Consider the following 48,918-nt stretch of genomic DNA (forward strand, 5'->3'; position numbering starts at 1 on the left):
GAGCGGGGCGCATTGTTTCTGCGCGGTGAAATCGGGTTGGACCAGGCCGGCGGGACCAGTGCGCGTTCCACCGACCGCGCGACCTCGGCTGCCGGGACCCCCGCCGCCCCCGCCACGGCGATCGACCGACTGCGCGCGCGCTTCCCGGATTTTGAGCTGGTCCCAGATCTCGGCAGCGATATCGGCAGCCGGGTGTGGCTGCGCGGTGTTGCGACCTGTGCGGGATTGCTGACTTTCGTGGCGCTGCTCTCGCCAGGGATCGAGCCCGTTTATGGTGCGGTGACGCCTGTCGTCAGCGACGCGTCGCTCGATGAAGTGCGCAGCCTGTCGATCAGCCCGCTCGGCCTGGGCGCGACGACGGGGATGCGCCTGGGCGCGACCGCGCGTGTCGCGCCGCTCACCGATACGCCCGAACGGCCGATCATCGAACTGGCCGCCACGCTGGCACAGGGCACCGCGTTCGAACGCGTACTCACCCGGTCGGGTGTCGGCAGCGACGATGCCGAGCGCGCCGCCGCGCTGGTCGCCAATGCGGTCGGCCTGGGCGAGATCGCGCCGGGGACGCGGCTCAACCTGACGCTCGGCCGGCGCGCGGCCAAGACCGAGCCGCGCCCGCTCGAAAAGCTCGCCTTTCGCGCCCGCTTCGATCTGGCGCTCGAGCTCAAGCGTGCGGCGACGGGGCTTGCGCTCAACGAAATTCCGATCGCGATCGACCGGACGCCGCTGCGTATCCGCGGGACGGTCGGCAGCAGCCTCTATCGGTCGGCCCGTGCCGCCGGCGCGCCTGCGAAGGCGGTGGAAGCCTATATCCGGTCGCTGGCGACCCGCGTCCCGATCGGTCGGGTCGGTTCGGACGACGAATTCGACATCATCATCGAACAGGCGCGCGCCGAAACCGGCGAGGTCCAGCTGGGCAAGCTGCTGTTCGCCGGGCTCGATCAGGGCAAGCGCGAAATCCAGCTCGTCCGCTGGGAACAGAATGGCCGGACCGAATGGTTCGACGCCAAGGGGGTCGGTGAGCGGCGCGGGCTGATGAACCGCCCGGTGCCCGGCCGGGTGACCTCGGGCTTCGGCTATCGCCGCCACCCGGTGCTCGGCTATCAGCGGCTGCACAAGGGGCTCGACCTCGCCGCGCCGCACGGCACGCCGATCCGCGCTGCCGATGACGGCGTGGTGGCGATGGCCGGATGGAACGGCGGCTATGGCAAGTTCGTCAAGCTCAGCCATGGCGGCGGCATGGCGACCGGCTATGGCCATATGAGCCGCATCGCGGTGACCGCCGGCGAGCGCGTGCGCGCGGGCGAGGTGATCGGCTATGTCGGCTCGACCGGCCTGTCGACCGGTCCCCACCTGCATTACGAGCTGTGGAAGAACGGCGGCGCGGTCAACCCGTCCAGCGTGTCCTTCTCGACCGTGCTCCAGCTGGGTGGGGAGGAGCTTCGCCGCTTCAAGGCGCAGCTGAATCGGCTGATGGCGGTGCCGGCGGCGGGCACGACCGCGTCGCGCGCCACCGCCGCGTCGAAGGTCACGGCGAGCGTGCAGGACCCGGCGGCGCGACCGCGCGGTTGAGGCACTCGGTCCGCACGGCGACGGACCGTTTCATCTGAAGGGTGGGAGCGGGACGGCGCGGCGCGCGGGAGGCGAGCGCGCGATCCCGATCCGTTATTTCCCCTGCGAGCGCCAGCGCCGGACGGTGCGTTCGATCGCCTGTTCCTCGCCGCCGGACTTGCGCCACAGCTCGGTGAACACCGGGTCGCTCGATGCCGGCCGCTTATGCTCCTCCAGCGTGTCGAGATTGACGCGGATCGGCGTCGATACGCCCTCGCCACAGATCACGCACTCGCGATTGCGAAGCGCGGGGATCGAATCGAGGAAGCCGCGCGAGCCTTCCGGCATCGCAGCGCGGACGAATGCCTGGTCGCGATCGTTGTTGAGGCGCATCGTGATGATCGTGCCGCACTGCGACAGCACGCCTTCGGCCAGGTCCGACGGCCGCTGGGTGATGAGGCCAAGCGAGACGCCGTATTTGCGGCCTTCCTTGGCGATGCGGCTGAGGATGCGGCCGACCGACGATGCGTCCGCGTTGCGCTCGTTGGGGACATAGCGGTGCGCTTCCTCGCAGATCAGCAGCACCGGCTGCTTTTCCTCGTCGCGCGACCAGATCGCGAAGTCGAACACCAGTCGCGCCAGCACCGACACCACGACCGACGTGATTTCGGACGGCACGCCCGACACGTCGATGATCGAAATCGGCTTGCCGTCGCTCGGCATGCGGAACATGCGGGCAAGGAACGTCGTCATGTTGTCAGCGACCAGCATGCCCGAGAACATGAAGGCGAAGCGCGGATCGCTGCGGACTTCCTCGACCTTGGTCTTCAGGCGCAGATAGGGGGCAGTGTCGCCCGCGCGGTCCATCTTGCCCATTTCCTGCTGCAGGATGTTGGTCAGGTCAGACAGCAGATAGGGGATCGGCGCGTCGACGGTCAGCTTGGTGATCTCCTGTGCGGCGCGGCTCTTCGCCTTGGCCGCCAGCAGGCACTTCGCCAGGATGTCCGTGTCGATCAGGCGCTGGTCGCCCTGCGACGTCAACAGCACCTCGCAATGTTCCTCGAAATTCATCAGCCAATAGGGCATTTGCAGGTTCGACACGTCGAACAGCTCGCCCGAATGCTTGAACGCGGCGCCATATTCGCCGTGCGGGTCGATCATCACGACATGGCCCTGCGGTGCAAGCTGGCAGATGCGGTGCAGGATCAGTGCGGCGCTGGTCGACTTGCCGGTACCGGTCGATCCCAAGAGCGCGAAATGCTTGCCGAGCAGCGCATCGACATAAAGCGCCGCGCGGATGTTGCGCGTCGGATAGACGCTGCCGATTTCGATATGCGGGCGATCGTCGGCGGAATAGATCTGCTTCATGTCGGCGGCCGACACCGGGTAGACATTGGCTCCCGGCAGCGGATAGCGGGTGACGCCACGACGGAACCGATAGAGCTTTCCGGTGAGCTTTTCCTCGTCCGCTTCGCCCAGATAGTCGATCTGTGCGACGATCATGCCGTCGATGCGGTCGTCGAAGCGTACCGAACGGATGCTGGCGACCAGCCAGCTGCTGCCGACGCGGATCTTGATCTGGCTGCCGATCTGGCCCGCCATCGCGATCGCGGTGTCCGCATGGCCGGCCAACGCTTCGAGCGCGGTGCGATCCAGCCCCACCTGGCTGTTGGCGCCCGTGATATTGGTCACCACGCCGATCGGGAGCGCGGCGACGTCGCCGCCGATCACGCCCGTGCCGACCGACTCTGCGTGGTCGAACGCCTTTGCACCCTCAAACTCTGCCATGGCCGCTCCCCGGATCTCCACCGGCGGTGATGCCACCAAATCCTGAAGAAGTGGTTCGCGCCCGATCAGAGACGACGCCAGATCGCCCCCGCGCCCCAGCCCATCGCCAGCGACAGCAACACCGCCGACAGCCCGTAGAGCACCGAGCTGTTCTGAGCCGCCGCGGCCACGAAGCGTTCGAACCCCGATTTGCGGATGTTGATTTCGCGCACCGCCGCCGCCAGCACCCGCCCGTCGCGGATCAGGAAGGTCTCCGCGGTGAAGCGCCCGACGGGTACGCGCGCGGGGATGGCGATGCGCGCGCGGTAGAGCACGTCGTCGGTGATCTCGACCGCGCTTGGCGCCTCATAATACAGGCCAGCGCGCCGGCGCAGGTCGACGAGCCCCGCGGTGAAACGTGCCTGTTCCTCGGTGCTGGTGGCACCGATCGGGGACAATTGCAGGCTGTCGAGGCCGAGTTCGTAGATGGCACGGGTGCGATCGTCGACCAGTTCGCGGATCGGCCGGGACGATGCGATGGCGTAGAAGGAGGGGGCCGATCGCCAGCGCACCTGGTCGGCGTTGACCCAGATGCCGGCGACCTTCTCCTTTTCGCGCATCCGCACCGACTGGGCCGGTCCCTTGACCACCACCACGATGTCGGCGGGGGTGTCGCCACTCGGCACGCGCCCGCCGGGGTAGAGGATCGCGCCGAACAGCAGGAGCTCCGCGCCGGTGAAGCTGTAGATGATCTCGATGTCGCGCTGCGACACGTCGGGGACGAGCACCGGCTTGGTCGTCGCCATCAGCATCGGTGCCAGCAGCGCGGCGGCGAGGGCGGGGCGGAGGCGCATCAGGCGAGCTCGACCGTGAAGATCTCGTCCGGGCGCCAGGCGAGACCGAGCAGCATCCGGGTTGCGACGGCGAGCACCATCAGCGCCAGCGCAAGCCGGAGATATTCGGGCTTCACACGCTGCGCGAACCGCACGCCGATCTGCGCGCCGCTCACCGATCCGATCAGCAACAGCCCGGCCAGCACGATGTCGACCGCCCGGGTGGTCAGGGCGTGCACCATCGTCGCCGCCGCGGTGACGAACAGGATCTGGAACAGCGACGTGCCGACGACCACGCGGGTCGCCATGCCGAGCAGATACAGCATGGCCGGCACCAGGAAAAAGCCGCCGCCGACGCCCAGCAGCATCGTCAGCACGCCGGTCAGCAACCCCAGGATCAGCGGTGCGAGCGGCGAGATGTACAGGCCGGATCGATAGAAGCGCCAGCGCATCGGCAGGGCGGCGACGATCGGGTGATGCCGCCGACGGCGTGCGGGCACCGGCGCGCCCGTCCGGCTCGCGCGAATGCTGACGATCGCCTCGCGAAGCATCAGCCCGCCGATCGATCCCAGCATCAGGACATAGAGGATGGCGATGACCGTATCGATCTGCCCCGACGATTGCAGTAGCCGGAACAGTCCCGCCCCCAGCAGCGATCCGACGATGCCGCCCACGACCAGGACGGAGCCCATGGTCAGGTCGACGCCGTCGCGGCGCAGATGCGCGAAGACCCCCGACACGCTTGCCCCCGTCACCTGCGATGCCGCCGACGCGGCGGCGACCGTCGGGGGGATGCCATAGAAAATGAGCAGCGGCGTGGTCAGAAAGCCGCCGCCGACCCCGAACATGCCCGACAGGAACCCGACGCCGCCGCCCAGCAGGATGATGACCAGCGCGTTGACCGACAGGTTGGCGATCGGGAGGTAAAGGTCCATGGGCGGGACGGCATTCCGGTTGGTGGCGTGGGCGGCGTGCGCTCGCCATAGCGCGCGCGCGGATCGGGTGCCACCGTCGGAAGTGACGTCAGAAATCGGTGCCGATCGAGAGCGCTGGCCCCGAATCGGGCCGGGCGCCGCCGGCCACGCGCTCGCGCCAGTCGATCGCGACGCGGAACCGCTGGCCGGCGATCGGCAATGTCGCACTGAGCGCCGGGCCGACATCGACGCGATGGGCGTCGCGTTGCGCGCTCGCCCACAGCCCGGCACCGACCTCGAATCGCGTCCCGCGCGCGCTGGCCACCGGCCGAGCGACGCGGGCGCCGCCCTCGACATAGGGTTCGAGCCGCGCGCGTGCGACCGCGCCCGCCTGGCCAAAGCCTTCCAGGTCGAAGCCCAGGCCGATGTCGGTCGGGCCGACGCCTGCCACCGCGCCGACGCCGGGGCCGCCGCTGATGCTGTCGTCCAGGGGTATGCGCTGCTCCGCCACCAGCCGGATCGGACTGGCCCGGGGCTGCCATTCGAGCGCGACCATCGCCTCACGCCCGCGCGACGCGAGCGGGATCGCTGCGCCCGCGGCGGCGCTCAACCCTTCGTCGTCGAGCCGGTAACGGACGCGCCCGCCGGCCTGCGCCCCGCCCAGTTGGCCGGCACCCGCGGCGGCCGGTACGCCGTTGCTCCGCGCGAACAGCCATGCGCTGCCCGACCAGCGCGGATCGCCGGCCGCGGGCGCGCGCAGCCGCGGCGCATCGGCGAAATAGCGGTCGACCAGCTGGGTGCTGCTCGCCACGTGGACCGCCGCCAGCATCGCCAGCTGGACGCGTTCCGCCCTGACCGCGCGGCCGGGCTCGCGCACGTCGATCAGCCGCGTCCCGATCGCTGCACGGTGATGGCCGGGGTGTTCCGACGCGCGCGGCGTCGAACCGGCCGCGCGCAGGCGGGCCATTGCCGCCGCCAGCGCGGGTGTCATGCGCACACCGCCGCCCTCCATCGGGAGCGGTGCGGGCAGCGCGATCGCCGACCGGCCCGCCCCTGCCATCGGGTGCGTTATCGGCCCGACCACGCGCGCGTCCGGCGCATCCTGGTCGAACCAGACAAAGGCCGCGCGCGACATCGCCCACAGGCTGAGCAGGATCGCGGCAAAGCGCAGCGGCCGTCCGACGTCGCCAGACATCATGCGGTCAGCCGAGCCGTTTCGGGAAAGCGGTGCGCGGTCTTGTCCCAGGTCAGCGCCCCGCCGCGCAGCAGCGCGACATAGCTGAACAGCGCGCGTCGGGTCGCGAGCAGCGCGATGATGTTGGCGACGATGGCGCGCGGCAGCGACCATAGCGCCTCCGTCGCGCCATAGGCATGACCGACGAAGCAGGCGCGCAACGCCAGACGCCATGCCAGCAGCACCGCGTTCGCCGCGAGCAGGCTCGACACGACGGGGCCGACGGGCGCGATCGGCCGATCGACCAATGCATGCCCCAGCACCCCGAGCGCCCAGCCGATCAGCCCCAGATAGGCCGCCGCCAGCACCAGCATCGCGACCAGCCCACGGCGGTCGCGCATGCGCATCCAGTGGTCGCCCAGCGCCGCCGGTCGCGCCCAGCCGGTGCGGTCCCAGCCGACAAGCGCGATGCCGGTCATCCACCGCGCCTTTTGCCGGACGGCGGCATCGAGCGACCCCGGGAAGAAGGCACGTACGGCGACCAGGTCGGACGCGCCCGTCGCGTTCGTGGTGCGGATGCGCGCGAAGCGCGCCGTGCCGCCCAGCCGGGCGACCGTCAGGCCAAGCTCGTAATCCTCGGTCAGGCTGCCGGCATCGAAGGGCTCGCCGTTCCGCAAAGCGGCGATCCGCGCCAGCATGTCGGTACGGATCGCGCAGCCGACCCCGGCGAACGGCAACGCCGCGCCCAGCGACTGACGCACCGGCAGATGCTTGCCATGGGCGATGGCGAATTCGTCGCAATAATGACCCGAAACCAGCCGCGATCCCTTGTCGACCAGCGGCAGTACCGGCAACTGCACCGCATCGTAGCGCCGGGTCAGCGCGTCGAACACGCGAAGCTCGTCGCGGTGCACGACATCCTCGGCATCGTGCAGGACGACCGCGTGGACGTGCCGGGATCGACGGGTGTCGGCCTGCAGCGCGTGCCAGAGCGTGTAGCGCGACAAAAATTCCCGCTGCGAACGGCTCGCAAACGACAAAAAGTCGCGACAACAATACGGTCCATTTCAGCCCCCCGACGCACTGTGCAGCCAGGTTACTGAAGGAGGGTTTATAGACGGTTGAAAGAGCGGTTTCGGACGTCGTTAAGGGGTGGGTGCCGGGGCGTCTTTGCAGCCGCTGAGCGCAGCGCGGAGCGCCTGGATTTCGTTCAGTCGTTCGTTGGCTTGAGCGCGGAGCGCGTGACCCCGCGCACCCGGCGCAATCGCCCCCCATTGCGGGTCGGTATAGCGGCGGTTGAGGCCGGGTTCCTCGGCAGGGCGATTGAGCACACAACCGACCGGCACGGGCACATAGACGTCGCGGTCGACGATGCGCTCCTTGGTCACCGTCTTGGTGCAGCCGGCGAGCGCCAGCAGCACGCTAGAAGCCATCAGCGCGTAGCGCATCCATCACCTCCTCAAGCTCCTTGAGTTCTTTCTCGCACGACTGGCGCTCGGTGCGCGTGGCGGCCTGCTTGGACCTGGCGATCACCTGGTCGCGCTGTGCCTTGGCCGACTGGTAGAGCTGCCAGTTGCGCTCGGCGACGCCCCGCGCGGCCAGGCCCTCGACCTTGAGCTGCCGGTTGGCATCCGACAGCGTCTGGATGCGTTCGCCACGCTGCCGGCTCTCCTCGCGCGCCGTGGCGCGATCGGACAGGATGCCCTTGACCGCGATGTGCAGCTCGCCCGGCTTCGGCCGCTCGGCCTCGGGGATCACGAGGATCGTGCGCTCGACGATACCCCGGAAATAGTGGTGGAGGCTGCGCTGGTTCCAACCCCAAACCGCGACCCCGATCAGTGCGACGCCAAGGCCGATCGAAAGGTATCGGAACAGGCCGGTCATGCCGGCGATCGCGCACAGCTTGCCGATCATTTCAGCACCGCCTCAAGCCGCGCCGGAAGGCTCTCCGCCGTCCGATCAGGGAGCAGGCCGGTAAGGCAGATTTCGGTGTAATAGGCCCGTCGACGGGTCAGCCCGCGCACCGCGCACAGGAACTTGCCAGGGCGGGTCTTGGAAGGCACGCAGGCCTGCCCCTGGCGACGCTGCCGGGCTGCCCCCGCTGCGTCGAAAGTCGCCTTGTTCCACGCGAGCAGCCCCCGACAGGCAGCGACGGTCTGGCCGGCATTGAAGTTGCGCCGGACGCTTGACCCGCAAAAGCCGCCGATGCCGGCATTGTAGGCCAGATCGGCAAAGGCCCTTAACTGATAGCCCTGCGCGCCTGGCGCGCACGCCAGGACGCCCTCGACATGCCGCACCGCCTCGCGCGCGTTCATTTCGTCACACTCGGCCGGCGAATAGCGGCGGTTGACCTCGATCCCATGCCCGGTGACCCCGCCGCACGCGGTGGCGATGCCGGCGATGTCGCGATAGCCGAGCAACTCATTGCCCTCCCATTTCAGGGTAGAGGCGGTGAACGCCGCCGCCGTGCCCGCGCCCATCAGCGCGACGAGGCGGGCATAATAGCCCTTCGTGCGCGCGGTGCTGGCGGGTCTGGAGGAGACGTCCATGGCCGCTGCTTTGCGCGCGGCGGCGAAGCGGGGCGGGTAGCCGCTGGCGGTGAGGCATCAGACCCACTCCACATGGCTGAGCTGCCAGCGGGTGGCGTTGGCCTCGCGTCGCTCATAGTCGCTGAAGCGGGCGAAGACCCCGTAATGGATGGCGTCGTTTCGTTCGGCCGGCAAGTCGGCATCTTCGACCACCACCAGCGGCCGGCGCGTGCCGAAGTCCCTGGCGATCCGCCACAGCCGCGCGGTCTCCGCGTCGGTCAGATCGACGAAGCTGAAACTGAAGCTCGCCTTGGTGACCCCGCTGCTGGTCCCGAAGCCGCCGCTGGGCAGGTCGGTTCGCCCGCCCGTGTCGATCAGGCCGCGCCCGCCGCCCAGCTCGCGATGCTTTTCAAACGCCAGGCCGACCGCGACGATCCCGGCGTGGAACGGTGCACCCGCCGCGTCGATCGCGATGCGCAGATATCGGGTCACCACCGGCGCGGCCAGGCGGACGAAGCAATGCTGCCAGCCTTCGCCATCGGCCGCGCGTGCCGGGGCGGCCGGGCTGATCACCACCAGGCCCAGGCCCATGCCGGTGGCCGACGAGATGGTCCAAGTGGCGGCGGCCGACAGGTCGGTATAGCCGAGATAGATGCTGTCGATCGCCGTCGCCGCGCCCAGGTCCAGGTCGATCGTGGCGGAGCCGCCGACCGTCCACACCTCGCGCGGATCGGGGGTGGCCAGATTGGCACCATCCACGCCCGCCGAGACGGCGATGGCCGCGATCGGCACCGGCGGCACGATCAGCACCCCGCTCATGTGAGCCGCCGCAGGACGGTGAGGATGGTGCGATCCACCTCGGCCAGCTCCTCGACCCCGATGACGAACACCGCGACGCCGGCGTCATAGCCGCCGCCCTTTGCCGCGATTGTCACCGCGCGGCCGAGCAGGTCGGCGCGGTTGCCCGGCACCTCGATCCGCTCGATCGATCGCGGCGCGGCCAGGAAGGCGAGCTGGCGATCCGCCTCGGCCTGCGCGTCCGCCTGGGCCGCGAGCGGCGACACGATCTCGCCCACGCGGTCGCTGCCCGCCCAGTCGATCGCAGCGCCTGGCGACCGCGTGACGAACATCGCCTCGGACTTGAGATAAGCGGCAGTGACCGCATCGACGCTCATTGATCAGGCTCCGGCGGCGGCGGGATGAGCACAGCCAGATTGACCATCTGCTCGCGGAACTGCAGCAGCTCCTCGGCACGAACGCGGGCCACTTTAATGAGGAACGGCTCCAGCTCGACATTGGCGTTCGGCGGAACCCCGGTGCCTTCGGCGGGCCGCACAAGCCCACGCCCGTTGATCTTCACAACCTGGCCTTGTTCATCGACCAAGGATGCGCTGACCATCAACGCGATGTCGCGCGGCGCAATGGCAATGCTGACGTCCATGCCCGGGTCGCGATAGGCCGGGGCATAGCGCACGCGGATAACCTCTCCGTCCTGGGTCTCATACGCCCGCTCAAAATAGGGCCGCTCTGGCGTCCACGCGGGGTGCAGCCCGGGATAATCAGGCAGGTGCGTCAATGTGACGCTATCGCCCGGCATGGCGGTCATCTGAACAACTTCGGTCATTGGTCTGCTCCTCTGATCATGGGATCGCCGTCGCCTGATTGTCGTAATAGCGCTCGCGGATACCGCCGCCGCCGCCGCCGCCGCCCGAAACGCCACCACCGGCTGGCGTCCCCACGGGCGGCGTTACGACTGATCCGACCAGGCGTCGGCCGGGCGTGTTGAGCAAGCTGGCGTTCGTGGTGATCCCATAGGAAGGGTTGCCGCTGTTGTAGCCGCTGTCGTCATAGATCCAGTAGATCGTCCGAAACGCGAAGCCGAAGTAGATGCCGCCGCCAAAACTCAGCGTGCCCGCATCATCGAGGAGGTTGTGGGGCAGGATCTGGATCGTCGTGCCGCCGCCGCCGCCGTCATAATAGGCCCAAATTGGCGACCCCGGCTCGTTGGCCACGATCGTCCCGCCGACCTGCGTATTGCCGACAGTCGGGATATAGACCTGCTGCGCGCCGCCGACGGTATACATCGAATTGATGCGCCGCGACGTGCCGCGCCCGTTGGCGTCGAGCTGCGACAGCTTGGGGTTGGCGTTGACCACAGTGCCGATAGCGCCGTTGACCGACCCGCCGTTGATGACTGCGCTGGTATTGTCGGCATTGGGCTGCGCCATCATCGCTGCGCCCAGGCGGTCGACGGCGTTCTCCGCCAGCTCCCACGCGGTTCGCAGGGCCACCGGGTCGGGCACCTGCGTATCGGTGCCGCCCAGGTCCCAGCTCGGCGGTGGCAGTGCGCCGAGCCGACCGCCCAACGACGTGGCGGGCGCGCCGCTGTCGGGACCGAGCGCGTTATAGGCCGCCGCCTGGATCGGTTGCACGACGGCCGGAAAGCCCAGCTCGATATAGCGATCGACGTAACGCTGATATTTGTTGTTCAGCGCGCGCCACTCGCGGACGTATAACCACTTCTCGCCCGAGCTGATCACCCCGTCGCTGTCGATCGCCGCGACCCGCTGCTGCAGCGTATCGACGCGCGTGTCAGTATAGACGCGCAAAGCCTCTGCCAGGTCGTTGAGCGCGACCTCGTAAGCCACCAGCAGCGTCCGGCCCTGGGCGACGTTGATTGGCGTATCGACATTGGGATCGGGCCATGTCGGCTGGATGCTGATGAAGTTCTGCCAGTTGTTCCGGGCCGTCGTCGCCGCGTTTCGAACCGTGTTCAGCCCCGCGCTGCCGACGATCCCCGCCGCCTTCGCATCGAGCAGCGACCAGGTGCTCTCCAGCGTGGCGTTCTCACGATAGAGGATGGTGCGCTTTTCATAGGCCGACCATTTGCCGTCCTCGGTCAGCACCAGGATTTGATTGATCGAATTCTGGACCGTCGCCGGCACCAGGCCCAGCATCGCCACTTCGAATTCGGCGACGCGGGCCAGCGCCACCTGCCACCGGTTGCGATAGACGATCGGGTCAACGGCCGTGTCGGTCGTGCTGCTGCTTAAGGGCGGGTTGAGGTTGAACAGCAGCACGCCCAGGCTGCCCGGCTGATCGACATAGACCGCCGCCCCGGCGGCCTGGCGCGCCGGCGTCGCGCTGGCCGGGTTGCCCAGATTGTCATGCTTGATGACCAGCGCGTTCAACCGGTCGACCAGCTCGTTATAGTCCTGGAGGACCTCGGCCTTTTCCTTGCCGGCGGTGATCCAGCCATCGGACGAAATCCGCTCCGCCCGCGTCAGCGCCGCCGAGGCGATCGTCTGGGCAAAACGGCGCAGCGCCTGGGTCAACGCGTTGAGCGCGGCCTCATAGGCCGCCAGGACGTCGTTGTAAAACGTCCTGTTGATGTTGGAGCTCTGGCTCGTGTCGTCCCAAGGCGGCGTGATCGCGCCCAGCATCGCGACCCAGTCGTTCCGGGTCGAGTTGGCCGCCGACACGGCCGTCGTGACATCGGGGTCGCTGATCCCTGCCGCCTGGGCGGTCAACAGCAGATAGATCGCCTGGAGGCGGCGTGCGTTCGGGATCAGGACCGACTTCTTTTCGAACGGGTCGAGCTTGCCGTCCCCCGAAATCTCCAGCAGCGCCTGCGCGGCCTCCGCCACCTCGGTGATCGCGTCGGCAACGTCCTGCTCGACCTCGTCCATGCGCGCGAGCAGATCGGCGCGCGCCTGCTCCAGCGAGGTGCCGTCCTCATAGCCGATCTCGCCTGCCGGTACGATCGCGGAGATTTCGCCATCCTGGTGGATGCGCTGATTGCGGCGATAGCCCAGGCGGCGCGCTTTCATCGGCGCGATCGTCTGTTGCCGGCCCAAATACTCGCCGCGCAGCGTCTCAACGGGGGCGAAGGTCCAGGGGCGCAGCGACACGGTGTTGTTCGGCTCGATCACCCACAGCAGCGAGACGCCCAGGAACAGCCGGTCGAGCGCCTGGGCGGCGGTCTCGTCGCTGTCGATGTAGATGCCGGCGGCGGCCGGGCGGAGCAGGCGTGCGGCGGCGATATCGGCCAGCGCCGGGCCGCCCGCGCTCGCCAGGATTGCCGCGCCGATATCTGCGGCGGCCTCGGCATAGCCCGCGCCGATCTCGCCCAACAGGTCGGCGGTCAACGGCCCCGCCGGCTGGGTCCACCATTTCGCGCACGCGATCGACGGGGCGACCGCACCGCCACCCGGTTCGACCACGACGCCCTGCAACGTGGCGAAGGTCGCATCGGCGCTGCCCTGCCAGGCAACGACCTGCATCGGGCCTTCACGCCCCTTGTCACGCAGGGCGGCAAAGCCCTGCAGCGGACGCGCCGGATCGGCGAACTCATAGATATTGTTCGCCGGGTCGAGCACGCGACCCTCGACGTTGAACACGCGGCCGAACGCCCGGCGCTTCAGCGCTCCGGTGATCGTCGCCGGCCCCTCAATGCCGCCAGTGCCGGCGAAGAACCGGTCGGTCAGCGGCTTGTCGAGGCGGACCGACGGGTCGGCGGCGGTCAGGATCAGGCGGCCTTCGCGGATTTCGTCGCGCGCGATCGTGCCGGTCAGCACCCGGGCAAGCGCGCCGGCCTCGTCGCCGGCATCGATCTCGATCGCAGCGTCGGGCCAGTAATATTGCGCCAGCTCGTCGAGCTGCGCGGGCGCGGCGGGTGCAAAGCCGATCGCCGCAGACACGGGGCTGGTCGAGCCGGAGAAGCCGCGCTGCTCATAGCCGAACTGCGCCGAGAATTTCGGCTCACTCAAAATGCCGGCGCGATAGCCCTGGCCGGCCAGGCGATAGGGCTTGGCGCGCCCGCCACCCGCCAGGCGCACCGGCACCACCGCGCCGGTCGCCGGGTTGCGGGGCCAGGCGCGCAGATAATAGACCCGGCTCACAGGATCGCCTCACGGGTCAGGAAGCTGCGGTTATAGTCCTGCAGGCCCGCGCCCGGCGCGAAGGCGATGCCGCCGCCCAGCGTGCCGAGCTGGACGATGCCGGCATTGATCTGGGCGAGCAGGTCGTTCTGCTCGTTGGCCAGCGCGTTGGCGGTGTCCAGCTTGGCATTGGTGGCCCCGGTCGCGTCCTGGGCGGCGCGGATGCGATCGTTCTCTGCCTTGATGATCGCCTCGGCCGTGCTGATCGCATTGCTGCGATCGGCGGCGAACTCACCGCCCGCCGTGCCGAAGGCATCGCGCGACACTTCGAGCAGCCGGCGGCTCAATTCCGCCAGCTGGTCGGCCGCGCCATCGACGCCGGCCTCCGCATCCGCGCGCACCTTGGCGATTTCCGCCTGCAGGGTGGTGCGCTGATCGACCAGCGACCCCTCGGCCAGGCTACCGAACCGGGTGTCGTCCAGAAACGCCTTCAGGCCGCTGACGCGCTGCTTGAGCAGATCATCGACCAGCTTGGTGCGCTGCTCGACATTGACGCGCTCGATCGCGATGACGTCCAGGCCATAGTCGCGCGCGATGCGCAGCCGCTCCTTGGCCGTGCGGTCGAACTCCGCCAGCTCCTGGCGGATCGCGGCACCGGGGCCACCCGCGAGGATCTCGACCTCCTGGACCTTCAGCGCCTCGCTGATCGCCTTGTTGAGGTCGCTCGACGACTGTAGCGCCTTGCTGACCGCCGCCGACAGCCCGGTGATCGCGCCGTCCTTGATCGCGTCGGCGATCGCGAAGTTGACGGCCGCTTGGGCATCGTCGCGGAAATTGAACAGGCCCAGCTGCTCGTTGCGGCTCTCGCTCTTCGTCGGCCCCTTGGTCCGGCCCGATCCGGTCGTGTCGACGCGGAAATCGTCGTTGCGCTGGCCGATCGACACGCTGAAGCTGCCCAGGCCGCCGCCGAGCTGCTCGGCGACCTGGCGCAGGCCGTCCTGGATGGTGGTCGCCAGGCCGGCGGCGGCGCGCTCTCGCGAACCGCTGTTACCGGTGACGGTCGCCGGACCATCGACCGAGGTGACCGTGGCGCTGGCGCGCTTCGATGATTTGAACAGGCCGCCGACCACAGAACCCAGCACGCCGCCGACGATCGCGCCAAACGGCCCGGCGGCCTGGCCCAGACCGACTTCAAATACGGGCCGGACGTCGCCGCGCCGATCGTTCGCCGCGTGGTCGAGGAAGAGGAGGACCTGGCCGAAAGCGCGAAGACCGACGAAACCCATGCGCGCAATGGCTGGGTCCGCACCGCCGACAGCTTCAACGAGAAATATGGCGAGGGCTTCGTCCGCAAGACCGATCCCGACGCACCCGCCGGAGCCGCTGATCCGGCCCCGGCGGCATTGCCGCCCGCCCAGGCCGATCCTGCAACCGATCCGACGTCCGATCCTGCCGCCGATCCGGCATCATCGCCCGCCAACGACCCGGAACCGGTTCGCCGGGTGCCGCCACGGCAGATGCCCGACGCCGCCAGCTTCGCGGCCGACGATCCCGCTCCGCTCTACGTCTATCGCAAGCTGATCAACGCGACCGAGCTGCTTGAATGGGCGCGGTCCCAGGGCTTCGCCACGACGCTGGAGCCGGATGATCTGCATGTGACCGTCGCCTATTCGAAGCGCCCGGTGAATTGGTTCGCCATGACCGGATGGGGCGGCCCGGCCGAGCTGATCGTGGAACCCGGCGGCCCGCGCCTGGTCCGGCGCATGGGGGCCGGGGGATCGGAGGGCGAGGCGATCGCGCTGCTCTTCCAGGACGCGTCGCTCCAGTGGCGTCACCAGGAGATGCGCGACGCCGGCGCGAGCTGGGACCACCCCAGCTACCTGCCGCACGTCACGATCAGCTATCAGGGCCAGGCGATCGACCTCGACCAGGTCGAACCCTATCGCGGCCGTCTCGTGTTCGGCCCGGAGGTGTTCGAGGCGATCGACGAGGGCTGGCAGGACCGCATTTCCCAGCGCCCGGCTAACCAGCCGGCAAGCGGCTCCGCTCCGGCAAATTCGCCCGCCACCAGCTTCGCCGAGGACGAGGGCGACGACGCAGACAGCATCGTCGACCGGATGATCGCCGACAGCGGTTACCGGGCCGCCGACGCGATCACCGGCACGCTCATTGAGCGCATCCTCGCTGCCGAGACCGAAGAAGCCGCCCGCGCGCTGATCGCATCCGCGCTCGGGACCATCGACGAAGCCCCGCTCGCCCAGGCGCTGGAACGCGCCGGCTTCGCCGCCCGGCTCAAGGCCGCGACCCAGGACGGCACGACCGAGAAACTGAGCTGAAGGAGGCTTGCATGACCGATTTAGACCAGGATCAACCCGCGCCCCTGCCCGAAGGGGAATATGCGATCGTCGAAGTGCTCGGCCATCGCACGCTGGTCGGCCGCGTGACTGAGGTCGACCGGTTCGGCGCGAAGCTGATGTCGATCGAGCCGATCTACCAGGGCAAGCTCCTGGACGCCGTGCTGATCGGCGGCAGCTCGATCTACCAGTTCACGCCCTGCACCGCTGAAAGCGCGCGCAAGGTCGCGCCGCAGAACGCGGTTTACCTTCCCACCAGCATCCGCGCCACGCTGCCTGCGCCGGCCCTGCCGGCCCCGGATGACGAGGACGACGCGCCGTTCGGCGATCTCGATGACGATGAAGACCACTTCAGTGGCTATGCCGAGACAGTCCCCGACGATGTCGCCGCCCAAGTGCAGATGATGATCGACGACAGGGAGGCGCTCTGATGCTCGCCTTTTATCTCGGCGGCGTGATCGCGACGGCGTGCATCGTCCTCGGGGAAGTGATCGACGACGATAAACCGCTCGAGCTGGAGGACATGCTGCCTGTGCTGGCGTGGCCGATCGGCGTGGTGATGTTTGTCATCGCCGCGATCCGAGGGCGGTCATGAGCGCCCCCGCCTCGGCCACCGCACTCGCCGCCGCGAGCAGCGCCGCCAACGCCCTCGCCGAGCTGCTCCGCTTCGCCCGTGAAGGCGAACCGCCGGTCGCCAACGGTGCGTTCGAACCCGACACGATCGAGCAGCTCGCCGACGCGCTCAAGCTCGCGATCGACGTGGAGCTGCCCGCCGTCCTGGCCAACGGCATCGATCAGGAAGGCGCGGAGATGCTCGCCCAACTTTCCGCCGCCCTGGCGCGGTTCTTGGAGGGTTGGGCATGAGCAGCTCAAAGCCCTGCTTGGGCTATCCGAGCCGCACCGATGCGGTGCTGGCGCTCCGCGATCTCGGCCAGTCCGATCGTGAGATCGCCCGCCGCATCGGCATTGAGCCGAAGACGGTGACCGCGCTCGCGATCAGCGCCGATCGCAAGCGGCGCGACCGCACGCATGGCCGGTCGGAACGCATCGCCGGCAATGGCATCGTCCTGCCGCTTGACGTCCAGCAACGGCTGCGCAGCGCGGCTGCTCGCCGCCGGGTCAGCGTCCACCGCCTCGCCATCATGATCGTCGAAGCCGTTGCCGACAGTGATTTGGTCGACGCCGTCCTGGACGATAGCTGGGCCGGGGAGCTGGACGCATGAGGTTAGCATCCGCCTGGCTTCCTCGCCTCTCAGCATATGAGACGATGCACTGCGACCACGATGGCGAGTTTGAGGGCGTCGAGGTCGAGCTTTGCTGGGCAGGGTTTCGCTTCTCCGCTGCCTTCTGTCGCCGCACCCGCGTCGTGAAAGACGCCGACCGGGCACCGCCAACCGATGCCTGATCCGCTCGGCTATTCCATCTTCCTGGAGCCGACCGACGCCGTGCGCGCATTCCAGGCGCGCGGCGAACTGAAGACGACCGTCCGCTGGTCGGAGATGATGCATGAGAACCATGCGTCAGCCTTCACGGTCGCCAAGATCGCCCGCCTCGACCTGCTCCGCGCCATCCAGTCGTCGCTGGACGAGCAGATCCGCGACGGCGGCAGCTTCGATCGGTGGAAAACCGCAATCCTGCCCGAGCTGCAGCGCGCCGGATGGTGGGGCGCGGTCCAGGACCGCGAGCTGACCGGCACCGACGAGCGCATCGTGGTCAACGAGCGCCGGCTGCGCGTGATCTACAACACCAACATCCGCATGAGCCTGGCGGCGGGCCATTGGGCACGCATCCAGCGCCAGAAGGCGGCTTTTCCCTACCTGCGCTACGTGCCGTCAACCTCGGAGCGCAAACGCCAGCTCCACATCCCCTGGTATGGCATCGTGCTCCCGGTCGATCACCCGTGGTGGCAGACCCATTTCCCGCCCAATGGCTGGGGCTGCAAATGCGGCTTCGAACAGGTGACGCAACGCCGGCTTGAGCGCATGGGCTGGTCCGTCACTCCCGATGATCAGCTCCCGCCCGGCAAACCGACCACCTTCGTCGCCGCGACCGGACAGGCTTTCGACGTGCCGCAGGGCATCGACCCCGGCTTCAGCTACAATCCCGGCACGGCGCACCTGCGCGTGATGGCCGACAAGGCGGCAGCATCGATTGTCGCGGCGGCAGACGCCGGCCTGGACGCCGCCGCACGCCAGACATTGCGCGAGATCGTCGACGATGCCGCGTTCGAACAGTTTCTGGCCCTGCCCGAGGCGAGCTTTCCCGTCGCGCTGCTGACCGCCGAGCAGCAGGCGCTGATTTCGGCCAAGGCCCGCCTGGTCGTGCTGCCGACCGGCGTCTACCGCAAGCAGCTCGGCGAGGCCCCGGAGATCTCGCGCGGCCACCCGGATCTCACCGTCGCCAACTATCGCTTGCTGCCCGACATCGTCGATCGCGCGATCGTGATCGCCCAGCAGGGCGACAGCCGCCTGATCTACTTCGCCGATGAAGGCGGTCGGTTGTGGAAGGTCGTGGTGCGGCAGGACGCTGGCGAGCCGCTGCCGGCCGTCGTTAGCTTCCATGCCAGCCGCCCGCGCAACATCGCAGGCGAAACGCGCAATCTGACGATCCTGCTCGATCGGAGGGGGGCATGAGCGGCGCACGGTGGGGACTTCCGGTCCCCCACAAAGTGATCGACGGCCAGAAGCCTAGCACTACGGTGGGAAGCTTTACCGCGTCGCGTGCGCCGCTCCGCGCATATAGCGCGCAGCGCCTTAACAAGCAATTCCGCGCCGACAGGCGGGGGACGGGGCGCGCCAACGCCCCATGCCGACGGTCTCGACCCGTCATGACCATCCTGGCCAGGTCTGGCCATCCCGCCCTCCGGTCCGGAGGCAGGGAACATAGTGGGAACATCATGACGGAGTCGAGTCCGATTTCAGCGGCGCTGCAGCCGCCGTTCAACGCCCCTGAAAATGCCCTTTCGCCGGTCGATCCGGTCCTGCCAGTTGCGCCCTATATCGGCGGCAAGCGCCGCCTGGCGAAGCGGATCATCGCCCGCATCGCTGGCGTGCCGCACCTCACCTATGCGGAGGTGTTTGTTGGCATGGGCGGCGTGTTCCTGCGCCGCGAGGTGCGCTCGCAGGTCGAGGTCATCAACGACTGGTCGGAGGACGTGTCGACGCTCTTCCGCATCCTTCAGCGCCACTATGTGCTGTTCCTGGAGATGCTCCGGTTTCAGGTCACCTCGCGCGCGAACTTCGAAAAGCTGCTCCGCCAGGAGCCGTCGTCACTGACCGATCTGGAACGCGCCGCGCGCTTCCTCTACGTCCAGCGCCTGGCCTTCGGTGGCAAGGTTGCCGGCCGCCATTTCGGGGTCAGCCCGGTCAACTCGGCGCGCTTCGATGTCACCCGCCTGCAGCCGATGCTGGAGGCGATTTGGGAGCGCCTGGCCGGCGTCGTGATCGAGCGGATGCGGTGGCAGGATTTCCTCGCGCGTTACGATCGGCCGGGCACGCTCTTCTACCTCGACCCGCCCTATTACGGCTGCGAAAACGACTATGGCCAGGCCATGTTCGACCGCGCCGAATTTGAGCAGATGGCGGAGCTGCTCGCGGGCCTGAAAGGTCGCTTCCTGCTCAGTCTGAACGCCCACCCGGAGGTGCGCCGCATCTTCGCCGGCTTCGCGATCGAGGAGGTCCAGACCAGCTATTCGGTCGGCGGCAACGACCGCCCCAAAGCGGTCACCGAGCTGATCATTTCGAGCCGCCCGACATGAGGCAAAGGCGTGCCACTTCTCGGCGCTTTACGTGCCAGACAGAACTGGCACGATTGGCCTCGTTTTTCGAGCCGTTATCACGACAAACCGCCCAATTTGCCGGGCTTTTTGCGAAGTGGCTCTTTTTTGTCGTCGGAACTGGCACGTGCCGGCACTCCACCCACGCATTTCTGCGGTTTTTGCGCCGCTTGTTCGCGTCGGACGGCCGTTTTTCACGCAAAGACCTGGGAAAACGACAATAATTCTCTCAACCGCGCCACAATGGCCGAAACCCCCGATTTATGGGCATTATCGTCCCACTATGTCCCGAAAAGGCCCGCAATATCCCGCCTCTCCTGCAACCGTATTTAATGTCGCGGCACAGAGCGTGTTCAGGCATGCCGCCTTGGTCGTCGGGCCGGGCGTGTCGCCGATCACCAGCCTGACGCGGGCGTCGCGGTCGGCGATCGCACGAACCGCGTCGATCGTTGCCGTATCGTTGGGATAGGTGCCGACATAGATGTCGAAATCGGGATGATCGAACCGGGCGAGCGCGGTCTGCAGCATTGCGCCGATGACCGCCGCCTCGTCCCAGGCGGGCACGAACACCGCCAGACGATGTTCGGGCCCGGGCAACCGTTCAAGGCGCTCGCCGTTCCCGCGCCGGCGATGGCGCAGCGCCTGCCATCCGAACACCAGGTCGACCGCCACGTCGTCGATCCCGCCGACCAGGAAACCGATCGCCGCGAACAACATCAATTCATGATTGAATATGTCGAGCGCGTTCAGCGCGACGTCGCCCCACGCCAACGCAAGTCCCCCCTCCGGTTCCCCGGCGAGGGATTACGCGTTTTGCGCAATCAATTCAAAGCGGAATTGTGGCGCCTGGTCGCAGGCGCGCGCGTTTTCCGGCGGCCGGTGGAACCCAAGAGGTTCGCCAGCGTTGCGGCGACTGGTCCCGTTGACACGGGCACTGGTGCCGTACGCACCGGCCGCGCCGCAGCGTATCCGCGGCGCGGCCCACCTTCTCAGTTTTCCTTTCGCGCTCAGGCGGAGCGGGTTTGCCGCCCCGCCTGCACGACCCGGTTACCAGTAGAAGCCGGGAAGGGTGCGCAGCACATAGCCGCGGCGCGTGTCGACCAGCAGCACGTCGTCATAGTGCCGCACCCAGCGATTGTAACGGCCCGGGGGCGGGAGCCGGTAACGGCCGGGATTGCTGATGAAATACCGGTCGCCATAATAGCGCGGCGCGATCCGCGCCCCGGTGCGGAAACGCTGGTAGGCGAACGGTGCCCGCCAGTTGCCGCGCGCATAGACCGTGCGGTTGCGGCCGCGATAATCGCGCCAGTCATTGTCGCCCCAGCGCCGTTCGCGCACGCTTTCGTTCAGGTCGCGGCGGGCTTCACGCACGTCGCGGCGCTCGCGCCGGACGTCGCGCGGCGACCCGAAGCGTTCGGCGCGCCGCAATTCGCGCTGCTCTTCGCGCAGGTCGCGCGCGTCGCGACGGATTTCACCGCGCGACTGGGCGGCCGCCGGCGCGACGACCGTCGGGACCGCCAGCGCGGTGACCAGCGCGGTCAGGATCAGTTTACGCATCTTCTACCTCCATGTTCGCGGGACTCGTTCCCGATGGAGGGAGTTATGCCGAGGGCACGCTGAACGGGTGTCGAACGCGTTGGTCAGGAACGCGAAAGGCGCGCGGCGGGTGCGCCGCGTCAGTTCGGCCCGCCGGGCCCGCCGCCGCCGGGGCCAGCGCCCGGCGCGCCGACCGTGCCGATATTGCCGAACAGGTCCTGGAAAAAGCCGCGCCGCCGGCCCAGCGTCGGGGTCGAATCGTCGCTCGGCTGGATCGATGCGACCAGTTCCGCGCCGGTCTTGTCGACCGAGGTGACGTTGCCCGCCTGGTCGAAGGTCAGCTTGAGCGTCGTCTGGGTTTCGGGGCGCGGGCGGTTGAACGCCAGGTTGCGGCTGTCGCGTGCAATATAGTACCAGACGTTGTCCGAAAACTGCCCGGAAAAGCTCGGCGTGCCGAGCGTCTTGAGCACCGAATCCTTGTTGTCGACGCCCGGCTGGACCGAATTGACCAGGTCGGCATCGACGATATAGCCCTGATGGCTGCGCAGCCGGGTGCAGCCGCCCGCCGCCGCGGCAAGGCCGATCAGGGCGATCGAGGCGATCAGGCGTTTGGGAAGCGGTGACATTCGAAACTCTCCAGGGAACGCCGACACACGGCTGACGGGCGTGAAGCCGCATTGCATCATCGGCCACGCCAATCAATATGCGTCCCGGCGTGGCCAGACAAGGCAACGCGGGATGCAAGGGAGTTGACGCGCGATGGGCCTATTCGACCGGTGGCTGGGCAAGCCCCGCGACGTGCCGGCGCTGACGCTTTATCGCGCGGTGGTCGAACGTGCCCGCCAGCCGCACTGGTATCTCGACGGCGGCGTGCCCGACACGGTCGATGGCCGGTTCGACATGATCGCCGCGGTCCTGTCGATGCTGCTGCTTCGGCTGGAGCACGAGCCTGCAGGTGCGGCTCCGGCTGCGCATCTCGCGGAACGATTCATCGACGACATGGACGGCCAGCTGCGCCAGATCGGCTTTGGCGACATCGTCGTCGGCAAGCAGGTCGGCCGGATGATGGGGATGCTCGGCGGCCGGCTGGGCGCCTATCGCGACGGGCTGGCGGCCGGCCCGGACGGGCTCGACGCGCCGCTTCGCCGCAATCTCTATCGCGGCGAAACGCCGGGCGCGGCACAGGTCGCCCATGTCCGCGACCAGCTCGTCGCATTGCGTGCGCGGCTGGACGACGTGACCGTGGAAACGCTGCTGGCGGGCAGGCTGCCATGACCGCCGCGCCCGAATTCAGCCGCCCGGTGCGGCTCGATCAGGTCGGTGCGGGCGAGAGCACGCTGGCGATTTCAGCCGAGCCCGCCGAGCGCGCGGCGCTGGCGCGGCGGTTCGATCTGATCGCGATCGACCGGCTGGAGGCACAGTTCCGCCTGCGCCGCGACGCCATCGGCATCCTGGCGAGCGGCAGCGTTACCGGCGACGTCGTCCAGGCGTGCGTCGCCACCGGCGCGCCGGTGCCGGACACGATCGACGAGCCGTTCCTGATCCGCTTCCTGCCCGAAACCGAAGCCGGCGACGCCGACGAGATCGAGCTGAGCGACGACGATTGCGACACGGTTTTCTATGCGGGCGGCGCGATCGATCTGGGCGAGGCGGCGGCCGAGACGCTGGCGCTCGCGCTCGACCCCTATCCGCGCGTGCCCGACGCGGATGCCCAGTTGCGCGCGGCGGGCGTGCTGCGCGAGGAAGAGGCCGGCCCCTTCGGTCCGCTTGCGGGGCTGCGCGACAAGCTGGCCGGAAGGCGCGGCGATTAGCGCGCCTGTCGATTGCCGATGCCGCGCGCCAGCATCTCCGCGATCTGGTCGGCGATGAGGTCCGGCGCCTCGGTGTCGCTCCAGACGCCGTAGCGCAGCCCCAGAAAGACGTTCATCCCCATCAGCGCCCAGGCATGCACCTCCGACACGTCGGCGCGCACTTCGCCGCGTTCCGCTGCGGCGCGCAGCCGGGCGTGGATGCGGTCGGCGGTGTTCGCATAATGCAGCCGAAAGCTTTCGGGATCGACGAACTCGGCCTCGTCGATGATGCGATAGATTTCCTTGTGCTCGCGGACAAAGCGGATGAATTCGAGCAGGCCCGCGCGCTCGGCGGCAATCTGGTCGGTCGCACCGCGGATCGCGGGGGCGACATGGTCGCGCACCTGGTCCGACATGTCGCGCACCAGCGCCCGGAACACATCGTCCTTCGAATCGAAATAGGTGTAGAAGCTGCCGAGCGCCACGCCCGCGCGGCGCGTGATCGCGCTGATCGACCCTTCGTGAAAACCCTTCTCGCCGAACTCGGCGGCGGCAGCGTCCAGGATGGCGCGCAACGTCCGCTGGCCACGCGCGGTTCGCGGCGCCTTGCCCGCGCTCGCGGGGGATGACGGGATCGCCGGCGCGCGTTCGGTCGCCGACGCGTTCGCATCGGCACCGGCCCGCATCGTCGCGCGCCGCCTTGCCGGTCGTTCAGTCGCCAAACCGCATCATCCCTGTCGCCTTTCACTGCAAAGTTGAAAACCGGTTCACCTTTCATTATAGCCGCCGGCATGCGCTTACAAGCCGGGCCAACCGGCGCATCCGTCAGGGAAGGGGATCAGACATGAAAAGCCGCATCGCGTCATTATCATTCGCGCTTTCGCTGGGCACCGCGCTCGCCGCGGCGCTCGCGGCGCCGGCCCAGGCGCAGGAAGCCTCGGCCGATACGGCTCAGGCCGACGAAACCGCTGCCGGCGACATCATCGTCACCGCACGGCGACGTGAGGAAACGCTGCTCGACGTGCCGATCGCGATCACCGCGTTCAGCGGCGATCAGTTGGCTGCTGCCGGCGCGATCGACGTGACCGACCTTGCTCAGGTGACGCCCAACGTGACGCTGGAAGTCTCGCGCGGGACCAACTCGACGCTCAGCGCCTTCATTCGCGGCGTCGGCCAGCAGGACCCGGTCGCCGGGTTCGAAGCCGGCGTCGGCATCTACCTCGACGATGTCTATCTCAACCGCCCCCAGGCGGCGGTGCTCGACATCTATGACGTCGAACGGATCGAGATCCTGCGCGGGCCGCAGGGGACGCTCTATGGCCGCAACACGATCGGCGGCGCGGTCAAATATGTGACCCGCCGGCTGGGCGACGATCCCGAGCTGCGCGTGCGTGCCACTTATGGCACCTATGACCAGGCCGATGGCGTGATCTCCGCCAGCGCGCCGATCGGCGATGGCACGTTCAAGATCGGTGGCGCGTTCGCGCGCCTGTCGCGCGGCGGTTTCGGCGACAATCTCACCACCGGTGACGAGAATTACAACAAGGATATCTGGGCAGGCCGCGCGACGCTGCAGTTCGAGCCGAGCGACGCGCTGTTCGTCCGCCTGTCGGGGGATTACACCCGTGACGACAGCAATCCGCGCGGTGGCCATCGCCTGATCCCCGGCATTGCGACCGGTGCCCCGGTGCTGGCCGACGTGTTCGACAGCCGTGGCGGCCTGCGCGATCCTGAACAGAAGGTCGAAGCCTATGGCGGTTCGCTGTTCGTCGAGGCGAGGCCGACCGAATGGCTGACCTTCCGCTCGATCACCGGCTGGCGTCAGGACGAAAGCGGCACGCCGATCGACTTCGACGCGCTGCCCGCCGTCCAGGTTGACGTGCCCGCGATCTATGAGAACGAACAGTTCAGCCAGGAAGTACAGTTCCTGGTCGATACCGGCCGCTTCAACGGCTTGATCGGGCTCTATTATCTCGATGCCAGCGCGCGCACCGTGTTCGACGTGCGCCTGCCCGGCGGCGTCACCGCGCTGACCTTCGGCGATGTCGAGACCGATACGACGGCGATCTTCGGCGATTTCACCTATGATCTGACCGACCAGTTCAGCCTGTCGGTCGGCGGTCGCTATACCTGGGACACCCGCCAGTCGACGATCCTGCGCCAGACCTTCCTGGGCGGCGGATCGCCCTTCTTCAACGGCGCGGGCACGTTGTTCGCCACCACGTCCAATTTCCGGGGCAGCGCCGATTTCGGCGAGTTCACGCCGCGCGCGTCGATCCAGTTCCAGCCCAACGACAACCACAATTTCTACGCCAGCTATTCGCGCGGCTTCAAGGGCGGCGGCTTCGACCCGCGCGGCCAGTCGACCGCGTGCCGCACGCCGACCGGCGGGGTGTGCAACGCCGCGCAGGTGTTCGATTTCCTGTCGTTCGATCCCGAAACCGTGGACACCTATGAAATCGGCTGGAAGGGCGCGGTGTTCGACCGCCGCCTGACCTTCGCGCTGGCGGCGTTCCGCACCGACTATACCGATGTCCAGGTGCCCGGATCGATCGGCACCGTCGTCAACGGGCAACAGACCTTCATCGGCGTCACCACCAATGCCGGCGGCGCGCGGATCGACGGCATCGAGGGCGAGTTCAATCTGGTCGCGGCGCGCGACTTCGCCGCTGGCGGCGACCGGCTGACGCTGTCGGGCAATTTCGGCTATCTCGACGCGCGCTACACCCAGTTCATCGACGGTCGCGGGATCGACGTGGCGGACCGCCGCTCGTTCCAGAATACCCCCGACTGGACCGCCAGCGGCACGATTGCCTATTCGGTCCCGGTCGGTGACGGGTCAGTCGATTTCGGCACCACCGTCGCCTATCGCGGCGACAGCCAGCAGTTCGAGCTGCGCACGCCGCTGCTCGACCAGCCGGCCTATGCGCTGTGGGACGTCAACATCGCCTGGAACATCAATGATCGCTACACGGTCAGCGTCCATGGCCGCAATCTGACCGATAAGCAGTATATCGTGTCGGGCTATAACTTCCTGCTCCAGAACCCGGACACCGGCGAGTTCGTCCGCAATGCGACGACCGGCAATCTGGTGCCGACGCTGGGCACCGAAGGGGTGCTCACCGCCTATTACGGCAACCCGCGTCAGGTGTTCGCCACCTTCTCCGCCCGTTTTTGAACGATCGGCGCGTGTCCCGGGCCGGATGTCCGTTTGACGGGCGTCCGGCCCATGCCCCATGACGGGACCCGATAAGCAACTGGAGAGGCACAGGTGGAGCAATTGGCCAGCGCGCGGACGGCGAGTCCGGGCTATCGCCGGCTGGTGCTGGCGATGCTGCTGCTCGTCTACACCTTCAACTTTCTCGACCGCCAGATCCTCGGCATCCTTGCCCAGCCGATCAAGGCGGACCTGGGGCTGAGCGACACCCAACTGGGGGCGCTGGGCGGCATTGCCTTTGCGCTCCTCTATTCCACGCTCGCAATTCCGCTGGCGCTGGTCGCCGATCGCACCAGTCGCAGCTGGGTCATCACCATTTCGCTGACCGTGTGGAGCGGCTTCACCGCCCTGTGCGGCCTGGCCACAGGTTTTTGGCAGCTCTTCCTGTTCCGGCTGGGCGTCGGGGTCGGGGAGGCGGGCGGCGTTGCGCCCTCCTATGCAATGATCGCCGATTATTTCCCGCCCGCGGAACGCGCCCGCGCGCTGGCGATCTATTCGCTGGGCATCCCGATCGGGCTGGCCGGGGGTGCGCTGCTCGGCGGCTATATCGCCGCGATGGTCGAATGGCGCACGGCCTTCATCGTCGTCGGCTTGCTCGGCGTCGCCATCGCGCCCGTCTTTCGCCTGCTGGTCAAGGAACCGCCGCGCGGCATGGCCGATGGCGGCACCGCGCCGCAACTCGCCGCCGCGCCGGTCGGGCAGGTGTTTGGCATCCTGGCGCGCAAGCCCAGCTTCTGGCTGATGGCGTTCGCCGCGTCGTTCAGCTCGATCTGCGGCTATGGCCTGGCATTCTGGACGCCGTCGATCCTGATCCGCAGCTTCGGCTTCGACTTGCTGGGCGTCTCGCAATTCTTCGGCACGGTGCTGCTGGTCGGCGGCACGGCGGGGGTGTTCCTGGGCGGCTGGCTCGCCGATCGGCTGGGGCCGGCGGATCGCGGTGCCTATGCGCGGCTGCCCGCCATCGCCTGGGTCATCACCATCCCCTTCTTTGCCGCCGCGTTGCTGTCGCCTTCGCCGGTGCTGGCCTGGTTCCTGTTCCTGATCCCCAACGGGCTCAACATCCTGTGGCTGGGGCCGGTCAACACTGCGATGCAGAACCTGGTGCCCGCGCACATGCGCGCGACGGCGTCGGCCAGCTTCCTGTTCATCAACAACCTGATCGGGCTGGGGCTAGGCTCGTGGATCCTGGGCGCGATGTCGGACGCGATGACCGCGCGATTCGGGGATGAAGCGCTGCGTTATGCTGCGGTCGGCGCGCTCGGCTTCTATGCGGTGGCGGCGACGTTGATGTTCCTGGCGGTCCGCCCGCTCCGGCGCGACTGGATCGCGTGAGGGGTGGATCGCGAAACATCGCGCCAGTTGTAACGGAAATCTCTCGTCACCCCGGCCCTGTGCCGGGGTCCACCAAGCAGCTTGGTGCCTCACAAGCCGATTGAGCGCCCTGCCAAGCCGGTAGCAACGCAGCACCTTACCATCACCGACCAACGTCTGTTGCGCGGTGGACCCCGGCACAAGGCCGGGGTGACGATCAATGTGTGTCGAGGTTCATCGATCCGGTTAAGCGGGCAGGCCGTATTAAACTGAGGTCGAAACCTAACGCTCGCGCGTCGCGGCGAACCTGACCTTGGGATAGCGATCCGCGATATAGCCCACTTCCCACGCGGACTTGGCCAGGAATACCGGATTGTCGTCGCGGTCCTTGGCCATCGCGCCGCGGTTGAGGTCGGTGAACGCCTGCAGCTCCGCCGGGTCTTCCGCCGAAATCCAGCGCGCGGTCTCGTAAGGTGCCATTTCAAGCCCCGCCGCCACCTTGTATTCGGCATCCAGCCGGCTCAGCAGCACTTCGAGCTGGAGCTGCCCGACCACGCCGATGATCCAGTTCGACCCGATTTCGGGATAGAAGACCTGCGTCACACCTTCTTCCGCCATGTCGTCCAGCGCCTTGCGCAGCTGCTTGGTCTTGGTCGGGTCCTTGAGCGCGACGCGGCGCAGGATTTCGGGCGCGAAATTGGGCAGGCCGGTGAAGCGCACATCCGCCCGCTCGCTCAGCGTATCGCCGACCCGCAGCGTGCCGTGATTGGGAATGCCGATGATGTCGCCGGGATAGGCTTCGTCGGCCAGTTCGCGTTCGCGCGCGAAGAACAGGATCGGCGAATGGATCGCGATCGGCTTGCCATGCCCGGTCGGCGTCAGCTTCATGCCGCGGCGGAAGGTGCCCGAGCACAGCCGCATGAAGGCGATGCGGTCGCGGTGATTGGGGTCCATGTTCGCCTGGACCTTGAAGACGAAGCCGGTCACGTCCTCGCGCGCGGGATCGACCGGCGCGGGTTCGGCCGGCTGCGGGCGCGGCGGCGGCGCGTGGCGGGCGATCGCGTCGATCAGCGAATCGACCCCGAACTCCTTGAGCGCCGATCCGAAATAAACGGGGGTCAGGTCGCCGTGGCGATAGGCCGCCGCATCAAAGCTCGCATAGCCGCCCATCGCCAGCTCGGCCTCCTCGCGCAGCCGCGCCACGCCCTCGGGCGACAGCGCGCCGTCGAGCCCGGGATCGTCCAGGCCGGTGAAGCGCGCGACCTTGCCCTGATATTCACGGCTGCCGCCCTCGGGCTGGAGCAGGCGATTGTCGACCAGGTCGTAAATCCCCTCGAACTGCCCGCCCATGCCGACGGGCCAGGTCATCGGGCACACGTCGAGCGCCAGCATGTCGGCGACTTCGTCGAGCAGCTCGAACGGGTCGCGGCCCTCGCGGTCGACCTTGTTGACGAAGGTGATGATCGGGACGGAACGCAGCCGGCATACTTCGAACAGCTTGCGCGTCTGCGGCTCGATCCCCTTGGCGGCGTCGATCACCATGACGGCGGAATCGACCGCGGTCAGCGTGCGATAGGTGTCCTCGCTGAAATCCTCGTGCCCCGGCGTGTCGAGCAGGTTGAAGGTGATGCCGTCCCGCTCGAACGTCATCACGCTGGAGGTGACGGAAATGCCGCGCTGCTGCTCGATCTTCATCCAGTCCGACCGCGCGCGCCGCGCCGCGCCGCGCGCCTTGACCTCGCCCGCCAGATGGATCGCGCCGCCGAACAGCAGCAGCTTTTCGGTCAGCGTGGTCTTGCCGGCGTCGGGGTGGGAAATGATCGCGAAGGTGCGGCGTTCAAACACTTGGGCCATCGCGCGCCCCTAGCCGGGCGGGTTGGTGGTGTCGAGCGGCCCATCGCTGAATTGCTCGGTCACCCCGGGCTTGACCCGGGGTCCCGCTTCTTCTCGCGCCGGATCAGGCAGCGGGACCCCGGCGCAAGGCCGGGGTGACGATTACCCCGCAATTACCCGTGAGTTGAAGCTCACCCCTCCAGCGTCACCTGGATCGCAAATTCCCGCGTCTCCCCTGGCGCGAACCGCAAAATCCCCGGCTTGTCCCAGATATCGCCCGCAAACTCTTGCGGATCGGCGATGCCGTGCCAGGGTTCGATGCAGACGAAGCGCGCGCCCGGCTTGGTCCAGATGCCCAGCATCGGCAGGTCGGCGAAATCGACCCGCAACTGCGGTCCCCCGCTCGCCGCACCGTAGCGGACCGACCGGCTCGCAAGCGCGCGCCAGATCAGGGCGTCATGCTCGAACAGTTCGTCGCGCAGCGTCAGCACGCGGTCCTCGACCGGCGTCGCGCGGACGACCGGGCCGATCACGCCGCTCTCGTCCAGGATTTGGGCGAGCGGCCCCGGCTCGTCCTGGTCGAACAGGATTCGATGCTCGGCCCGCGGCGCGCCATAGGGCAGCGGCCAGGCAAAGGCGGGGTGGAAGCCCAGGCTGGCCGGCATGTCGCGGTCGTCGCGGTTGGTGACGCGCACCGTCGTCGCCAACGTCGCGCCGTCGATCGCGTGCTCGACCTCAAGTCCGAACGCAAAGGGATAGCTCGCCCGCGTCTCGGCATCGTCGGTCAGGCGCAGGACGACGCGGGTCGCCGCCTGCTCGACCACCGAAAAGGTCCGCCGGCGCACAATGCCGTGCTTCGGCATCGACCAGCTTTGCCCGTCCATCCGCCACTGATCGCCGTTCAGCGCGCCGACGATCGGAAACAGGATCGGCGCTCGCCCGCGCCAGAACGCCGGATCGGCGTCGGTCATCAGCTCGCGACCCTCGGCATCGCGCAGCGACCACAGCTCCGCGCCCACCGGGTTGATCGTCGCCGCCAGGGCGTCACTCGCAATCTCGATCATCACAGGCTCCGTCATCCGCGCAGATGCGCATCGAGTTTGGCGGCGGCGGCGACCACCTTGTCGGCCACTGCCTTCAGCTCGGCATCGGTGAAGCTTTTGTCGCCGGGCTGCAGCGTGACTTCGACGGCCAGGCTCTTGCGCCCGTCCTCGACGCCCGCGCCAGTGAACAGGTCGAACACGCGTGCGTCGGTGATCGCCGCCTTGTCCGCGCCGCGCACCGCGCGCACCAGTGCGTCGGCGACAAGGTCGGCGGGGGCCAGGAAGGCGAAGTCGCGCATCACCGCCTGCAGCGCGGGCGGGGCGTAGGGGGCGCGCATGAATCCACTGGCGCGCTTGGCCGGCAGCGCGTCGAGGAACAGCTCGACCACTGCAACGTCGCCCGACAAGTCGAACGCCTTGGCGATCGAGGGATGGACCATCCCGAAGCTGGCGAGCACCGTCTTCGGCCCCAGCCGCAGCGTCGCCGACTGGCCGGGATGATAGGCGGGGCCTGCCTCGCCCATGACCTGCAAATTGCCGACCGGCGCGCCGGCGGCTTCCAGCAGCGCCAGCGCCTCACCCTTGGCGTCGAACGCATCGAACGGCTGCGCCTTGCCGCGCTGCCAGTTGCGCGGCGTGCGCTCGCCCGCCAGCACGACGGTCAGCGTCGGCCGCTCGTCGGGCGCGCCGTCGGCGGTGGCCAGATAGCGGCGGCCCAGTTCGTACAATCGCACGCTGGCCGCGCCGCGCTTCAGGTTGCGTGCCGCCGCCGACAACAACCCGGGCAGCAGCGAGGGGCGCATGACCTTCATGTCCTCGCTGATCGGATTGGCGAGCGTCCACGCCCCGCCGCCGAACAGCTCGGCCTGCGCGGGCGGAATGAAGCTCCAGTTGATCGCTTCGTTGAGGCCCCTTGTAGCCGCGGTGCGGCGCAGGCGGCGCTCGAGTTTCTGTTCGGGCGTCGCCGTCGGCCGCGCCACGCCGGGCGTGCGTTCCAGCGGAGTCGAGGGCACATGGTCGATACCCGCGATCCGCACCACTTCCTCGACCAGGTCGGCCACGCCGTCGATGTCGCGCCGCCAGGTCGGCGGCGTCACCCGCCAGTCGGGTCCGACGTCAAAGCCAAGCCCGGTCAGGATCTCGCGCTGGCGATCGGGCGCGACGTCCAGCCCGCCCAGCGTCAGCACGCGCGCGGGATCATAGGCGATCACCGGCATCGCGACCGGCGGCTGTCCGGCGCGGGTCACGCCGCTGGCGGTGCCGCCGCACAGGTCGAGCACCAGCCGCGTCGCGATCGCCAGGCCATCCTCCAGGAACGCGGGGTCAACGCCACGCTCGAACCGGCTGCGCGCATCGCTGGTCAGCAACAATTTCTGCCCGGTTCGCGCGATATGTTCGGGGGTGAAATAGGCGCATTCGATCAGCACGTCGGTCGTCGTCTCCGACACGCCCGAATGTTCGCCGCCCATGATGCCGCCAATGTCGTGCACGGCGCTGTCGTCGGCGATCACCGTCATGCCCGCATCCAGCGTGTAGGTACGGCCATTGAGCGCCACCACCTGCTCGCCCGCTTGTGCAGCCCGCGCGACCAGCGCGCCGGTGAGCGTCGCGCGGTCATAGACGTGGAGCGGCCGGCCCAGGTCGAACATGACGTAATTGGTGATGTCGACCAGCGTGCTGATCGGCTTCTGCCCGATCGCTTTCAGGCGGCGCTGCATCCATTCGGGCGACGCGCCGTTGGTGACCCCGCTCACCGCCTGCGCGAAGAAGGCCGGGCAGCCTGTCGGATCGTCGGTGCGGACGTCTGGCCCGGGGCCGGTGCCCGCCACAGGATCTACCGCCAGCGGCTTCAGCGTGCCGAGGCCGGCGGCGGCGAGGTCACGGGCAATGCCGCGCACGCCCATGCAATCCTGGCGGTTGGGGGTGATGGACAGGTCGATGACGGGATCGTTCAGCCCGGCATAGTCTGGGAAAGCGGTGCCCACCGGCGCATCGGCGGGCAGCTCGATGATGCCGTCATGCTCCTCGCCCAGCTCCAGCTCGCGGGTCGAGCACATCATGCCGCTCGATTCGACCCCGCGGATCGCCGCGACCTTCAGCGTGATACCGCTGCCCGGCACATGGGCGCCCGGGGGACCGAACACGCCGACCAGCCCCGCACGCGCATTGGGGGCGCCGCATACGACCTGGACGGGACCGTCGCCGGCGTCCACCGTCAGCACCTGCAGCTTGTCGGCCTGGGGATGGCGATCGGCGGTCAGCACGCGCGCCACGCGGAACGCGGACAGCTTCTCGCCCGGATTGTCGACACCTTCGACCTCCAGCCCGATCCGGGTCAGCGCGACCAGGATCGTGTCGAGATCGGCATCGGTGTCGAGATGCGCGCACAGCCAGCTGAGCGTGAACTTCATGCAAACTTACCTTCAAGAATCCCGTTCGTGTCGAGCGGAGTCGAGACACGTTGGCGCGGGGCAATACGGTTCTCGACTTCGCTCGAATCGAACGAGGGAAGAGATGATTGGGCGGCCATTCGCATCACGCCCCCACGCCGCCGCTCAGCGTCGGCACGTCGAACGCCGAAAAGCCGTAATGCTTCAGCCAGCGCAGGTCGCCGTCGAAGAACGCGCGCAGATCGTCCATGCCGTATTTCAGCATCGCCAGCCGGTCGACACCGGTGCCGAAGGCAAAGCCCTGCCATTCGTCGGGGTCCAGCCCGCACGCGGCGATTACCTTGGGATGGACCATCCCGCTGCCCAGCACTTCCATCCAGCCGCCATCGGCCGCGTCGCCGCTGCCGCCGATCACCCGCTTGCCGTTGACAAGCGTGTAGCCGACATCGACTTCGGCCGAGGGTTCGGTGAACGGGAAATAGCTGGGGCGCAGGCGCAGCACGATGTCGTCGCGCTCGAAAAACGCCTTCAGGAACGTCTCAAGCGTCCATTTGAGGTGGCCGAGCGTGATGCCGCGATCGATCACCAGCCCCTCGATCTGGTGGAACATCGGCGTGTGCGTCGCGTCGCTGTCGCTGCGATAGACGCGGCCGGGCGCGATGATGCGGATCGGCGGGGTCTGCGACATCATGGTGCGGATCTGGACGGGCGACGTGTGCGTGCGAAGCAGGAAGCGGCGACGTCCGCTTCCCCCCTGCTTCGCACCGGCCGGCGACGCGCCACGCGTGTCGTCCGACGGCGGGCTTTGCCCGTCGTCGCTGCCCGGCTCCGGGAAATAGAACGTATCATGCATCGCCCGCGCCGGATGTGTCTCGGGAATGTTGAGCGCGGTGAAATTGTGCCAGTCGTCCTCGATCTCGGGCCCGGTCGCCACCGCGAAGCCCAGGTCGGCAAAGATTTCGGCAAGTTCGTCCATGACCTGGCTCACCGGATGCACCGATCCTGGGGCCAGGCGGTCGGCGGGCAACGTCATGTCGATCCGCTCGCTTGCCAGTCGGGCATCGAGCGCGGCCTGTTCGAGCGTCGCTTTGCGCGCGGCCAGTGCCTCGCTCACCGCCTCGCGCAGCGCATGGATGCGCGGCCCTTCGACCTGGCGCTGCTCGGGGCTCATCGCGCCCAGCGTCTTGAGCAGCCCGGTGACCGCCCCCGCCTTGCCCAGCGCGTGAACGCGGATCGCTTCAAGCGCATCCAGCCCCGCCGCCGCGTCGATCGATGCAAGCAGGTCGGTGCGAAGGTGGTCGAGATCGGTGGTCATCATGATCCAGTCATCGGAAGTCGCGTTGCGACGGGTTCGAAGCCCAGGCCAAGCGCAAGGTCAACCCATTCCGGGTTCGAGCGCTCGACCAGATTGAGTTTCCAGTCACGATTCCATCGCTTGAGCCGCTTCTCGCCCAGAATGGCCTGTTCCATAGTGGCGTGCAGTTCGTACCAGACGAGGTGGTGGACGCTGTATCGCGCCGTGAAGCCGGGTAGCGCGTTGGTCCGGTGCTGGTGCAGTCGTTTCACCAGATCAGACGTGACTCCAATATAAAGCGTGCCGCATTTGCCGCTGGCCAGCATGTACACGCAAGACTGGAAGTTTTCGTGCATTGCGACCCGCCCCATGTCCTGAACTCCAGTATCGTCACCCCCGCGGAGGCGGGGGTCTATAGCGGCACTCGACGGAAATCGAAGTCAAGCGTCTGGCCTATGGATCCCCGCTTTCGCGGGGATGACGAAGCCGAACAAAGGGAGATGACGAGGCTGAACAACGCGTCCTCAGCAAGGCTTCGTCTGGCCAGGACGTAGGAGCAAGACTGGACGTTTTCGTGCTCCCGGACCTCCTATCCCGTCACCCCCGCGAAGGCGGGGGTCCGTACGCGGCGCCCGATGACATTCGCCTCGGCACTTTCCTCATATGGATCCCCGCCTTCGCGGGGATGACGAGACTCTACAAGTGGGATGACAAAGCTGGCTTGGGGGGACGTCCAAGCTGGCTTCGGGAATGACGACTCCGAAGAAGCAGGCGCGGAAACGAAAAAGAGGCGCGGGTGGCATCCCACCCGCGCCCCGATTTCCGGTCGCATCAGGCCGTGTCAGGCGGCCTGGGGCAGCGCCGCCTTCGCCTGCGCGACGATGGCGCTAAACGCTTCACCTTCGTGCATCGCGATGTCGGCCAGCACCTTGCGGTCAAGTTCGATGCCGGCGAGCTTCAGCCCGTGCATGAACTGCGAATAGGTCAGGCCCTCGGCGCGAACGCCGGCGTTGATGCGCTGGATCCACAGGCCGCGAAAGGCCCGCTTCTTAACCTTGCGGTCGCGATAGGCGTACTGGCCGGCCTTTTCGACGGCCTGGCGCGCGATGCGGATCGTGTTCTTGCGACGGCCATAATAGCCCTTCGCCTGATCCAGAATCCGCTTGTGCTTCGCCTTGGTGGTCGTGCCGCGCTTTACTCGTGCCATGTCTCAGCCCTCCCTCAACGCAAGCCGTACGGTGCCCACTGGCGCACATGCGCCGTGTCGGCATCGGCGAGCACGGAAGTGCCGCGGTTCTGGCGGATATATTTCGCATTGTGCGAGATGAGCCGGTGGCGCTTGCCGGCGACGCCGTGCTTCACCTTGCCGGTAGCGGTGAATTTGAAGCGCTTCTTCACACCGCTTTTGGTCTTCAGCTTGGGCATTTTCGTCTCCTTGTTCGGACGATCTCGAACAGCCATGGCAGCCCACACTGGCCAGGCGGTTCCTTCAATTGATCGCGGAAGCGCACGCCGATAGCCAAGCGGCCCAGCAAATGCAACCGATTCCCCGCGGCGTCAGCGTTCGCTGTCCAGGAACGCCATCTGCTGTGCCGGGTATCGGTCGCCCGCCGCCGATCCGCGCGGGATCGCCGCCTCGATCCGCGCGAGCTGATCGGGGGTCAGCGCCAGTCGGTCGGCGTTCAGCGATTCGGCCAGCCGATCCGGCGTGCGCGCGCCGACCAGCGCCACGATATCCTCGCCCTGCGCCAGCACCCAGGCGATCGCCGACTGCGCCGGCGTTGCGCCCAGTTCCGCCGCGACGGCCGCCAGCGCATCGGCCAGAGCCAGATTGTGCGCCAGTTGCTCGCCCTGGAAACGCGGGCTGACGCCGCGGAAATCGCCGGCCAGGCTGCGGTCCGCCCGCCAGCCGCCGCTCAGCAGGCCGCGCGCCAGCACGCCATAAGCAGTGATGCCGATGCCCAGTTCGCGCGCCTTCGGCAGGATCGCGTCCTCGATCCCGCGCGACATCAGCGAATACTCGATCTGCAGGTCGCTGATCGGGCGTTCGGCGGCGGCGCGCGCCAGCGTCTCGGCACCCATTTCGCTCAGGCCGATATGGCGGACATAGCCCTTGTCGACCATCTCGCCGATCGCACCCACCGTCTCGGCGATCGGCACGTCGGGGTCGAGCCGTGAGGGGCGATAAATGTCGATATAGTCGGTGCCGAGCCGCTGGAGCGAATAAGCGAGCATCGTCTTGGCCGCCCGCGGGCTGGCGTCATAGCCGAGCCAGTTGCCGTCGGGGCCGCGCAGCGCGCCGAACTTGACGCTCAATTGATAACGGTCGCGCGGCACGCCCCTCAGCGCCTCGGCAATCAACAGCTCGTTGTGCCCCATGCCGTAAAAGTCGCCGGTGTCGATCAGCGTCACGCCGCGTTCGATCGCGGCATGGAGCGTCGCGATGCTCGCGGCGCGGTCCGCCTCGCCATACATGCCCGACATGCCCATCGCGCCCAGCGAAATGCGGGTTACGTCGGGGCCTTGCTTGCCAAGTTTGCGCAGTTCCATCGTCAGTCTCCTTCGGGGCGATGCGCGCAAGATGGCGGCTGGCATGACCGTCGATAAGACGGCACAATCCGCACGAGCTGTACGGCAGGATGCACAATGGACGATCTCGACATCGCCGATCTGGCGGCGTTCGCACTGGTGAGCGAGCAGCGCAGCTTTCGCGGCGCGGCGGCGCTGCGCGGCGTGTCCGCCTCGACGATGAGCGCGGCGGTGCGGCGGCTGGAAGCGCGGCTGGGGGTACGCCTGCTCACCCGTACCACCCGCAGCGTTGCCCCGACCGAGGCCGGGGCCGAGCTGCTGGCCGGGTTGAAGCCGGCGCTGGCGGAGGTTGCGCGGGTGATCGACGGGGTCAACCGCCATCGCGACACGCCGCGCGGATTGCTTCGCCTCAACGTGCCGGGTGTCGTCGCCGATCTGATCCTGCCATCGCTGCTGACCCGCTTTCTTGCCCGTTATCCCGACATCCGGGTCGAGGTGATCGCCGACGACAATTTCGTCGATGTGCTGGGCAGCGGCTTCGACGCGGGCGTGCGCTATGACGAGCGGCTGGAGCAGGACATGATCGCGGTGCCGATCGGGCCGCGAACCGATCGCTATATGGTTGCGGGGTCGCCCGACTATCTGGCGCGCCACGGCGTGCCGCTGCATCCGTCCGATCTCGTCCGGCATCAGGCGGTGCGCTATCGCTTCGCCAGCGGCCGCCTGTCCGAATGGGAATTCGAGCGTGCCGGCCAGCTGCTCAAGGTCGAACCGGTGACGCGTTTCGTCGGATCGCGCACGCCGTTGCTCGTCGCAGCGGCGGAGGCGGGGCTGGGGCTGATCGGCACCTTTGAGGGTTATCTCCAGCCCTCGGTCGATGCCGGGCGGCTGGTGCCGGTGCTGGAGGACTGGTCGACGCCGTTTCCGGGGCCGTTTCTTTATTTCGCCGAGCGCCGGCTGATGCCGACGCCGCTCAGGGCATTTGTCGACTTTCTGCGCCGCGAGGCGGCGGGGGCATAAGAGAAGGGCCGGGGATTGCGCCCCGGCCCTTTCCTGTTTGGTGCTGGATGGCCGGCATGGCCTTCGCCATGCCGTCGGTCGGGGTCGCACGGGCGACCCCGCCGTCCGGCCTGACGCGGTTGGGGCTGGACGCAGCCAGCCCCGCGTCAGGCTCAGAAATCCATGCCGCCCATGCCGCCCGGCATCGCCGGTGCCGCCGACTTGTCGTCGGGCAGCTCGGCCACGGTCGCTTCCGTGGTGATCAGCAGGCCCGCGACCGACGCCGCGTTCTGCAGTGCGGTGCGCACAACCTTGGTCGGGTCGATCACGCCGGCCGCCACCAGGTTTTCATAGGTGTCGGTCGCCGCGTTGAAGCCGAACGAGGTGTCGTTCTGGTCGAGCAGCTTGCCCGAGACCACCGCGCCGTCATGGCCGGCGTTCGAGGCGATCTGGCGGACCAGCGCGGTCAGCGACTTGCGAACGATGTCGATGCCGCGGGTCTGGTCTTCATTCTCGCCCTTCAGGCCTTCCAGCGCCTTGGTGGCATAGAGCAGCGCGGTGCCGCCGCCGGGGACGATGCCTTCTTCGACCGCAGCGCGGGTCGCGTGCAGCGCGTCGTCGACGCGATCCTTGCGCTCCTTCACTTCGACTTCGGTCGCACCGCCGACCTTGATGACGGCGACGCCGCCGGCCAGCTTGGCAAGGCGCTCCTGCAGCTTCTCGCGGTCATAGTCGCTGGTGGTGACTTCGATCTGCTGGCGGATCGCTTCGGTGCGGCCCTTGATCGCGTCCGCATCACCCGCGCCATCGACGATGGTGGTGTTGTCCTTGTCGATGGTCACGCGCTTGGCGGTGCCGAGCATGCCGAGCGTCACGTTCTCGAGCTTGATGCCCAGGTCTTCGCTGACGACTTCGCCCTTGGTCAGGACGGCGATGTCTTCCAGCATCGCCTTGCGACGATCGCCGAAGCCCGGCGCCTTGACCGCCGCGACCTTCAGGCCACCGCGCAGCTTGTTGACGACCAGGGTCGCCAGCGCTTCGCCCTCGATGTCCTCGGCGATGATCAGCAGCGGACGGCCCGACTGCACCACTGCTTCGAGGATCGGCAGCATCGCCTGCAGCGACGACAGCTTCTTCTCATGGATCAGGATGTACGGATCGGTGAGTTCGACCGCCATCTTTTCCGGGTTGGTGATGAAATAGGGCGACAGGTAGCCGCGGTCGAACTGCATGCCTTCGACGACGTCGAGCTCGAACTCGAGGCCCTTGGCTTCCTCGACGGTGATGACGCCTTCCTTGCCGACCTTTTCCATGGCTTCGGCAATCTTCTCACCGACTTCACGGTCGCCATTGGCCGAGATGATGCCGACCTGGGCGATCTCGTTCGAGCCGGAAACGGCCTTCGAACGCGACTTCACGTCTTCGACGACCTTGGTGACGGCGATGTCGATGCCGCGCTTCAGGTCCATCGGGTTCATGCCGGCGGCGACCGACTTCATGCCTTCGCGCACGATCGCCTGGGCGAGCACGGTCGCGGTGGTGGTGCCGTCACCGGCGATGTCGTTGGTCTTCGAGGCCACTTCGCGCACCATCTGTGCGCCCATATTCTCGAACTTGTCCTTGAGTTCGATTTCCTTGGCGACGGTCACGCCGTCCTTGGTGATGCGGGGCGCACCGAACGACTTGTCGATCACGACGTTGCGGCCCTTCGGACCCAGCGTGACCTTGACCGCGTCGGCCAGGATGTCGACGCCCTTCAGAATGCGCTCACGCGCATCGCGCGAGAATTTTACGTCCTTGGCTGCCATGATGGCTACTCCTCAAAAAATCAAAGTTGCGGAAGTTGCGGGGTATGGCCCGGGTTTTCGGCTCAGCCGACGATGCCCAGGATGTCGCTTTCCTTCATGATCAGCAGGTCTTCGCCATTGACCTTGACCTCGGTGCCGGACCACTTGCCGAACAGGATGCGGTCGCCGGCCTTGACGTCGAGCGGGGTCACCTTGCCCTCTTCCGACTTGGCGCCCGAACCGGCGGCGACGACTTCGCCTTCCTGCGGCTTTTCCTTGGCGGTGTCGGGAATAATGATCCCGCCGGCGGTCTTCTCTTCCGCTTCGACGCGGCGGACGAGCACGCGATCGTGCAACGGACGAAAGTTCATGCGAACATTCCTTTCTGAATGTGAAATGCGGGTTTAGCACTCACCACCGGCGAGTGCTAACGAACGGGCATATGTGATCGCCCGCGTGAGTCGTCAAGCCGCGCCGATGGCTATTTCGTCGGTCGGCGCGGCAAGGTTACCCGGCAGCAGGCCGAGCCGTGCGCGTGCGCGCCAACGCCAGATCAACAATAGCGCGACCGCCAGCAGCCCCACTGCGAGACCCGTCCAGACGCCGACCCCTTCCCAGCCCAGGCCAAAGCCCAGCAGGATCGCGGTGCCGAACCCGGCGATCCAGTAGCCCGACGCCGCGATCAGCATCGGCACCCGCGTGTCCTGGAGCCCGCGCAGCACCCCGGCCGCGACCGCCTGTGCGCCATCGGCGAGCTGGAACATCGCCGCGATCGCCAGATACTGGACCGCCAGCGCGATGACGGTCGCGTTCGCGCGATCGCCGGTGTCGATGTAGATGCCGATGATCCACATCGGCGCCAGCCACATCGTGACGGCGGTCAGCGCCATGAAACCGATGCCGAGCGCATAGGCGGCCAGTCCCGCGCGGGCGATCCAGCGCGCATCGCCCGCGCCATAGCCCATGCCCACCCGGATCGTCGCCGCCTGGGCGACGCCGAACGGCACCTGGAAAGCGAAGGCGGCGATGTTGAGCGCGATGGCGTGGGCTGCGACCTCCGCCACGCCGAACAGCCCCATCAGGAAGGCCGCGCCGCCGAACAGCGCGCCTTCGAACGTCATCGTCAGCGCGATCGGCAGGCCCAGTCTGACGAGTTCCGCCAGTCGCGACCATTCGCTGCGCCACCACCGCCCGAACAGGCGATAGCGCCGCAATCGGGGATCGGCCGTCAGGATGACGGCATAGGCGAGCATCATCGCGATCGTGGTGATGACGCTGGCGAGCGCCGACCCCTCCAGCCCGAGCGCCGGAAAACCGAGATTGCCAAAGACGAGCGTCCAGTTCGCGAACAGGCTGATCGCCAGGCCGAGCATCGCGACGACCATCACCCAGCCCTGGCGCCCCAGCGCCGACGCGGTGATCCGCATCACGCCCGCCGCGGTCGACGGGATGAGCGCGACGAGCAGAATGTCCAGGAACGCGCCCGAACGCCGCGCCACCGCCGGGTCCTGTCCCAGCGCGAGCAGGATGGATTCGCCGAACAGCATCAGCGCGATCATCGGCAGCGCAGCGAGCACCGTCAGCCACAATCCCATCCGGAAGCTGCGCCGCACCTCGCGCACCGCATGGCGGCGCGCGCCGAGTTCGGCGGCGATGATCGGCGCGACCGCGCTGGTCAGTCCGGCAAGTGCAAACGCGATCGTGCCATAGAAATAGACGCCGAGCGTCGCGGCGGCGAATTCAACGGTGCCCAATCGCGCGACGAAGATCACGTCAACTGCATAGACTGCAACCTGAAGCAGATTGGCCGCGACCAGCGGCGAGGCGAGCCGCAGCAGCGCGGCGAATTCGGCGCGCTGGCTGGCCGGCGGTGCCCCGGTCGGCAAGGTGAGGCTGGCGGCGTGCATGGCCGGCGCGGCGTGACCGAAAGGCGCGCCAAAAGCAACCGATCGCATCAGACACCCCAACGGGCGTATTGCCCCCATATCACACAAGCCGCTATCAGGGGCGGCGAGCACGCGGTTGGGCGGCGCAGGAGATCGAAGACGTGAAATTGGTTCGGGGCGCCTGGAAACTGCTGGTCGGGATCAAGGACGGGCTTGTCCTGTTGTTCATGCTGCTGTTTTTCGGGCTGCTGTTCGCGGCATTGTCGGCCCGCCCCAATCCCGCGGCAATCACCGACGGCGCGCTGGTGATGGACCTGAGCGGTACCGTCGTCGAACAGCCCGACGAGGTCGATCCCTTTGCCGCGCTGGGCGGCGGCGAAGTGCTGACCCAGCACCGGCTGCGCGATCTGGTCCGCGCACTCGACAAGGCGAAGGACGATGGCCGGGTCAAGGCGGTCGTCCTCGACCTCGACCGTTTTCTCGGCGGTTATCCCGCCACGGTCGGCACGCTGGGCGAGGCGATCGGCCGGGTGCGCGCCAGCGGCAAGCCCGTGCTTGCCTTTGCGACCGCCTATTCGGACTCCAGCTATGCGCTCGCCGCGCATGCCAGCGAAATCTGGGTCGATCCATTCGGCGGCGCGCTGTTTGCCGGGCCGGGCGGGTCGCGCCTCTATTACAAGGGGCTGCTCGACCGGCTGGGCGTCAACGCCCATGTCTACCGCGTCGGCACCTACAAGTCGGCGGTCGAGCCCTATGTGCTGAACGAAGCGTCGCCGGCGGCGAAGCAAGCCGACACCGCGCTGTACGGCGCGCTGTTCGGCCAATGGGTCGAGATGGTGAAGAAGGCCCGGCCGAAGGCCGACCTGGCGCGCTATGTCGCGCAGCCCGACACTGCCGTACTCGCTGCCGACGGCGATATCGCCAAGGCCAATCTGGCCGCCGGGATCGTCGACCAGCTCGGCGACCGGCTGGCGTTCGGCAAGCGCGTCGCGGCGATTGCGGGCGCATCGACGAAGAAGGGCGCGCTGCCCGGCAGCTATCGCGAGATCCGGCTGAAGAACTGGATCGCCGCCAATCCGGCGCCGACCACGGGCGATGCGATCGGCGTCATCACCATTGCCGGCGAAATCGTCGGGGGTGAGAGCGGGCAGGGCACGGCCGGCGGCGACACCGTCAGCCAGCTGCTGCTCAAGGGGCTCGCCGAAAAGAAGCTCAAGGCATTGGTCGTGCGCGTCGATTCGCCCGGCGGATCGGTGCTCGCGTCCGAACAGATGCGCCAGGCGATCCTGGAGGCCAAGCGTCGAGGCCTGCCGGTCGTCGTGTCGATGGGCGGGCTGGCGGCGAGCGGCGGCTATTGGGTGTCGACGCCCGGCGACGTGATCTTTGCCGAACCCAACACGATCACCGGATCGATCGGGATTTTCGGCGTGCTGCCGACCTTTGAAGGGACGCTCGCCAAGATCGGCGTCAATGCCGACGGCGTGCAGACGACGCCGCTCACCGGCCAGCCCGACGTGCTCGACGGGACCAACGCGACGATCGATCGCATCCTGCAATCCTCGATCGAGCAGGGCTATCGCCGGTTCGTCGGCCTAGTCGCGCAGTCGCGCAAGCTGCCGGTCGAGCGGGTCGATGAAATCGGCCAGGGCCGGGTATGGGATGGCGGCACCGCACGCCAGTTGAAGCTGGTCGACCGCTTCGGCGGCATCGACGATGCGATCGCCGAGGCCGCCCGCCGCGCCAAGCTGGACCCGGCCAAGGTCCACGCGCTCTATCTGGAAAAGGAACCCGGCTGGGAGGCGCAGTTTGCCGAACTGCTCGCGCGCGACGACGACGAGAAGACCGACGAGACCGAAACCGACCTGATGTCGCGGCTGGCCGCCGAACGCCGCGCGGTGTTCGCGCGCGCGCTCGGCGACATGCGCGGCCTGCTCAACGCGCGCGGCGCGGTGCAGGCGCGCTGCCTGGAATGCGCGGCGCTGGCGCCTGCGGTTCCGCGTGCCGAGGACCGGGCGCTGGCGCGCATGATCATCGAAAAGGGCCTGTAATGCTCGACATTCGCGTCGCGACGCCCGCCGATGCCGCGGCGATCGCGGGCATCTACGCCCCGTTCGTGCTGGGCGGACATGTGTCGTTCGAAACCCAGCCGCCCGATGCCGACACGATGCGCCAGCGCATGACGGTGAGCGAGGGCTTCTATCCGTGGCTGGTCGTGACCCATGGCGACGGCGCGGAAAGCAATATCGTGGGCTATGCCTTTGCCTGCCGGTTCCGCGACCGTCCGGCCTATCGCTACATCGTCGAGACGTCGATCTACGTGCTCGGCGACCATCAGAGGCGCGGGGCCGGCCGCATCCTGTTCGAAGCGCTGATCGACACGTTGCGGGCGCAGGGCTTTACCCAGGCGGTGGCGGTGCTGTCGCTGCCCAATGATTCGGCGATCACGCTGCACGAATCGGTCGGCTATCGCCGCGCGGGCGTGATCCGCGAAATCGGCTTCAAGCTGGGCCAGTGGATCGATGTCGGCTTTTGGCAGCGCGAACTGAACGACGCGACGATCCCACCGGTCGAGCCACAGCCGTTTCGCGAGGTCGGGCTGGTCCGCGCCTGATCGACTGGCGTAGGAGAGACGTCGTGCCTCGCGCCCGTCTTATGAGTCACCGCCTGTGTACCGCCGCTGCATGTGTCGGTGCCTTCGGCATCGCCAGCCCGGTCCTGGCGGACGACGACGGCCAGCTGTGGACCACGGTGCTGGCTCAGGGGCCGGTGCGCGGCGACCTGTTTCTGTGGCTGGAGGCTCAGGGGCGGCTGACCGATGATTTTGGCGGCGGCAGCCAGATCATCGTGCGCCCCGGCATCGGCACCCGGATCGCGCCCGATGCCCATGCGATCGCCGGCTATGCCTATATCCGCACCGATCCCGAGGGCGGACGTGTGAGCAACGAGCACCGGTTGTGGCAGCAGATCCAGTTCGCGGCGTTGCGCGGCGCGGACGGATCGGTGCGGCTGTTGTCGCGCAGCCGGCTGGAACAGCGGATGCGGGAAGGCGCGGATCGCACGGGATGGCGGTTTCGCCAGCTAATCCGCGGCCAGATCCCGCTGGCAGCCGGCCGTCCGACCTTTGCGGTCGTGCAGGCGGAGGGCTTCGTCAATCTGAACGCGACCGATTGGGGCGTGCGCGACGGCATCGACCAGCTGCGCGGCTTTGCCGGCGTCAACTTCCCGCTGTCGCCGCGCCTGCGGGTTGAGCCGGGCTATCTGATCCAGCACGTGTTCCGGCCCGGGCGCGACCGGACCAACCATGTCATCAGCGCGACGTTGCTCGTTCGGCTCTGATCAGCGCTTGCCGCGATAGGCGGGCAGGCGCAGGCGATAGCGGATCGCCGCACCGCGCAGGGCGAACCCCGCCAGCGCGGCGACCGGCGCGGCCAGCGCCCCCGGCGCGCCGAGCGCGCTCAGCCCGACGAACAACGCGGACGCAAGCGCGGCGGCGGTCACATAGAGTTCCGGGCGCATCAGGATCGACGGCTGGCCGGCCAGCACGTCGCGGATGATCCCGCCGACGCATGCGGTGATGACCCCCATCAGCATCGCGGGAACCGGCGGTACCCCCATGCCCAGCGATTTCGCTGCGCCGAAGACCGCATAGGCGGCAAGGCCAAAGGCATCGAGCCAGTCGAGCACCTGGCCCGCCCACCAGCGTTCGGGCGTCACCCAGATGAGCAGCGCGACGCCCAGGCAGATCGCGGCAATCGCCGGATCCTGCACCCAGAACACCGGCGCACCGATCAACAGGTCGCGCACCGTGCCGCCGCCGACCCCGGTGACGAGGGCAAAGAAGCTGGCGGTGACCAGTGTCTGCCCCTGGCGCGCGGCGGCCAGCGCGCCGGTGGCGGCGAACATCGCGATCCCAAAGGCGTCGAGCCAGGGCAGGAAGGGCGCGATGGGCAGCTCGGTCGGGGTCATCGCCAGGGCTCTAGCCCGTTTCGCGCAACGCCGAAACGGACGTGCATCGCGTCAACCGTCGATTTACCGGGCGGGCGTATCCGCAACGCCATGGCCGCTGCCGGGGACTTCCGCTTTCGTCGCAACGGGCGATCGCCGTTGGCGGGCATCGCGCTCGTCGCATCGCTGGGCGCGATCGCACTGACTGCGGCGACCCGCGCGCCGTGGTTCCTCTATTTGCCGATGGTGGCCGCCGCGGCCGAGGCGCTGCGCATGCTGATCGTCAACCCGGTGACGGGGATCGACATCGACGCGGCCGGGCTGGCCCTGATCGACCGCCGAAGCCGGCAGACGATCCGGCTGGCGACAATCGACCATGTGGCGTTGACCCGCTGGACCGACGGCGTCGACGTCACGCTGGTGCTGCGCGATGCGCGCCGGATCGCGGTGTCGAGCCGCCTGCTGCCCGAAAGCGCGGTGCTGCGCCGCGAGCTCGAACGCCGCGGCGTGCCGGTCAGGGCGGACTGATCGGGCGCGGCGCCGCGCGCCGCCGCCGGAACATCAGCGCCGTGCCGAGCAGCGATCCGGCCAACCCCAGCGCGGCAAAACCGATCAGCAGCGGATGGCTCGAATTTTCGCGCCCCTGCAGGTCCATGATGTGCAGGCCCCACATCAGGTCGAACCAGCGCCACTGCGCGCTGCGGACCGCCAGCACCTCGCCGCTGTCCGCGTCGACATAGACATGGATGCCGTCGGCGAAGCGCACCCGCCATGCCGGCCGGGCGCGGCGAAGTTCGAGCGGCGCATCGCTGGCGGCAAAGCGCGTCACGTCCCGGACCAGCGCGGGTGCGCGCAGCGCCGCGATCGCGATCGCGCGCGCGTCGTCGCCAGCGACCCGTTGCAGGACTGTGCCGGTGCGCGGATCGACGGTGCGGAGCCCACCATCGGCAAAGCGCACGATCCAGACCGGCCGCCGATCGGCGCGCATGACCAGGTCGACCCGGGCCACGTCGCCGCCATCCATCCGTGGCGCGATCGGGCGCAGATCGGCGGGAAGCGCGGGCGGATCGCGGCGCAGATGCGCGCCGCGGACCTCGTCGATCGGTCGCGCGACCATGAACAGTCCGGTCGCGGTCCACAGGATCAGCGGAACGCCCGTCAGCCAGCCGAGCCGGACCAGCGCGCGAGTTGCCGCATGCTCGACCCCCCCGGCCCGTGCCGCCGAGATCAGATGTGGATCGGCTTGCCCGTCACCGCCATCGCCGCTTCCTTCAGCGCCTCCGGATGGGTCGGGTGGGCGTGACACGTGAGCGCGATGTCCTCGGCGGTCGCGCCGAATTCCATCGCCTGGGTCGCCTGGGCGATCATCGTGCCGGCAACACTGGTGATGATCCACACGCCCAACACCTTGTCGGTGGCGGCGTCGGCGATCACCTTCACGAAACCGTCGGGCTCGTGATTGGTCTTGGCGCGGCTGTTGCCCGCCATCGGGAACTTGCCGACCTTGATCTCGCCGCGCTCCTTCGCCGCTTCCTCGGTCAGGCCGACGCCTGCGATTTCGGGCATGGTATAGACGACCGAGGGAATGAGGTCGTGGTTCACGATGCCGTGCAGCCCGGCGATGTTCTCAGCGACCGCGATCCCCTCATCCTCCGCCTTGTGCGCGAGCATCGGGCCGGGCACGACATCGCCGATCGCCCAGATGCCGTCGACGGCGGTCTTGAAATGGTGATCGACCTCGACCTGGCCGCGCGCGTTGACGCTCAGCCCGGCCTTGTCGAGCGCCAGGCCATCCGTGTTCGGACGCCGGCCGATCGACACGAGGACATTGTCGGCGGTCAGCGTTTCCGCCGCGCCACCGGCAGCGGGCTCGACGGTCACGGTCGCCTTGCCGTCGTTCACCTCGACCCCGGTCACCTTGGTGCCGGTCTTGAACTCGATGCCCTGTTTCTTGAACAGCTTGAGCGATTCCTTGCGCACGTCGCCGTCGAAGCCGGGCAGGATCTGGTCGAGATATTCGACGACCGTCACCCTGGCACCCAGCCGCTTCCACACGCTGCCCAGCTCGAGCCCGATCACGCCGCCGCCGATGACGACCAGATGTTCGGGCACCTTGGGCAATTCGAGCGCGCCGGTCGAATCGACCACGACCTGCTGGTCGACGGTGACGCCGGGCAGCGGGGTGACGCTGGACCCGGTGGCGATGACGATGTGCTTCGCCGTTACCGTCTGGTCGGCCACCTTCACCGTGTGCGCATCCTCGAATGCGGCGCGACCCTTGAGCCAGGTGACCTTGTTCTTCTTGAACAGAAATTCGATGCCGCCGGTCAGGCCCTTGACCGCCTCCAGCCGCTGCGCATGCATCGCGTCGAGATCGAGGCTGACCTTGTCGAACTTCACCCCCAGCTTGGCGAGCTTGCCGCCCGCCGCTTCCTCGAACAGCTCGGAGGCGTGCAGCAGCGCCTTGGACGGAATGCAGCCGACATTCAGGCAGGTGCCGCCCAGCGTCTCCCGCGATTCCGCGCACGCGGTCCTGAGGCCCAGCTGCGCCGCCCGTATCGCCGCGACATAACCGCCGGGGCCTGAGCCGATTACCAGGACGTCATAGTCATACTCAGCCATTTTCAGCTCCATTCGTCGCCCGGAACATAGGGACGGCGCGGGACGATTACAGGTCGATCAGCAGACGGGTCGGATCCTCGATCGCGTTCTTCAGCGCGACCAGGAACGTCACGGCTTCGCGGCCGTCGATCAGGCGATGGTCATAGCTGAGCGCGAGATACATCATCGGGCGCACCACCACCTGGCCGTCGCGGACCACCGGGCGGTCCTCGATGCGGTGGAGGCCCAGCACGGCGCTCTGCGGCGGGTTGATGATCGGCGTCGACATCAGCGATCCGAAGACCCCGCCGTTGGAGATGGTGAAGGTGCCGCCCTTCATCTCCTCCATCTTGAGCGTGCCGTCCTTGGCGCGCTTGCCGAAGTCGCCGATCGTGCGCTCGACCTCGGCCACCGACATCCGGTCGGCGTTGCGGATCACGGGCACGACCAGGCCCTGCGGCGCACTGACCGCGACCGAGATGTCGGCATAGTCGTGATAGACGATCTCTTCGCCGTCGATCCGTGCGTTGACGGCGGGAATGTCCTTGAGCGCCTGGCACGCCGCCTTCACGAAAAAGCCCATGAAGCCGAGCCGCACGCCGTGCTTCTTCTCGAACAGATCCTTGTAGCGGCTGCGCGCCTCCATGACCGCGGTCATGTCGACATCGTTGAAGGTGGTGAGCAGCGCGGCGGTGTCCTGCGCATCCTTCAGTCGCTTGGCGACGGTCTGGCGCAGGCGCGTCATGCGCACGCGCTCCTCGCGGCGGTCGCCGGCGCTGGCGACGGGCTGGGCGCGGGGGCGGGTGCGTCCGCCTTGCCCGACGCGGCGGCAACCACGTCTTCCTTGGTGATGCGGCCGTCCTTGCCGGTGCCCTTGACCGTCGCGGGGTCGACGCCGAATTCGAGCACCGCGCGGCGCACCGACGGTGACAGCGCGGCGGCTTCGACGTCGGGGGCGGGTTGCGCGGGGGCCTGCTGCGCCGC

48 protein-coding genes and 1 pseudogene are annotated in these 48,918 nt (G+C 67.9%); 17 read left to right on the forward strand and 32 right to left on the reverse strand.

The annotated features are described in order from the left end of the window. The first annotated feature begins 12 nt into the window (after positions 1-12). Complete coding sequence (locus AX676_RS15170) at positions 13-1,569, forward strand: M23 family metallopeptidase (protein WP_082731152.1); 1,557 nt, start codon at positions 13-15, stop codon at positions 1,567-1,569. Positions 1,570-1,662: 93 nt separating this feature from the next. Here AX676_RS15170 and AX676_RS15175 read toward each other — a convergent pair whose 3' ends face one another. The 13 genes from AX676_RS15175 to AX676_RS15235 form a co-directional block, all read right to left on the reverse strand. Further along, on the reverse strand, positions 1,663-3,336 hold the full coding sequence (locus tag AX676_RS15175; protein ID WP_082731151.1) for an ATP-binding protein: 1,674 nt from the start codon (positions 3,334-3,336) through the stop codon (positions 1,663-1,665). 65 nt (positions 3,337-3,401) lie between these two features. Then, a complete protein-coding gene (locus tag AX676_RS15180) occupies positions 3,402-4,169 on the reverse strand; it encodes a TIGR02186 family protein (protein ID WP_066483594.1) in 768 nt (255 codons plus the stop codon). Beyond that, a complete protein-coding gene (locus tag AX676_RS15185; protein WP_066483595.1) occupies positions 4,169-5,083 on the reverse strand; it encodes a sulfite exporter TauE/SafE family protein in 915 nt (304 codons plus the stop codon). The genes AX676_RS15180 and AX676_RS15185 overlap by 1 nt, the downstream gene beginning before the upstream one ends. Before the next feature lie 88 nt (positions 5,084-5,171). Beyond that, the gene (locus AX676_RS17955) at positions 5,172-6,260 is read right to left on the reverse strand and encodes a hypothetical protein (protein WP_066483596.1); all 1,089 of its coding nucleotides are present in this window, start codon (positions 6,258-6,260) and stop codon (positions 5,172-5,174) included. Then, positions 6,257-7,243 (reverse strand): glycosyltransferase family 2 protein, encoded by a 987-nt coding sequence (locus tag AX676_RS15195; protein WP_231726036.1) that lies wholly within the window; start codon positions 7,241-7,243, stop codon positions 6,257-6,259. Before AX676_RS15195 ends, AX676_RS17955 begins: the two co-directional genes overlap by 4 nt. Before the next feature lie 138 nt (positions 7,244-7,381). Then, a complete protein-coding gene (locus AX676_RS15200; RefSeq protein ID WP_156437864.1) occupies positions 7,382-7,684 on the reverse strand; it encodes a hypothetical protein in 303 nt (100 codons plus the stop codon). Beyond that, positions 7,659-8,150 carry a hypothetical protein gene (locus tag AX676_RS15205; protein WP_066483602.1) on the reverse strand — a complete coding sequence of 164 codons (492 nt, stop codon included), beginning with the start codon at positions 8,148-8,150 and terminating at the stop codon, positions 7,659-7,661. The genes AX676_RS15200 and AX676_RS15205 overlap by 26 nt, the downstream gene beginning before the upstream one ends. Continuing rightward, a complete protein-coding gene (locus AX676_RS15210; protein WP_066483603.1) occupies positions 8,147-8,785 on the reverse strand; it encodes a glycoside hydrolase family protein in 639 nt (212 codons plus the stop codon). The genes AX676_RS15205 and AX676_RS15210 overlap by 4 nt, the downstream gene beginning before the upstream one ends. A 57-nt stretch (positions 8,786-8,842) precedes the next feature. Beyond that, positions 8,843-9,583: a hypothetical protein gene (locus tag AX676_RS15215; protein ID WP_066483606.1), complete on the reverse strand. Its 741-nt coding sequence runs from the start codon at positions 9,581-9,583 to the stop codon at positions 8,843-8,845. Then, entirely contained in the window at positions 9,580-9,939 is a 360-nt protein-coding gene (locus tag AX676_RS15220; protein WP_066483608.1) for a hypothetical protein, read from the reverse strand. The genes AX676_RS15215 and AX676_RS15220 overlap by 4 nt, the downstream gene beginning before the upstream one ends. Then, a complete protein-coding gene (locus tag AX676_RS15225) occupies positions 9,936-10,388 on the reverse strand; it encodes a hypothetical protein (protein WP_066483611.1) in 453 nt (150 codons plus the stop codon). The genes AX676_RS15220 and AX676_RS15225 overlap by 4 nt, the downstream gene beginning before the upstream one ends. A gap of 16 nt (positions 10,389-10,404) precedes the next feature. Further along, positions 10,405-13,665, reverse strand: coding sequence for a hypothetical protein (locus AX676_RS15230; RefSeq protein WP_066483613.1), 3,261 nt, complete (start codon positions 13,663-13,665; stop codon positions 10,405-10,407). Next, positions 13,662-14,930: a hypothetical protein gene (locus AX676_RS15235; RefSeq protein ID WP_066483618.1), complete on the reverse strand. Its 1,269-nt coding sequence runs from the start codon at positions 14,928-14,930 to the stop codon at positions 13,662-13,664. Before AX676_RS15235 ends, AX676_RS15230 begins: the two co-directional genes overlap by 4 nt. On the opposite strand from AX676_RS15235, the gene AX676_RS15240 reads away from it, so the two are divergent. The 7 genes from AX676_RS15240 to AX676_RS15265 all read left to right on the forward strand — a co-directional run bounded on the left by AX676_RS15240 (position 14,877) and on the right by AX676_RS15265 (position 19,755). Then, entirely contained in the window at positions 14,877-15,980 is a 1,104-nt protein-coding gene (locus AX676_RS15240) for a hypothetical protein (protein ID WP_066483620.1), read from the forward strand. The genes AX676_RS15235 and AX676_RS15240 overlap by 54 nt on opposite strands. Positions 15,981-15,991: 11 nt before the next feature. Further along, positions 15,992-16,429 (forward strand): hypothetical protein, encoded by a 438-nt coding sequence (locus tag AX676_RS15245; RefSeq protein ID WP_066483622.1) that lies wholly within the window; start codon positions 15,992-15,994, stop codon positions 16,427-16,429. Next, positions 16,429-16,593 carry a hypothetical protein gene (locus AX676_RS17960; RefSeq protein WP_156437865.1) on the forward strand — a complete coding sequence of 55 codons (165 nt, stop codon included), beginning with the start codon at positions 16,429-16,431 and terminating at the stop codon, positions 16,591-16,593. The genes AX676_RS15245 and AX676_RS17960 overlap by 1 nt, the downstream gene beginning before the upstream one ends. Continuing rightward, complete coding sequence (locus AX676_RS15250; protein ID WP_066483623.1) at positions 16,590-16,862, forward strand: hypothetical protein; 273 nt, start codon at positions 16,590-16,592, stop codon at positions 16,860-16,862. The genes AX676_RS17960 and AX676_RS15250 overlap by 4 nt, the downstream gene beginning before the upstream one ends. Further along, the gene (locus AX676_RS15255) at positions 16,859-17,221 is read left to right on the forward strand and encodes a hypothetical protein (RefSeq protein ID WP_066544437.1); all 363 of its coding nucleotides are present in this window, start codon (positions 16,859-16,861) and stop codon (positions 17,219-17,221) included. Before AX676_RS15250 ends, AX676_RS15255 begins: the two co-directional genes overlap by 4 nt. 174 nt (positions 17,222-17,395) lie before the next feature. Beyond that, the gene (locus AX676_RS15260) at positions 17,396-18,631 is read left to right on the forward strand and encodes a phage head morphogenesis protein (RefSeq protein WP_066483627.1); all 1,236 of its coding nucleotides are present in this window, start codon (positions 17,396-17,398) and stop codon (positions 18,629-18,631) included. A gap of 263 nt (positions 18,632-18,894) precedes the next feature. Next, the gene (locus AX676_RS15265) at positions 18,895-19,755 is read left to right on the forward strand and encodes a DNA adenine methylase (RefSeq protein ID WP_082730888.1); all 861 of its coding nucleotides are present in this window, start codon (positions 18,895-18,897) and stop codon (positions 19,753-19,755) included. Positions 19,756-20,043: 288 nt separating this feature from the next. On the opposite strand, the gene AX676_RS15270 is transcribed toward AX676_RS15265, so the two are convergent. From AX676_RS15270 to AX676_RS15280, 3 genes are all read right to left on the reverse strand, one after another. Further along, a complete protein-coding gene (locus AX676_RS15270) occupies positions 20,044-20,544 on the reverse strand; it encodes a glycosyltransferase (RefSeq protein ID WP_066483628.1) in 501 nt (166 codons plus the stop codon). A gap of 276 nt (positions 20,545-20,820) precedes the next feature. Continuing rightward, positions 20,821-21,330, reverse strand: coding sequence for an RcnB family protein (locus AX676_RS15275; RefSeq protein ID WP_066483630.1), 510 nt, complete (start codon positions 21,328-21,330; stop codon positions 20,821-20,823). A gap of 119 nt (positions 21,331-21,449) precedes the next feature. Continuing rightward, positions 21,450-21,935 (reverse strand): outer membrane protein assembly factor BamE, encoded by a 486-nt coding sequence (locus tag AX676_RS15280; protein ID WP_066483631.1) that lies wholly within the window; start codon positions 21,933-21,935, stop codon positions 21,450-21,452. A gap of 133 nt (positions 21,936-22,068) precedes the next feature. Here AX676_RS15280 and AX676_RS15285 point away from each other — a divergent pair, with 133 nt between their 5' ends. Then, positions 22,069-22,584 carry a ubiquinol-cytochrome C chaperone family protein gene (locus tag AX676_RS15285; protein ID WP_066483632.1) on the forward strand — a complete coding sequence of 172 codons (516 nt, stop codon included), beginning with the start codon at positions 22,069-22,071 and terminating at the stop codon, positions 22,582-22,584. After that, positions 22,581-23,120, forward strand: coding sequence for a YceD family protein (locus AX676_RS15290; protein WP_066483634.1), 540 nt, complete (start codon positions 22,581-22,583; stop codon positions 23,118-23,120). Before AX676_RS15285 ends, AX676_RS15290 begins: the two co-directional genes overlap by 4 nt. Here AX676_RS15290 and AX676_RS15295 read toward each other — a convergent pair. Further along, positions 23,117-23,785, reverse strand: coding sequence for a TetR/AcrR family transcriptional regulator (locus AX676_RS15295; protein ID WP_082730887.1), 669 nt, complete (start codon positions 23,783-23,785; stop codon positions 23,117-23,119). The genes AX676_RS15290 and AX676_RS15295 overlap by 4 nt on opposite strands. Positions 23,786-23,943: 158 nt before the next feature. On the opposite strand from AX676_RS15295, the gene AX676_RS15300 reads away from it, so the two are divergent. Next, the gene (locus tag AX676_RS15300; RefSeq protein WP_066483638.1) at positions 23,944-26,277 is read left to right on the forward strand and encodes a TonB-dependent receptor; all 2,334 of its coding nucleotides are present in this window, start codon (positions 23,944-23,946) and stop codon (positions 26,275-26,277) included. Positions 26,278-26,430: 153 nt separating this feature from the next. Next, positions 26,431-27,648 (forward strand): spinster family MFS transporter, encoded by a 1,218-nt coding sequence (locus AX676_RS15305; RefSeq protein WP_066483727.1) that lies wholly within the window; start codon positions 26,431-26,433, stop codon positions 27,646-27,648. 261 nt (positions 27,649-27,909) lie between these two features. Here the strand turns inward: AX676_RS15305 and AX676_RS15310 are convergent, their stop codons facing one another. The 8 genes from AX676_RS15310 to AX676_RS15345 all read right to left on the reverse strand — a co-directional run bounded on the left by AX676_RS15310 (position 27,910) and on the right by AX676_RS15345 (position 36,737). Then, positions 27,910-29,481 (reverse strand): peptide chain release factor 3, encoded by a 1,572-nt coding sequence (locus AX676_RS15310; RefSeq protein WP_066483639.1) that lies wholly within the window; start codon positions 29,479-29,481, stop codon positions 27,910-27,912. A gap of 170 nt (positions 29,482-29,651) precedes the next feature. Next, positions 29,652-30,524: an aldose 1-epimerase family protein gene (locus AX676_RS15315; RefSeq protein ID WP_231726037.1), complete on the reverse strand. Its 873-nt coding sequence runs from the start codon at positions 30,522-30,524 to the stop codon at positions 29,652-29,654. An 11-nt stretch (positions 30,525-30,535) separates the two neighbouring features. Further along, positions 30,536-32,914 (reverse strand): phenylalanine--tRNA ligase subunit beta, encoded by a 2,379-nt coding sequence (gene pheT / locus AX676_RS15320; RefSeq protein ID WP_066483642.1) that lies wholly within the window; start codon positions 32,912-32,914, stop codon positions 30,536-30,538. A gap of 124 nt (positions 32,915-33,038) precedes the next feature. Then, complete coding sequence (gene pheS / locus AX676_RS15325; protein WP_066483728.1) at positions 33,039-34,208, reverse strand: phenylalanine--tRNA ligase subunit alpha; 1,170 nt, start codon at positions 34,206-34,208, stop codon at positions 33,039-33,041. Continuing rightward, positions 34,208-34,558, reverse strand: coding sequence for a GIY-YIG nuclease family protein (locus AX676_RS15330; protein WP_231726038.1), 351 nt, complete (start codon positions 34,556-34,558; stop codon positions 34,208-34,210). The genes pheS and AX676_RS15330 overlap by 1 nt, the downstream gene beginning before the upstream one ends. Positions 34,559-35,028: 470 nt before the next feature. Next, on the reverse strand, positions 35,029-35,394 hold the full coding sequence (rplT, locus tag AX676_RS15335; protein ID WP_066483645.1) for a 50S ribosomal protein L20: 366 nt from the start codon (positions 35,392-35,394) through the stop codon (positions 35,029-35,031). A 14-nt stretch (positions 35,395-35,408) separates the two neighbouring features. After that, positions 35,409-35,612 (reverse strand): 50S ribosomal protein L35, encoded by a 204-nt coding sequence (gene rpmI, locus AX676_RS15340; RefSeq protein WP_066483647.1) that lies wholly within the window; start codon positions 35,610-35,612, stop codon positions 35,409-35,411. A 132-nt stretch (positions 35,613-35,744) separates the two neighbouring features. Beyond that, complete coding sequence (locus AX676_RS15345; protein ID WP_066483648.1) at positions 35,745-36,737, reverse strand: aldo/keto reductase; 993 nt, start codon at positions 36,735-36,737, stop codon at positions 35,745-35,747. Positions 36,738-36,833: 96 nt separating this feature from the next. On the opposite strand from AX676_RS15345, the gene AX676_RS15350 reads away from it, so the two are divergent. Then, complete coding sequence (locus AX676_RS15350; RefSeq protein WP_066483652.1) at positions 36,834-37,736, forward strand: LysR family transcriptional regulator; 903 nt, start codon at positions 36,834-36,836, stop codon at positions 37,734-37,736. 152 nt (positions 37,737-37,888) lie between these two features. Here the strand turns inward: AX676_RS15350 and groL are convergent, their stop codons facing one another. The 3 genes from groL to AX676_RS15365 form a co-directional block, all read right to left on the reverse strand. Further along, positions 37,889-39,523 carry a chaperonin GroEL gene (groL, locus tag AX676_RS15355; protein ID WP_066483655.1) on the reverse strand — a complete coding sequence of 545 codons (1,635 nt, stop codon included), beginning with the start codon at positions 39,521-39,523 and terminating at the stop codon, positions 37,889-37,891. Positions 39,524-39,585: 62 nt separating this feature from the next. After that, complete coding sequence (gene groES, locus AX676_RS15360) at positions 39,586-39,873, reverse strand: co-chaperone GroES (RefSeq protein WP_066483657.1); 288 nt, start codon at positions 39,871-39,873, stop codon at positions 39,586-39,588. 93 nt (positions 39,874-39,966) lie between these two features. Further along, on the reverse strand, positions 39,967-41,457 hold the full coding sequence (locus AX676_RS15365) for an MATE family efflux transporter (RefSeq protein WP_231726039.1): 1,491 nt from the start codon (positions 41,455-41,457) through the stop codon (positions 39,967-39,969). Positions 41,458-41,549: 92 nt separating this feature from the next. On the opposite strand from AX676_RS15365, the gene sppA reads away from it, so the two are divergent. From sppA to AX676_RS15380, 3 genes are read left to right on the forward strand one after another with little or no spacing between them, the layout of a single operon-like run. Continuing rightward, entirely contained in the window at positions 41,550-43,436 is a 1,887-nt protein-coding gene (gene sppA, locus AX676_RS15370; protein WP_066483661.1) for a signal peptide peptidase SppA, read from the forward strand. Continuing rightward, positions 43,436-43,999 carry a GNAT family N-acetyltransferase gene (locus tag AX676_RS15375; RefSeq protein ID WP_066483662.1) on the forward strand — a complete coding sequence of 188 codons (564 nt, stop codon included), beginning with the start codon at positions 43,436-43,438 and terminating at the stop codon, positions 43,997-43,999. The genes sppA and AX676_RS15375 overlap by 1 nt, the downstream gene beginning before the upstream one ends. Positions 44,000-44,040: 41 nt before the next feature. Further along, positions 44,041-44,724 carry a DUF2490 domain-containing protein gene (locus tag AX676_RS15380; protein ID WP_066483663.1) on the forward strand — a complete coding sequence of 228 codons (684 nt, stop codon included), beginning with the start codon at positions 44,041-44,043 and terminating at the stop codon, positions 44,722-44,724. On the opposite strand, the gene AX676_RS15385 is transcribed toward AX676_RS15380, so the two are convergent. Further along, complete coding sequence (locus AX676_RS15385) at positions 44,725-45,354, reverse strand: trimeric intracellular cation channel family protein (RefSeq protein WP_066483666.1); 630 nt, start codon at positions 45,352-45,354, stop codon at positions 44,725-44,727. A 90-nt stretch (positions 45,355-45,444) separates the two neighbouring features. Here AX676_RS15385 and AX676_RS15390 point away from each other — a divergent pair, with 90 nt between their 5' ends. After that, positions 45,445-45,861, forward strand: coding sequence for a hypothetical protein (locus AX676_RS15390; protein ID WP_066483667.1), 417 nt, complete (start codon positions 45,445-45,447; stop codon positions 45,859-45,861). Here AX676_RS15390 and AX676_RS15395 read toward each other — a convergent pair. The 3 genes and pseudogenes from AX676_RS15395 to odhB all read right to left on the reverse strand — a co-directional run. Further along, entirely contained in the window at positions 45,848-46,639 is a 792-nt protein-coding gene (locus AX676_RS15395; protein ID WP_231726040.1) for a PepSY domain-containing protein, read from the reverse strand. The two genes, AX676_RS15390 and AX676_RS15395, sit on opposite strands and share 14 nt — an antisense overlap. Continuing rightward, a complete protein-coding gene (gene lpdA / locus AX676_RS15400) occupies positions 46,561-47,955 on the reverse strand; it encodes a dihydrolipoyl dehydrogenase (protein ID WP_066483734.1) in 1,395 nt (464 codons plus the stop codon). Before lpdA ends, AX676_RS15395 begins: the two co-directional genes overlap by 79 nt. Before the next feature lie 46 nt (positions 47,956-48,001). Then, a pseudogene (gene odhB, locus AX676_RS15405) lies at positions 48,002-48,918 on the reverse strand (2-oxoglutarate dehydrogenase complex dihydrolipoyllysine-residue succinyltransferase); the annotation flags it as partial.

This window comes from Sphingomonas sp. CCH21-G11 (assembly GCF_001555965.1).
GTDB lineage: Bacteria > Pseudomonadota > Alphaproteobacteria > Sphingomonadales > Sphingomonadaceae > Sphingomonas.

Excerpts from the sequence above, each read along its gene's own strand:
- AX676_RS15330 (WP_231726038.1), bottom strand. The coding sequence starts at position 34,558 with ATGGGGCGGGTCGCAATGCACGAAAACTTCCAGTCTTGCGTGTACATG.
- AX676_RS15275 (WP_066483630.1), bottom strand. The coding sequence starts at position 21,330 with ATGCGTAAACTGATCCTGACCGCGCTGGTCACCGCGCTGGCGGTCCCG.
- AX676_RS15300 (WP_066483638.1), top strand. The coding sequence starts at position 23,944 with ATGAAAAGCCGCATCGCGTCATTATCATTCGCGCTTTCGCTGGGCACC.
- AX676_RS15260 (WP_066483627.1), top strand. The coding sequence starts at position 17,396 with ATGCCTGATCCGCTCGGCTATTCCATCTTCCTGGAGCCGACCGACGCC.
- AX676_RS15255 (WP_066544437.1), top strand. The coding sequence starts at position 16,859 with ATGAGCAGCTCAAAGCCCTGCTTGGGCTATCCGAGCCGCACCGATGCG.
- AX676_RS15390 (WP_066483667.1), top strand. The coding sequence starts at position 45,445 with ATGGCCGCTGCCGGGGACTTCCGCTTTCGTCGCAACGGGCGATCGCCG.
- AX676_RS15180 (WP_066483594.1), bottom strand. The coding sequence starts at position 4,169 with ATGCGCCTCCGCCCCGCCCTCGCCGCCGCGCTGCTGGCACCGATGCTG.
- AX676_RS15375 (WP_066483662.1), top strand. The coding sequence starts at position 43,436 with ATGCTCGACATTCGCGTCGCGACGCCCGCCGATGCCGCGGCGATCGCG.
- AX676_RS15385 (WP_066483666.1), bottom strand. The coding sequence starts at position 45,354 with ATGACCCCGACCGAGCTGCCCATCGCGCCCTTCCTGCCCTGGCTCGAC.
- groL (WP_066483655.1), bottom strand. The coding sequence starts at position 39,523 with ATGGCAGCCAAGGACGTAAAATTCTCGCGCGATGCGCGTGAGCGCATT.
- lpdA (WP_066483734.1), bottom strand. The coding sequence starts at position 47,955 with ATGGCTGAGTATGACTATGACGTCCTGGTAATCGGCTCAGGCCCCGGC.
- AX676_RS17955 (WP_066483596.1), bottom strand. The coding sequence starts at position 6,260 with ATGATGTCTGGCGACGTCGGACGGCCGCTGCGCTTTGCCGCGATCCTG.
- AX676_RS15295 (WP_082730887.1), bottom strand. The coding sequence starts at position 23,785 with ATGCGGGCCGGTGCCGATGCGAACGCGTCGGCGACCGAACGCGCGCCG.
- AX676_RS15310 (WP_066483639.1), bottom strand. The coding sequence starts at position 29,481 with ATGGCCCAAGTGTTTGAACGCCGCACCTTCGCGATCATTTCCCACCCC.
- pheT (WP_066483642.1), bottom strand. The coding sequence starts at position 32,914 with ATGAAGTTCACGCTCAGCTGGCTGTGCGCGCATCTCGACACCGATGCC.
- AX676_RS15285 (WP_066483632.1), top strand. The coding sequence starts at position 22,069 with ATGGGCCTATTCGACCGGTGGCTGGGCAAGCCCCGCGACGTGCCGGCG.
- AX676_RS15205 (WP_066483602.1), bottom strand. The coding sequence starts at position 8,150 with ATGATCGGCAAGCTGTGCGCGATCGCCGGCATGACCGGCCTGTTCCGA.
- AX676_RS15280 (WP_066483631.1), bottom strand. The coding sequence starts at position 21,935 with ATGTCACCGCTTCCCAAACGCCTGATCGCCTCGATCGCCCTGATCGGC.
- AX676_RS15365 (WP_231726039.1), bottom strand. The coding sequence starts at position 41,457 with ATGCGATCGGTTGCTTTTGGCGCGCCTTTCGGTCACGCCGCGCCGGCC.
- AX676_RS15175 (WP_082731151.1), bottom strand. The coding sequence starts at position 3,336 with ATGGCAGAGTTTGAGGGTGCAAAGGCGTTCGACCACGCAGAGTCGGTC.
- AX676_RS15245 (WP_066483622.1), top strand. The coding sequence starts at position 15,992 with ATGACCGATTTAGACCAGGATCAACCCGCGCCCCTGCCCGAAGGGGAA.
- rpmI (WP_066483647.1), bottom strand. The coding sequence starts at position 35,612 with ATGCCCAAGCTGAAGACCAAAAGCGGTGTGAAGAAGCGCTTCAAATTC.
- AX676_RS15380 (WP_066483663.1), top strand. The coding sequence starts at position 44,041 with ATGAGTCACCGCCTGTGTACCGCCGCTGCATGTGTCGGTGCCTTCGGC.
- AX676_RS15250 (WP_066483623.1), top strand. The coding sequence starts at position 16,590 with ATGAGCGCCCCCGCCTCGGCCACCGCACTCGCCGCCGCGAGCAGCGCC.
- AX676_RS15225 (WP_066483611.1), bottom strand. The coding sequence starts at position 10,388 with ATGACCGAAGTTGTTCAGATGACCGCCATGCCGGGCGATAGCGTCACA.
- AX676_RS15345 (WP_066483648.1), bottom strand. The coding sequence starts at position 36,737 with ATGGAACTGCGCAAACTTGGCAAGCAAGGCCCCGACGTAACCCGCATT.
- AX676_RS15305 (WP_066483727.1), top strand. The coding sequence starts at position 26,431 with ATGCTGCTGCTCGTCTACACCTTCAACTTTCTCGACCGCCAGATCCTC.
- AX676_RS15185 (WP_066483595.1), bottom strand. The coding sequence starts at position 5,083 with ATGGACCTTTACCTCCCGATCGCCAACCTGTCGGTCAACGCGCTGGTC.
- AX676_RS15210 (WP_066483603.1), bottom strand. The coding sequence starts at position 8,785 with ATGGACGTCTCCTCCAGACCCGCCAGCACCGCGCGCACGAAGGGCTAT.
- pheS (WP_066483728.1), bottom strand. The coding sequence starts at position 34,208 with ATGACCACCGATCTCGACCACCTTCGCACCGACCTGCTTGCATCGATC.
- AX676_RS15315 (WP_231726037.1), bottom strand. The coding sequence starts at position 30,524 with ATGATCGAGATTGCGAGTGACGCCCTGGCGGCGACGATCAACCCGGTG.
- rplT (WP_066483645.1), bottom strand. The coding sequence starts at position 35,394 with ATGGCACGAGTAAAGCGCGGCACGACCACCAAGGCGAAGCACAAGCGG.
- AX676_RS15350 (WP_066483652.1), top strand. The coding sequence starts at position 36,834 with ATGGACGATCTCGACATCGCCGATCTGGCGGCGTTCGCACTGGTGAGC.
- AX676_RS15200 (WP_156437864.1), bottom strand. The coding sequence starts at position 7,684 with ATGCGCTACGCGCTGATGGCTTCTAGCGTGCTGCTGGCGCTCGCCGGC.
- AX676_RS15235 (WP_066483618.1), bottom strand. The coding sequence starts at position 14,930 with ATGGGTTTCGTCGGTCTTCGCGCTTTCGGCCAGGTCCTCCTCTTCCTC.
- AX676_RS15265 (WP_082730888.1), top strand. The coding sequence starts at position 18,895 with ATGACGGAGTCGAGTCCGATTTCAGCGGCGCTGCAGCCGCCGTTCAAC.
- AX676_RS17960 (WP_156437865.1), top strand. The coding sequence starts at position 16,429 with ATGCTCGCCTTTTATCTCGGCGGCGTGATCGCGACGGCGTGCATCGTC.
- AX676_RS15220 (WP_066483608.1), bottom strand. The coding sequence starts at position 9,939 with ATGAGCGTCGATGCGGTCACTGCCGCTTATCTCAAGTCCGAGGCGATG.
- groES (WP_066483657.1), bottom strand. The coding sequence starts at position 39,873 with ATGAACTTTCGTCCGTTGCACGATCGCGTGCTCGTCCGCCGCGTCGAA.
- AX676_RS15290 (WP_066483634.1), top strand. The coding sequence starts at position 22,581 with ATGACCGCCGCGCCCGAATTCAGCCGCCCGGTGCGGCTCGATCAGGTC.
- AX676_RS15215 (WP_066483606.1), bottom strand. The coding sequence starts at position 9,583 with ATGAGCGGGGTGCTGATCGTGCCGCCGGTGCCGATCGCGGCCATCGCC.